Source organism: Arthrobacter sp. Cza30 (assembly GCF_059090765.1).
In genome coordinates, this window is record NZ_JBNHGA010000001.1 from 799,749 (window position 1) to 855,246 (window position 55,498).

General features: G+C 70.7%; 56 protein-coding genes and 3 tRNA genes (2 of these 59 only partly in view). 33 read left to right on the forward strand and 26 right to left on the reverse strand.

Features of this window, described 5'->3' with window-relative positions; translation table 11 throughout:
* Positions 1–621, forward strand: partial view of a DNA polymerase III subunit delta' gene (locus AC5RVZ_RS03575; RefSeq protein ID WP_494064392.1) — the 3' portion only. The gene continues 543 nt to the left of window position 1, outside the view; 621 of the gene's 1,164 nt are visible here — the last part of the coding sequence; the start codon falls outside the window, past its left edge; its stop codon occupies positions 619–621.
* Complete coding sequence (locus AC5RVZ_RS03580; protein ID WP_494064393.1) at positions 618–2,180, forward strand: alpha/beta hydrolase; 1,563 nt, start codon at positions 618–620, stop codon at positions 2,178–2,180. The genes AC5RVZ_RS03575 and AC5RVZ_RS03580 overlap by 4 nt, the downstream gene beginning before the upstream one ends.
* Before the next feature lie 4 nt (positions 2,181–2,184).
* Here the strand turns inward: AC5RVZ_RS03580 and AC5RVZ_RS03585 are convergent, their stop codons facing one another.
* The 3 genes from AC5RVZ_RS03585 to AC5RVZ_RS03595 all read right to left on the reverse strand — a co-directional run bounded on the left by AC5RVZ_RS03585 (position 2,185) and on the right by AC5RVZ_RS03595 (position 4,821).
* Positions 2,185–2,844, reverse strand: coding sequence for a methionine ABC transporter permease (locus AC5RVZ_RS03585; RefSeq protein WP_494064394.1), 660 nt, complete (start codon positions 2,842–2,844; stop codon positions 2,185–2,187).
* Entirely contained in the window at positions 2,837–3,874 is a 1,038-nt protein-coding gene (locus AC5RVZ_RS03590) for a methionine ABC transporter ATP-binding protein (protein WP_494064395.1), read from the reverse strand. The genes AC5RVZ_RS03585 and AC5RVZ_RS03590 overlap by 8 nt, the downstream gene beginning before the upstream one ends.
* A 65-nt stretch (positions 3,875–3,939) precedes the next feature.
* A complete protein-coding gene (locus AC5RVZ_RS03595) occupies positions 3,940–4,821 on the reverse strand; it encodes a MetQ/NlpA family ABC transporter substrate-binding protein (protein WP_494064396.1) in 882 nt (293 codons plus the stop codon).
* Between the two features lie 235 nt (positions 4,822–5,056).
* Here AC5RVZ_RS03595 and AC5RVZ_RS03600 point away from each other — a divergent pair.
* Positions 5,057–5,129, forward strand: a tRNA-Thr gene (locus AC5RVZ_RS03600).
* A 60-nt stretch (positions 5,130–5,189) separates the two neighbouring features.
* Positions 5,190–5,588 (forward strand): hypothetical protein, encoded by a 399-nt coding sequence (locus tag AC5RVZ_RS03605; protein WP_494064397.1) that lies wholly within the window; start codon positions 5,190–5,192, stop codon positions 5,586–5,588.
* An 18-nt stretch (positions 5,589–5,606) separates the two neighbouring features.
* On the opposite strand, the gene AC5RVZ_RS03610 is transcribed toward AC5RVZ_RS03605, so the two are convergent.
* On the reverse strand, positions 5,607–6,569 hold the full coding sequence (locus AC5RVZ_RS03610) for an EamA family transporter (RefSeq protein WP_494064398.1): 963 nt from the start codon (positions 6,567–6,569) through the stop codon (positions 5,607–5,609).
* Positions 6,570–6,623: 54 nt separating this feature from the next.
* On the opposite strand from AC5RVZ_RS03610, the gene AC5RVZ_RS03615 reads away from it, so the two are divergent.
* Together AC5RVZ_RS03615 and AC5RVZ_RS03620 are read left to right on the forward strand one after the other, a co-directional pair.
* Positions 6,624–8,831, forward strand: a complete 2,208-nt coding sequence (locus tag AC5RVZ_RS03615; protein ID WP_494064399.1) for an MMPL family transporter — start codon at positions 6,624–6,626, stop codon at positions 8,829–8,831.
* Positions 8,828–9,406: an isochorismatase family protein gene (locus tag AC5RVZ_RS03620; protein ID WP_494064400.1), complete on the forward strand. Its 579-nt coding sequence runs from the start codon at positions 8,828–8,830 to the stop codon at positions 9,404–9,406. The genes AC5RVZ_RS03615 and AC5RVZ_RS03620 overlap by 4 nt, the downstream gene beginning before the upstream one ends.
* A 31-nt stretch (positions 9,407–9,437) precedes the next feature.
* Here the strand turns inward: AC5RVZ_RS03620 and AC5RVZ_RS03625 are convergent.
* The 3 genes from AC5RVZ_RS03625 to AC5RVZ_RS03635 all read right to left on the reverse strand — a co-directional run bounded on the left by AC5RVZ_RS03625 (position 9,438) and on the right by AC5RVZ_RS03635 (position 12,125).
* Positions 9,438–9,510, reverse strand: a tRNA-Lys gene (locus AC5RVZ_RS03625).
* Positions 9,511–9,557: 47 nt separating this feature from the next.
* On the reverse strand, positions 9,558–11,270 hold the full coding sequence (locus AC5RVZ_RS03630; protein ID WP_494064401.1) for a serine/threonine-protein kinase: 1,713 nt from the start codon (positions 11,268–11,270) through the stop codon (positions 9,558–9,560).
* A 189-nt stretch (positions 11,271–11,459) separates the two neighbouring features.
* Entirely contained in the window at positions 11,460–12,125 is a 666-nt protein-coding gene (locus tag AC5RVZ_RS03635) for a fasciclin domain-containing protein (RefSeq protein WP_494064402.1), read from the reverse strand.
* 194 nt (positions 12,126–12,319) lie between these two features.
* Here AC5RVZ_RS03635 and AC5RVZ_RS03640 point away from each other — a divergent pair, with 194 nt between their 5' ends.
* The 7 genes from AC5RVZ_RS03640 to AC5RVZ_RS03670 all read left to right on the forward strand — a co-directional run bounded on the left by AC5RVZ_RS03640 (position 12,320) and on the right by AC5RVZ_RS03670 (position 18,272).
* Positions 12,320–14,041 (forward strand): cytochrome c biogenesis protein DipZ, encoded by a 1,722-nt coding sequence (locus AC5RVZ_RS03640; protein ID WP_494064403.1) that lies wholly within the window; start codon positions 12,320–12,322, stop codon positions 14,039–14,041.
* Positions 14,042–14,080: 39 nt separating this feature from the next.
* The gene (gene sigK, locus AC5RVZ_RS03645) at positions 14,081–14,683 is read left to right on the forward strand and encodes an ECF RNA polymerase sigma factor SigK (RefSeq protein WP_494064404.1); all 603 of its coding nucleotides are present in this window, start codon (positions 14,081–14,083) and stop codon (positions 14,681–14,683) included.
* Positions 14,680–15,582 carry an anti-sigma factor gene (locus AC5RVZ_RS03650; RefSeq protein ID WP_494064405.1) on the forward strand — a complete coding sequence of 301 codons (903 nt, stop codon included), beginning with the start codon at positions 14,680–14,682 and terminating at the stop codon, positions 15,580–15,582. Before sigK ends, AC5RVZ_RS03650 begins: the two co-directional genes overlap by 4 nt.
* A gap of 78 nt (positions 15,583–15,660) precedes the next feature.
* Positions 15,661–16,008 carry a helix-turn-helix transcriptional regulator gene (locus tag AC5RVZ_RS03655; protein WP_494064729.1) on the forward strand — a complete coding sequence of 116 codons (348 nt, stop codon included), beginning with the start codon at positions 15,661–15,663 and terminating at the stop codon, positions 16,006–16,008.
* Between the two features lie 56 nt (positions 16,009–16,064).
* Positions 16,065–16,475, forward strand: a complete 411-nt coding sequence (locus tag AC5RVZ_RS03660; protein WP_494064406.1) for a VOC family protein — start codon at positions 16,065–16,067, stop codon at positions 16,473–16,475.
* An 88-nt stretch (positions 16,476–16,563) separates the two neighbouring features.
* Positions 16,564–17,202: a DNA-directed RNA polymerase subunit beta gene (locus tag AC5RVZ_RS03665; protein ID WP_494064407.1), complete on the forward strand. Its 639-nt coding sequence runs from the start codon at positions 16,564–16,566 to the stop codon at positions 17,200–17,202.
* 182 nt (positions 17,203–17,384) lie between these two features.
* Positions 17,385–18,272 (forward strand): aminodeoxychorismate lyase, encoded by an 888-nt coding sequence (locus AC5RVZ_RS03670; protein WP_494064408.1) that lies wholly within the window; start codon positions 17,385–17,387, stop codon positions 18,270–18,272.
* 67 nt (positions 18,273–18,339) lie between these two features.
* Here AC5RVZ_RS03670 and pstB read toward each other — a convergent pair whose 3' ends face one another.
* From pstB to AC5RVZ_RS03705, 7 genes are all read right to left on the reverse strand, one after another.
* Positions 18,340–19,119, reverse strand: coding sequence for a phosphate ABC transporter ATP-binding protein PstB (pstB, locus tag AC5RVZ_RS03675; protein ID WP_494064409.1), 780 nt, complete (start codon positions 19,117–19,119; stop codon positions 18,340–18,342).
* Positions 19,120–19,156: 37 nt separating this feature from the next.
* Complete coding sequence (pstA, locus tag AC5RVZ_RS03680; protein ID WP_494064410.1) at positions 19,157–20,269, reverse strand: phosphate ABC transporter permease PstA; 1,113 nt, start codon at positions 20,267–20,269, stop codon at positions 19,157–19,159.
* 1 nt (position 20,270) lies between these two features.
* Positions 20,271–21,215: a phosphate ABC transporter permease subunit PstC gene (gene pstC, locus AC5RVZ_RS03685; RefSeq protein ID WP_494064411.1), complete on the reverse strand. Its 945-nt coding sequence runs from the start codon at positions 21,213–21,215 to the stop codon at positions 20,271–20,273.
* A gap of 76 nt (positions 21,216–21,291) precedes the next feature.
* Positions 21,292–22,407 carry a phosphate ABC transporter substrate-binding protein PstS gene (pstS, locus tag AC5RVZ_RS03690; protein ID WP_494064412.1) on the reverse strand — a complete coding sequence of 372 codons (1,116 nt, stop codon included), beginning with the start codon at positions 22,405–22,407 and terminating at the stop codon, positions 21,292–21,294.
* A gap of 158 nt (positions 22,408–22,565) precedes the next feature.
* Positions 22,566–23,504, reverse strand: a complete 939-nt coding sequence (locus AC5RVZ_RS03695) for an NUDIX hydrolase (protein WP_494064413.1) — start codon at positions 23,502–23,504, stop codon at positions 22,566–22,568.
* Entirely contained in the window at positions 23,501–25,666 is a 2,166-nt protein-coding gene (locus AC5RVZ_RS03700) for an RNA degradosome polyphosphate kinase (protein ID WP_494064414.1), read from the reverse strand. The genes AC5RVZ_RS03695 and AC5RVZ_RS03700 overlap by 4 nt, the downstream gene beginning before the upstream one ends.
* 38 nt (positions 25,667–25,704) lie before the next feature.
* The gene (locus AC5RVZ_RS03705) at positions 25,705–26,406 is read right to left on the reverse strand and encodes a winged helix-turn-helix domain-containing protein (protein WP_494064415.1); all 702 of its coding nucleotides are present in this window, start codon (positions 26,404–26,406) and stop codon (positions 25,705–25,707) included.
* A 134-nt stretch (positions 26,407–26,540) separates the two neighbouring features.
* Here AC5RVZ_RS03705 and AC5RVZ_RS03710 point away from each other — a divergent pair, with 134 nt between their 5' ends.
* The 3 genes from AC5RVZ_RS03710 to ygfZ all read left to right on the forward strand — a co-directional run bounded on the left by AC5RVZ_RS03710 (position 26,541) and on the right by ygfZ (position 28,668).
* Positions 26,541–26,831: a hypothetical protein gene (locus AC5RVZ_RS03710; protein ID WP_494064416.1), complete on the forward strand. Its 291-nt coding sequence runs from the start codon at positions 26,541–26,543 to the stop codon at positions 26,829–26,831.
* Positions 26,832–26,965: 134 nt separating this feature from the next.
* On the forward strand, positions 26,966–27,562 hold the full coding sequence (locus AC5RVZ_RS03715) for a nitrobindin family protein (protein ID WP_494064417.1): 597 nt from the start codon (positions 26,966–26,968) through the stop codon (positions 27,560–27,562).
* Positions 27,562–28,668, forward strand: coding sequence for a CAF17-like 4Fe-4S cluster assembly/insertion protein YgfZ (ygfZ, locus tag AC5RVZ_RS03720; protein ID WP_494064418.1), 1,107 nt, complete (start codon positions 27,562–27,564; stop codon positions 28,666–28,668). The genes AC5RVZ_RS03715 and ygfZ overlap by 1 nt, the downstream gene beginning before the upstream one ends.
* A gap of 11 nt (positions 28,669–28,679) precedes the next feature.
* Here ygfZ and AC5RVZ_RS03725 read toward each other — a convergent pair whose 3' ends face one another.
* Complete coding sequence (locus AC5RVZ_RS03725; RefSeq protein ID WP_494064419.1) at positions 28,680–29,516, reverse strand: class I SAM-dependent methyltransferase; 837 nt, start codon at positions 29,514–29,516, stop codon at positions 28,680–28,682.
* Positions 29,517–29,568: 52 nt separating this feature from the next.
* Between AC5RVZ_RS03725 and AC5RVZ_RS03730 the strand changes: the two genes are divergently transcribed.
* A complete protein-coding gene (locus tag AC5RVZ_RS03730) occupies positions 29,569–30,318 on the forward strand; it encodes a phosphoglyceromutase (protein ID WP_494064420.1) in 750 nt (249 codons plus the stop codon).
* A 77-nt stretch (positions 30,319–30,395) separates the two neighbouring features.
* Here the strand turns inward: AC5RVZ_RS03730 and phoU are convergent, their stop codons facing one another.
* Positions 30,396–31,073, reverse strand: a complete 678-nt coding sequence (gene phoU, locus AC5RVZ_RS03735; RefSeq protein WP_494064421.1) for a phosphate signaling complex protein PhoU — start codon at positions 31,071–31,073, stop codon at positions 30,396–30,398.
* 166 nt (positions 31,074–31,239) lie between these two features.
* Between phoU and AC5RVZ_RS03740 the strand changes: the two genes are divergently transcribed.
* Both AC5RVZ_RS03740 and AC5RVZ_RS03745 read left to right on the forward strand, forming a co-directional pair.
* Entirely contained in the window at positions 31,240–32,460 is a 1,221-nt protein-coding gene (locus AC5RVZ_RS03740) for a sensor histidine kinase (RefSeq protein WP_494064422.1), read from the forward strand.
* On the forward strand, positions 32,457–33,140 hold the full coding sequence (locus AC5RVZ_RS03745; RefSeq protein ID WP_494064423.1) for a response regulator: 684 nt from the start codon (positions 32,457–32,459) through the stop codon (positions 33,138–33,140). The genes AC5RVZ_RS03740 and AC5RVZ_RS03745 overlap by 4 nt, the downstream gene beginning before the upstream one ends.
* A 54-nt stretch (positions 33,141–33,194) precedes the next feature.
* Here AC5RVZ_RS03745 and AC5RVZ_RS03750 read toward each other — a convergent pair whose 3' ends face one another.
* The gene (locus tag AC5RVZ_RS03750; RefSeq protein ID WP_494064424.1) at positions 33,195–33,674 is read right to left on the reverse strand and encodes a DNA modification methylase; all 480 of its coding nucleotides are present in this window, start codon (positions 33,672–33,674) and stop codon (positions 33,195–33,197) included.
* A 156-nt stretch (positions 33,675–33,830) separates the two neighbouring features.
* On the opposite strand from AC5RVZ_RS03750, the gene AC5RVZ_RS03755 reads away from it, so the two are divergent.
* Positions 33,831–34,313 carry a CarD family transcriptional regulator gene (locus AC5RVZ_RS03755; protein WP_494064425.1) on the forward strand — a complete coding sequence of 161 codons (483 nt, stop codon included), beginning with the start codon at positions 33,831–33,833 and terminating at the stop codon, positions 34,311–34,313.
* A 40-nt stretch (positions 34,314–34,353) separates the two neighbouring features.
* The gene (ispD, locus tag AC5RVZ_RS03760) at positions 34,354–35,559 is read left to right on the forward strand and encodes a 2-C-methyl-D-erythritol 4-phosphate cytidylyltransferase (RefSeq protein ID WP_494064426.1); all 1,206 of its coding nucleotides are present in this window, start codon (positions 34,354–34,356) and stop codon (positions 35,557–35,559) included.
* A 16-nt stretch (positions 35,560–35,575) separates the two neighbouring features.
* On the opposite strand, the gene AC5RVZ_RS03765 is transcribed toward ispD, so the two are convergent.
* Positions 35,576–36,043: a GNAT family N-acetyltransferase gene (locus AC5RVZ_RS03765; RefSeq protein ID WP_494064427.1), complete on the reverse strand. Its 468-nt coding sequence runs from the start codon at positions 36,041–36,043 to the stop codon at positions 35,576–35,578.
* Between the two features lie 53 nt (positions 36,044–36,096).
* On the reverse strand, positions 36,097–37,026 hold the full coding sequence (locus AC5RVZ_RS03770) for an EamA family transporter (protein WP_494064428.1): 930 nt from the start codon (positions 37,024–37,026) through the stop codon (positions 36,097–36,099).
* Between the two features lie 40 nt (positions 37,027–37,066).
* On the opposite strand from AC5RVZ_RS03770, the gene cysS reads away from it, so the two are divergent.
* From cysS to AC5RVZ_RS03785, 3 genes are all read left to right on the forward strand, one after another.
* Positions 37,067–38,512 (forward strand): cysteine--tRNA ligase, encoded by a 1,446-nt coding sequence (gene cysS / locus AC5RVZ_RS03775; protein WP_494064429.1) that lies wholly within the window; start codon positions 37,067–37,069, stop codon positions 38,510–38,512.
* The gene (rlmB, locus tag AC5RVZ_RS03780) at positions 38,512–39,519 is read left to right on the forward strand and encodes a 23S rRNA (guanosine(2251)-2'-O)-methyltransferase RlmB (RefSeq protein ID WP_494064430.1); all 1,008 of its coding nucleotides are present in this window, start codon (positions 38,512–38,514) and stop codon (positions 39,517–39,519) included. The genes cysS and rlmB overlap by 1 nt, the downstream gene beginning before the upstream one ends.
* Positions 39,520–39,640: 121 nt before the next feature.
* Complete coding sequence (locus AC5RVZ_RS03785; RefSeq protein WP_494064431.1) at positions 39,641–40,282, forward strand: NAD(P)-dependent oxidoreductase; 642 nt, start codon at positions 39,641–39,643, stop codon at positions 40,280–40,282.
* A gap of 19 nt (positions 40,283–40,301) precedes the next feature.
* On the opposite strand, the gene AC5RVZ_RS03790 is transcribed toward AC5RVZ_RS03785, so the two are convergent.
* On the reverse strand, positions 40,302–41,612 hold the full coding sequence (locus AC5RVZ_RS03790) for a DUF4032 domain-containing protein (protein ID WP_494064432.1): 1,311 nt from the start codon (positions 41,610–41,612) through the stop codon (positions 40,302–40,304).
* 80 nt (positions 41,613–41,692) lie between these two features.
* Entirely contained in the window at positions 41,693–42,796 is a 1,104-nt protein-coding gene (locus AC5RVZ_RS03795; RefSeq protein ID WP_494064433.1) for an ABC transporter ATP-binding protein, read from the reverse strand.
* 223 nt (positions 42,797–43,019) lie between these two features.
* Here AC5RVZ_RS03795 and AC5RVZ_RS03800 point away from each other — a divergent pair, with 223 nt between their 5' ends.
* The 3 genes from AC5RVZ_RS03800 to AC5RVZ_RS03810 all read left to right on the forward strand — a co-directional run bounded on the left by AC5RVZ_RS03800 (position 43,020) and on the right by AC5RVZ_RS03810 (position 46,498).
* Entirely contained in the window at positions 43,020–43,991 is a 972-nt protein-coding gene (locus AC5RVZ_RS03800; protein WP_494064434.1) for a DsbA family protein, read from the forward strand.
* A 51-nt stretch (positions 43,992–44,042) separates the two neighbouring features.
* Positions 44,043–44,115: transfer RNA gene (locus AC5RVZ_RS03805), tRNA-Thr, on the forward strand.
* A gap of 67 nt (positions 44,116–44,182) precedes the next feature.
* A complete protein-coding gene (locus tag AC5RVZ_RS03810) occupies positions 44,183–46,498 on the forward strand; it encodes a hypothetical protein (protein ID WP_494064435.1) in 2,316 nt (771 codons plus the stop codon).
* 15 nt (positions 46,499–46,513) lie between these two features.
* Here the strand turns inward: AC5RVZ_RS03810 and AC5RVZ_RS03815 are convergent, their stop codons facing one another.
* Positions 46,514–47,173 (reverse strand): hypothetical protein, encoded by a 660-nt coding sequence (locus AC5RVZ_RS03815; protein WP_494064436.1) that lies wholly within the window; start codon positions 47,171–47,173, stop codon positions 46,514–46,516.
* Between the two features lie 64 nt (positions 47,174–47,237).
* Between AC5RVZ_RS03815 and AC5RVZ_RS03820 the strand changes: the two genes are divergently transcribed.
* Positions 47,238–48,185: a DMT family transporter gene (locus tag AC5RVZ_RS03820; RefSeq protein ID WP_494064437.1), complete on the forward strand. Its 948-nt coding sequence runs from the start codon at positions 47,238–47,240 to the stop codon at positions 48,183–48,185.
* Positions 48,186–48,189: 4 nt separating this feature from the next.
* Here AC5RVZ_RS03820 and AC5RVZ_RS03825 read toward each other — a convergent pair whose 3' ends face one another.
* Together AC5RVZ_RS03825 and msrB are read right to left on the reverse strand one after the other, a co-directional pair.
* Positions 48,190–48,720: a nitroreductase family protein gene (locus tag AC5RVZ_RS03825; protein WP_494064730.1), complete on the reverse strand. Its 531-nt coding sequence runs from the start codon at positions 48,718–48,720 to the stop codon at positions 48,190–48,192.
* 47 nt (positions 48,721–48,767) lie between these two features.
* Positions 48,768–49,175, reverse strand: coding sequence for a peptide-methionine (R)-S-oxide reductase MsrB (gene msrB, locus AC5RVZ_RS03830; protein WP_494064438.1), 408 nt, complete (start codon positions 49,173–49,175; stop codon positions 48,768–48,770).
* 102 nt (positions 49,176–49,277) lie between these two features.
* On the opposite strand from msrB, the gene AC5RVZ_RS03835 reads away from it, so the two are divergent.
* From AC5RVZ_RS03835 to groL, 5 genes are all read left to right on the forward strand, one after another.
* Entirely contained in the window at positions 49,278–50,282 is a 1,005-nt protein-coding gene (locus AC5RVZ_RS03835; protein ID WP_494064439.1) for a DUF2332 family protein, read from the forward strand.
* A gap of 9 nt (positions 50,283–50,291) precedes the next feature.
* On the forward strand, positions 50,292–50,540 hold the full coding sequence (locus AC5RVZ_RS03840; protein WP_494064440.1) for a DUF3263 domain-containing protein: 249 nt from the start codon (positions 50,292–50,294) through the stop codon (positions 50,538–50,540).
* A gap of 129 nt (positions 50,541–50,669) precedes the next feature.
* Positions 50,670–51,152 carry a LytR C-terminal domain-containing protein gene (locus tag AC5RVZ_RS03845; RefSeq protein ID WP_494064441.1) on the forward strand — a complete coding sequence of 161 codons (483 nt, stop codon included), beginning with the start codon at positions 50,670–50,672 and terminating at the stop codon, positions 51,150–51,152.
* A 145-nt stretch (positions 51,153–51,297) separates the two neighbouring features.
* Entirely contained in the window at positions 51,298–51,501 is a 204-nt protein-coding gene (locus AC5RVZ_RS03850) for a cold-shock protein (RefSeq protein WP_494064442.1), read from the forward strand.
* Between the two features lie 164 nt (positions 51,502–51,665).
* On the forward strand, positions 51,666–53,285 hold the full coding sequence (groL, locus tag AC5RVZ_RS03855) for a chaperonin GroEL (RefSeq protein WP_494064443.1): 1,620 nt from the start codon (positions 51,666–51,668) through the stop codon (positions 53,283–53,285).
* Positions 53,286–53,360: 75 nt separating this feature from the next.
* On the opposite strand, the gene AC5RVZ_RS03860 is transcribed toward groL, so the two are convergent.
* Positions 53,361–53,648, reverse strand: a complete 288-nt coding sequence (locus AC5RVZ_RS03860) for a WXG100 family type VII secretion target (RefSeq protein ID WP_494064444.1) — start codon at positions 53,646–53,648, stop codon at positions 53,361–53,363.
* A 157-nt stretch (positions 53,649–53,805) separates the two neighbouring features.
* A protein-coding gene (locus AC5RVZ_RS03865; RefSeq protein WP_494064445.1) for a sensor histidine kinase crosses the window boundary here: on the reverse strand, positions 53,806–55,498 show its 3' portion. It continues 59 nt past the right edge of the window; the window shows 1,693 of its 1,752 coding nt (coding positions 60–1,752); its start codon lies beyond the right edge, outside the window — the gene reads right to left on this strand; the stop codon is at positions 53,806–53,808.

The window sequence follows — 55,498 nt, forward strand, 5'->3', positions numbered from 1 at the left end:
ACGCAGCGCACCGGCGTGGACCAGGCTGTGGCCGAGCAGTCCGCACGTCATGCACAGCGGCACATCGGCATGGCGCAGCGGCTGGCGACGGATGCGTCGGCCCGCGCCCGCCGCGACGCCACGCTGCGCGCGGTGCTCGGTGTGCGCGGCGTGGGCGACGTCGTCGAGGTCGCCGGGACGATCGTGGCCGCGGCGACCGAGGACGCCAAGGCGCTCACCGCGGAGCGCGACGAGTCGGAGCGCGCCACGCTGCTGCGCACGCTCGGCATCGCCGAGGGCGGCGCCATCCCGCCCGCGGTGCGGTCGCAGCTGTCGGCGCTCGAGGACGAGCAGAAGCGCCGCGCGACCCGCAGCCTCCGCGACGGCATCGACCGCGTGCTCACCGACCTCGAGTCCCTGTTCCGCGACGTGCTCATGCTGCAGTTCGGCCGCGACGGCTCGCTCATCAACGTCGAGCTGGAGGACGAGCTGCGCGCGCTCGCCGCCGCGTGGACGCCCGAGCGCACCCTGACGGTGGTCGACCGGATCGGCGAGACGCGTGAGAACCTGGAGCTCAACGCCGCTCCCACCCTGGCCCTCGAAAGCATGCTCGTGACCGTCGCGAGCGGAAGGATCCTGTGAACGAGTCCCGTCCCCGCCGAGCCTCGCGGCGGGCGAGAGCTGCCGCCTTCGTGGCGGGGCTTGCCGCAGCATCCGTCGCACTCACCGGCTGCCTGTACGCACTGATCCCGGAGGGGACGGCGCGACCGTCGGCCAGCAGGACCCCTGACAGCGCCGGCGTCCCCGCCGAGCTCGCACCGTTCTACGAGCAGACCCTCGCGTGGGAGGACTGCGACGGCTTCGACTGCACGATGGTGACCGCGCCGCTGGACTGGTCCGACCCGGCGGCGGGGGAGATCGAGCTGTCGGTCATCCGCAGCCGCGCCGAGAGCGCCGATCCGGTCGGTTCGCTCCTGACCAATCCCGGCGGACCGGGAGCCAGCGGCGTGGCCCTCATCCGCGACTCGCTGTCGTTCGCCGTCGGAGACGCGGTGCGCGACCGCTTCGACGTGATCGGCTTCGACCCCCGCGGCGTCGGCGGGTCCACCGCGGTGCGCTGCTTCGATGCGGCCGAGATGGACGCATACCTCTTCGACATCCCGCAGGCGCAGCGCGGAACGGATGCCTGGGCGGCGGAGCTGCTGGAAGGTCATCGGAGCTTCGCCGAAGCGTGCGAGGCCAACAGCGACGGCATCCTGCCGTACATCACGACCGAGAACGCCGCGCGCGACATGGACCTGCTGCGCGCCGTCCTCGGCGACCGTGAGCTGTACTACCTCGGCTACTCGTACGGCACCTTCCTGGGCGCGACCTACGCGAAGCTGTTCCCCGAACGCGTCGGACGACTCGTGCTCGACGGGGCCATCGACCCGTCCGTGTCGGGGCTCGACGTCGGCACGACGCAGGGCGTCGGGTTCGAGTCCGCGCTGCGGGCGTACATGGCCGACTGCCTCGAGGACGACCAGTGCCCTTTCCGGGGCACCGTGGATGACGCCATGGCGGATCTCGGGACGCTGCTGGCGACGGTCGACCGCACCCCGATCCCCAACTCCGACGGCCGGATGCTGGGCGCCGACGCGCTGATGACCGCGATCATCGCCGCGCTGTACTCACCGGACAGCTGGACGTTCCTGAGCTCCGCCCTCGCCGATGCGATGGCCGGCGACCCCGAGGCGGCGTTCCTGCTCGCGGACTTCTACTACAACCGCGAGGGCGGGCAGTACCTGGACAACTCCACCGAGGCGTTCCGCGCGTACAACTGCATGGACTACCCGGTGGACTCCTCGCCCGAGGAGGAGGCGGCTGCGCAGGCGCTCCTCGACGCGAAGGCGCCCACCGTGGCACCCTACTGGGCGGGCCCGGATCCGTGCGAGGAATGGCCGTACCCGGCGTCGGGGGTGCGCGAGCCGATCGCCGCAGAGGGAGCCGCCCCGATCGTGGTGGTGGGGACGACCAACGACCCCGCGACGCCGTACGAATGGTCGGTGTCGCTGGCCGAGCAGCTCGAATCCGGCGTCCTGGTGACCCGGGTGGGCGAGGGGCACACCGGCTACAACAAGGGCAACGCGTGCGTCGATCAGGCGGTGGAGTCGTATCTCGTCGACGGCGCCGCGCCGGAGGACGGTCTGCGCTGCGAGTGACCGGTCAGCGTCGCAGCACCCGTCGCGCGAGCGCATTGCCGAGGAACTGCACCGCCTGCACGAGCACGATGATGACCAGCACGGCCGCCCACGTGACCCACGGGTTGAACTGCTTGAAGCCGTAGACGATGGCGAACTCGCCGAGGCCGCCGGCGGCGACGGCACCGGCGATGGCGGTCATGTCGACCAGCGCCACGACGATGAAGGTGTACCCCAGGATCAGCGGTCCGAGGGCCTCGCGCGGGAGCAGGCCGAAGAGGATGCGCGTGCGGCTGGCGCCCGCAGCACGGGCCGCCTCGACGACGCCGGGGCGCACGGTCAGCAGGTTCTGCTCCACGATGCGGCTGATGGCGAACAGGGACGCGATCGTGATGGCGAAGATCCCGAATTCCGGGCCGATGCCGGGGATGCCGAAGCTGCGGGCGATCGGCTGCACGGCGGCGAGCAGGATGACGAACGGGATCGGGCGGAAGAAGTTCACCAGCACGTTGATGGCGCCGAAGAGCGCGCGGTTGGGAAAGAGGCTGCCCGGCCTGGTGGCGTACAGCGCCAATCCGACCAGGAGGCCCGCGAGCCCGCCCAGGACGAGGCTGAACGAGACGACGTAGAGCGTCTCGGCGGTCGCGGCCCACAGCTCCGGAAGCAGGTCGATGAGCCTATCCACGGGTGTCCTCCTCGAGGAGCGGAGCGAACGCGGATGCCGCGTCGATGGCGCGCTGCACGGCATCCGTCTCACCCGTCAGGGCGAGAGTGAGGTGACCGAAGACCCGACCGCGGATGTCGTTGATGCCGCCGTGGATCAGCTCGAACCGGACGCCGTGCGATGACAGCGCGGCGAAGATGTCGGCCTGGGTCACGTCGCCGTCGCGCACCGTGAAGGTGACGATGCGGCCCGGGTGACGCTCCCGGAGGACGCGGAGCTGCTCGCCGGCGGGCACGTCGTCGATGATGCTCGCGACGAAGCGCCGGGTGGCCGGGTGCCGCGGCGCCGAGAGGACGTCGAAGACCTCACCGGCCTCGATGATGCGGCCGTGCTCCATCACGATGACCCGGTCGGCGAGCGTTCGGATGACGTCCATCTCGTGCGTGATGACGAGGATCGTCACGCCCAGCTCGGCGTTGACGCGGCGCAGCAGCGCGAGCACTTCCTGCGTCGTGTCGGGATCGAGGGCGCTGGTCGCCTCATCGGCGAGCAGGATGCGGGGGCTGGTCGCGAGCGCGCGCGCGATGCCGACGCGCTGCTTCTGACCGCCCGAGAGCTGCTCGGGGAAACTGCGGGCCTTGTCGGCCAGGCCCACGAACCGCAGCAGCTCGTCGACGCGCGCCGTGATCTCGGCGCGGGGCCGGCGGGCCACCTCGAGCGGGTAGGCGACGTTCTTCGCGACCGTTCGCGAGTCGAACAGGTTGAACTGCTGGAAGATCATGCCGATGTCCCCGCGGAGTGCGCGCAGAGCTCGTTCGTTCAGCCGGGTGATGTCGGTGCCGTCGATCTCCACCGTTCCCGAGGTGGGGGACTCCAGCGCGTTCACCAGCCGGAGGACGGTGCTCTTCCCGGCCCCCGAGTAGCCGATGATGCCGCACACCTCGCCCTGGGCGACGGCGAGTGAGACATCGTCGACGGCGACGACGGGCGCGGCCGCCTTCGAGGCGGCCGGGAAGGTCTTGGTGACGCCGGTCAGGCGGATCAGGGTCATGGTGCTCCTTGCAGCACGCGCGTGCGCGGCCCGCTCACGAGGAGCCGGCCGCGCACGCGACGGAATCACTGGTTGGCGCGGATGTCTTCCTCGACGTCGGAGAGCGAAGCGGCCAGCTCCTCGGCGGGGGTCTTCACCAGCACGGCGGTGCCGCCGGAAGCCTCCTGCAGGCCGTCCGTCACCTCCTGGGTGTCCTGGAAGATCTCGACGAGCTTCAGGTAGGTCGGGTTGTCGGCGTCCTCCGCCTTGGCGGCGAAGATGTTGATGTACGGCAGCGCGTTGGGGTCGGACGGGTCGTCGGTCGCGATGGCGTCGTCGAAGCTGAGCCCGGCGTCCTCGACGAAGTCGTTGTTGATGATGGCCGCGGCCACGTCGGGGAGCGACGTCGCGGTGAAGGCGGCATCCAGCGCCTCGACCTTCACCTTGGACTCGGGGAGCACGTCGGCGACGGTCGAGAAGATGGAGCCGCCGTCCTGCAGCTCGATGAGCCCGGCGGACTGCAGCACCAGCAGGCCGCGCGCCTGGTTGGACTCGTCGTTGGGCACGGCGACCGTGGAGCCCTCGGGGATGTCCTCGACCGAGTCGTACTGCGAGGAGTACAGGCCCAGCGGGTAGATGGCGGTCGCGCCGATCGGCTGCAGGTCGTCGTCGGAGGCGACGTTGTACGTGGCGAGGTAGATCACGTGCTGGAACTGGTTGAGGTCGAGCTCGCCCGCCGACAGCGCCGGGTTGGGCTGCGTGTACTCGCTGAAGTCGACGATCTCGACCTGGATGCCCTCGTCGGCAGCCGCCTGGGCGTAGGTCTCCCAGTAGGGGTCACCGGCACCGACGACGCCGATGCGCACGACCTCGTCCTCGGCCGCCGCGCCGCCCGCGGTGGCGCAGCCGCCGAGCAGGAGGGCGAGGGGAAGGGCCAGTGCGGCCGCGGACACGAACTTCTTGGACATGTGCTGCTCCTGTGGATCGAGGTCCGCAGGACGGTTGCACCGCCGCGCGATCCGCAGGACCGCGCACGCTTCCTCGCGGACCGGGTACGAACCTACGTCGCCGCCGCGCGCGAGCCGAATCGGTCCGTAACACGTGGACACCGAGTCGCCCGACCGTCGGACGCGCGGCTTCCGGTTCGCGAGCGGTGCGACGAGGCTGTAAGATCGTTGATCGTGCATCGCGCAAGCGAAGCGCGCCACCTTAGCTCAGTCGGCAGAGCGATTCACTCGTAATGAATAGGTCAAGGGTTCGATTCCCTTAGGTGGCTCCGAACCGGAAGCGGCCGCCACGGCGGCCGCTTTCCGTATCCGACGGACGGAGATCATCGGTGCCCGATCATGCGATCGACGCCATCGTCGAGATCTTCTCCTGGGTCGGGTTCAGCGTCGGCGCCCTGCTCGCCGGCATCGCCCTGATCATCTACCTGCTCGACGGCACCTGGGTGCCTGTGCGCGCGGTCGTGGAGGAGACGACGGACGGCCGGATCGTCCGCTGGTTCGACGACGAGGGCGGCGTGAACGAGGCCTGGCTCAACCACGAGCAGGAGCGTGCGATCGGCGATCGCGACATGGCCGACATCTTCTACCGACGCGGATCCCGCGACCGGATGCGGCTGACGCGTCGCTCGCCCGCCGTGCGCGCCGTCACGCTGCTGGCTGTCGGGATGCTCGCGCTCGGCGTCGTCTCGCTGACCGTCTCGCTCGTGCTGCTGTTCGTGCGCGGCTAGGATCTCCGCCGGGCGGGGTCAGGCGATCGCGAGCATGCCGCCCGCGGTGAGGGCGAGTGCCAGGCCCACCCACTGCACGGGCGCCACGCGCTCGCGCAGCACGACCGCCGCGAGCAGGATCGTCCCGGCCGGGTACAGCGCTGTCAGCGCCGAGACGACCGACAGGTCCCCCTGCCGCAGTGCCACCAGCATGAGGGCGTTCGCCGCGGCATCCGCGACGCCGCACGCGATCGCGAGCCACCACGCCCGCCGGCGCGACATGTCGGTGATGCCACCGGTGGTCGCCGGCTCGGTGTGTCCGACGTCGGCGCGACCGCTCGGGGTGGCGCCCAGCCGCAGTCCGGCGACGTCGAGGACGGACGTCGCGGGACGGCCGCCACGGACGGCGGCGACGGCGAGGGCGGCGACGACGATCAGCGTCACGGCCGCGCTCGTCGCGCGGCTCATGACGAGCGGCACGAGGCCGCTGTCGTCGCCGGTCTGATCGATCACGATGAGGAATGCGCCGATCGCGAGGCCGGCGCCCGTGGCCATCAGGACCCCTCGCACGCTCGGCCGGAGGTTGTGCTCGCCGGGGATGAAGCCCACCAGCACGACCGCTACGAGTGCGACGCCCAGGCCGGCGTATCCGACCGGCGCGAGCGCGTCGCCCTTGACCAGCAGGCCCCACAGCATCGGCGCGATCGCTGAGACGACGGCGGTGAGCGGTGAGAGGATGCTCATGGGTCCGACCGCCAAGCAGGCGTACAGCAGGGCCACCGCCGCGATGCCGATGAAGCCTGCCAGCACGCCCCAGGTCAGATCGAACGGGGTCCACCGGCCGCCGACGAGCGGCTGCGCGACGACCAGGGCGACGAGCCCCGAGACGGCTGCAGCGCACGTGACGACGATCGAGCGGAGTCGCTTCGCCGCGAGGCCCCCCAGGAAGTCGGCGGATCCGTAGACGAGGGCGCCGACGAGGGCGATCACGGCGGAGACCATCGCCGATCAGCATAGGGCGACCTGCCGGACGAGGTTGCTAGATAAGCTAGCGACATGACGACCCTCCGCCGCGATCGCCGTCAGCCGAGCCGCTGGATCCGCATCGGCATCCCGGCGCTGCTGGTGCTGCTGTGGCTCGTCGGCGGGTCGATCGGCGGACCGTACTTCGGCAAGGTCGATGAGGTCTCCACGAACGACCGGTCCTCGTTCCTGCCTGAGAGTGCGGACGCCACGCAGGTGGACGGCCGCCTGGCCGACTTCCTCGGCGAGGACAGCATCCCCGCGGTGGTCGTCGTCACGGGCCGCGGCGACGCGCTCACCGAGGACGACCTCGCCCAGGTGCAGGCGGCGGCCGCCGAGCTCGCCGGCACGGACGGCGTCGAAGACGGCGTCTCGCCGCCGATCCCGTCGGAGGACGGCGAGGCCGTGCAGATCTTCGTGCCCATCGACGCCTCGGGCGAGGTGAGGGAGACCGTCGAGGGGATCCGGACGCTGCTGGACGAGCACCTGGCCGACGGCCTGCAGGCGTGGGTGACCGGGCCGGCGGGGTTCACGTCGGACCTCGTGGCGGGCTTCCTCGGCATCGACGGCCTGCTGCTGGCCGTCGCGCTCATCGCGGTGTTCGTGATCCTCGTGGTCGTCTACCGGTCGCCGCTGCTGCCCGTGCTGGTGCTCACCACCTCGGTGTTCGCGCTCTGCGTGGCGCTGCTCACCGTGTGGTGGCTCGCCAGGGCGGGCATCGTGGTGCTCAACGGGCAGGTGCAGGGGATTCTGTTCATCCTGGTGATCGGCGCGGCCACCGATTACGCGCTGCTGTATGTCGCGCGCTTCCGTGAGGCCGTGGCGACCGGACTGCGGCGGTGGGATGCCACCCGCGCGGCGTGGCGGGGAGCTTTCGAGCCCATCCTGGCCTCCGGTGGCACCGTGATCGCGGGGCTCCTGTGTCTGCTGCTGTCGGACCTCGCCACCAATCGCGCCCTCGGACCCATCGCCTCGATCGGCATCGGGTTCTCCGTGCTCTCCGCGCTGACCTTCCTGCCGGCTCTGCTCGCGCTGTTCGGCCGGGCCGCGTTCTGGCCGTTCATCCCGAGGGAGCCGGTCGCCTCGCTGCCCGACGATCCGGCGCGGCCGGTGAAGGGGCTGTGGCCCCGGCAGGCCCGCTTCGTCGCGCGGCACGCGCGTGCGCTGTGGATCGCGTGCTCGGTGGTGCTGCTGGCCGGCGCCGTGGGCATCACGCAGCTGAAGGCCGACGGGGTGGCGACCAGCGACCTCGTCCTCGGCGCCTCCGAGGCTCGGGACGGCCAGGAGATCCTCGCGGAGCACTTCCCGGCCGGGTCCGGGTCGCCCGTGTACGTGATCGTGTCCGAGGGGGATCTCGCCGCGGCGGTCGCCGTGCTGGACGCCTCGGACGGCGTGGGAGCGCCGGCCGTGGCATCCGAGGACTCCCCGAGCGGCCAGGCCGCGGTCACCGTGGAGGGCGGCGAGCCGGTCTTGGCCGCAACGGGACCGCCGGGCGCGCCGGCACCCGCGCCGACCGTCACGCGCGGGGAGGTGCTCGTGAGCGCGACCCTGACGGATGCGGCCGACTCCGTCGCCGCGGAGGAGACCGTGCGCGCGGTGAGGGCCGATCTGGACCGCGAGCTGGGTGAGGGAACGGCGCTCGTGGGCGGCGAGACGGCGACCGACATCGACACCAACGACACATCGATCCGCGACCGCACGGTGATCATCCCGGTCGTGCTCACCGTGATCCTCCTCATCCTCGCACTGCTGCTGCGGTCGGTCCTCGCCCCGGTGCTGCTCATCGCGACGGTGATCCTGTCGTTCGCGACGGCGCTGGGAGTGAGTGCGCTGGTCTTCAACGGCCTTCTCGGCTTCCCCGGTGCCGATCCCGCGGTGCCGCTGTACGGGTTCGTGTTCCTGGTGGCGCTCGGCGTCGACTACAACATCTTCCTGATGTCGCGGGTCCGCGAGGAGTCCCTGCGGCACGGGACGCGGCCGGGCATCCTGCGCGGACTCGTGGCGACCGGCGGAGTCATCACGTCGGCCGGGCTCGTGCTGGCGGCGACGTTCGCCGCGCTGGGGGTCATCCCGATCCTGTTCCTCGCGCAGATCGCCTTCATCGTCGCGTTCGGGGTGCTTCTGGACACGTTCGTCGTGCGGTCGCTGCTCGTTCCGGCGCTGTCGTACGACATCGGTCGCGCGATCTGGTGGCCCTCGAAGCTGTGGCGCGATCCGCCGGAGCGTACGCTCGGACCATGAGCAAGGCACTGTTCATCGTCGACGTTCAGAACGACTTCACCGAGGGCGGCGCCCTCGGCGTGGAAGGCGGCGACGCCGTCGCTCGGCGCATCTCGGACTACCTCGCCGCCCATGCCGACGACTACGACGTCATCGTCGCCTCCCGGGACTGGCACGACGGGGACAACGACAACGGCGGCCACTTCCACCCTGAGCCCGACTTCGTCGACACCTGGCCGGTGCACTGCGTCAGCGGCACGGAGGGAGCCGAGTACGACCCCGCGCTGGACACGGCGCCGGTGACCCACCACGTCAAGAAGGGGCAGGGGAGGCCAGCGTACTCGCTGTTCGAGGGCGTCACCGACGACGGCGTCACCGTCTCGCAGCTGCTGGACGAGCACGGCGTCGTCGACGTCGACGTCGCCGGCATCGCGACCGACTACTGCGTGCGGGCCTCGGCGCTCGATGCGATCGAGCACGGGCGTCACGTTCGCGTCCTCACAGACCTCGTGGCCGGCGTCGCTGCGGACTCCAGCGACGCCGCGCTCGCCGAGCTGGCGCACGCGGGGGCGGAGCTCACCGAATCGGGAGCGTGATCGCCCCTGCACGGCGGCGCCGATGTGCGAGTGGGCCCCGTGGGGCTCGAACCCACGACCCGCGGATTAAAAGTCCGATGCTCTACCGACTGAGCTAGAGGCCCTCGGCATCCAGAGTACCCGGCGCTCACCCCGCGGCGATGCGACGTGGTCAGCCCTTGCCGCGGCCCTGATTCCCGGTGCCCTGGCCGTTGCCGTTTCCGTTGCCCACCACGACGGCCGTGCCGTCGGTCGTACCCGCCTCCGCGGTCGGGGAGGGAGCGGGCGTCTCGGGGGCATCGGTGCCGGTGTCGTCGCCACTGTCCTGCGTGCCCGTGTCGGTCTCGGTGCCCGTCTCGTTGCCGTTCCCGGTTCCCTGGTTCCCCGAGTTGCCGTTGCCCTGGTTGCCCTGGTTGCCCTGGTTGCCCTGGTTGCCCTGGTTGCCGTTGCCCTGGTTGCCCCGGTTGCCCTGGTTGCCCTGGTTGCCCTGGTTGCCCTGGTTGCCCTCTCCCTGGTTCCCGCCCGTGCCGTCGCCGCCGCTGTCGTCCGTGACGACGGGAGGCGCCTGTTGCGTGGGAGCCTGGCTGGGCGCGACGGACTGCTCGACGAGCGGCGCGGTCGGCTCGGGGTCGGGCGTCGCTCCGGCCAGTCCGAGGCCCCAGACCACGGCCGCGAGCGCGATCGCGACGATCGCAGCCGCCGTGGCGAGCGCGACGATGCGTCGACGGCGTCGTGGGGGAGCGTCCGCGGGTTCGCCCTTCACCATCGTGGCGGATGCCGCCGGCGCGGTCGCAGCCGTGGGCTCCGAGGCCACCGCCGTGACGGGTTCCACGGGTGCGGTCGGGCTGACGGCGTCCACGGCGACGGTCTCGGCGTCAGCGGGCGCGGCATCCGCGGCGCTTCCGGCTGCGGCGGAGCTCCGGGCCGCCGCGGCCGCGGCGACCCCGGCCGCGGCAGCCCCCGCGATGGGCAGCGCCACGGTCGGGCCGGTGTCGACCGCGACGGCCTCGGTGGGCTGATCGACGGTGGGGGTGCTCGCCTGCGCGGCGAGGCGGGCGGCGACCGTGGCCACTTCGATGGCGGTGGGCCGGTCCTCCGGCTGGCGTGCCGTCATGCCGCGCAGCAGACCCTGCCACTCGGGACGCAGCGTGTCGGGGATCTCGGGCTGCGAGATCAGGCGGGCCATGACGGCCCCGATGCCCTCGGCGTCGGCGTAGGGACGCCGGCCGGTGAGCGCTTCGATCAGCATCAGGCCGAAGGCGTAGATGTCCGCCGGAGGGGCAGGCGGCTGGCCTTGCGCCTGCTCCGGAGCGATGTAGGCCGCCGTGCCCACGATGAGCCCGGGGTTGGTCACCCGGGTCGTGTCGAGCAGATACGCGATGCCGAAGTCCGCGAGCTTGGCGTGCCAGGTGCGGCCGGGAAGCGGGGAACGGCGCAGCAGCACGTTGGACGGCTTGATGTCCCGATGCACGATTCCGGCGGAGTGCGCCACGTGCAGCGCCTCGGCGACATCCACGGCGATGCCCGCGGCGTCGCGCTCGTCGAGCGGTCCGGAGTGGATCCGGTCCTTGAGTGTGATGCCGTCGACGTACTCCATGACGATGTAGCAGCCGTCGTCTTCGGAGATCCGCGCATCGAACACGGTCACCAGCGAGTGATGACTGAGGGATGCCAGGACCCGGGTCTCGGCCCGTGCCCGCTCGAGCGTGTCCTCACCGTCCACCGGGCCCCGCATGATCTTGACCGCGGTGGTGCGGTTGAGGTGGTTGTCGTGGGCGCGGTACACGCGAGCCATGCCGCCCTCGCCGATCCGCTCCTCTAGGCGATATCGCCCGTTCAGCAGCTCGCCTGTGGAGACGTCGTCTGCCGCGCGCAGGTCAGTCATGTTCCTCCCCGCCGCAGAGCACCACGCATGCGGGTCGGGCACTCTGAGCTGACCTGAACATATGCGCTGGCGGCATCCGGAACATGCCCCTTGACGCGGTGGGCCATCGATGCAATACCGCCGACACGCCGCGACCGCCGGCACGTCGCGGTGCCGGCGGTCGCGGATGCTGCGTCGGAGTCGACGAGGTCACTGTGCGGGAGGCATCAGGACCGTGTCGATCAGGTAGACCACGGCATTCGCCGTCTGCACTCCGCCGCAGATCACCGTGGCGTCGTTGACCATCCAGTCCTCTCCGCTGCCGGTCACCTCCAGGTCCGCCCCCTGCACCGTGGTGTGGGTCCCGGTGATGTCGGCGGGCTCGATCTGACCGGGCACGACGTGGTAGGTCAGGATCGAGCTCAGCGTCTCGGAGTCGGTCTTGAGCCCCTCGATCGTCGCGGCGTCGATCTTGGCGAACGCGTCGTCGACGGGTGCGAAGACGGTGAACTCGTCGCCGTTCAGCGTGTCGACGAGATTCACTTCGGAGTTGAGCTGCCCGCTGACAGCTGACACCAGTGTCGTCAGAAGCGGGTTGTTGGATGCCGCGACCGCCACCGGATCCATCGACATGCCCTCGATCGATCCGGCGCCGTCCGGGACGGCGTCGGCGTAGCCCGCGCAGCCCGGTCCGACGAGATCGCCTGCGGGATCGGCCGTCGTCGTCGGCTCCTGCGACTCCTCCATGGGAGGCGTGGTCGCCTCGCCCGACGGGGCGGCTGCGGAGCCGCCCATCGAACAGGCCGAAAGGCTGAACATGGCGGCTGCCGCGAGTGCGAGACCTGCGGTGAGCCGTCGGTTTGTGATGCGTGACATGGCTTCCTCCTCTGGGCGTCCTTCCGGACGGTGACTGCAGGGCGCGGTGAGGTGCCGGCCCGGCCGGCCGCGAAAGCGGCTGCACGAAGTTGTTCGGAAGCGACGTCCCACCGGATGGGAATCGTCAGCCGCGCCTGGTGAGGGCAATCCGATGCGGTCTCGGACGCGAACAATCCGAGAACGCGGGAGGAAGCATGTCACTCATCATCATCGGGCTGCTCGGAGGGCTCATCACGGGGATCTCGCCGTGCATCCTGCCGGTTCTGCCGGTCATCTTCCTCACCGGCGGCGCGCAGTCCGCGCGCTTCGACGGGGAGGGTCCGGCCTCGGCGGCGCGGTCCCGTCCCTACCTGGTGATCCTCGGTCTGGTCATCAGCTTCACACTCGTCACCCTCCTGGGCACGCTGCTGCTCGGGCTGTTGAACCTGCCGCAGGATGTCATCCGGTGGGTCGGCATCGCGGTGCTCGTGCTGATCGGCCTCGGGCTGATCGTGCCGCGCATCGAAAGACTCCTCGAGCGGCCGTTCCAGCGGCTGGCGTCGCGACGCGAGGTGCGCAACCAGGGCAGCGGGTTCGGTGTGGGCTTGGCGCTGGGGACGGTCTTCGTGCCCTGCGCGGGTCCGGTGCTCGCGGCGATCATCGTCGCCGGTGCCACCGGTCGGATCGGCGCCGACACCGTGCTCCTCACCGTGTCGTTCTCGATCGGCGTCGCGATTCCGCTGCTGTTCTTCGCGCTCGCCGGCCGCGGGCTCGTGCAGCGCATCCGGGCGTTCCGCGCCCGCGAGCGCGGCATCCGCATCGCCGCCGGTGTCGCGATGCTCGCGCTCGCCGTCGGACTGGCCTTCGATGTGCCGCAGCGGCTGCAGCGCCTGATTCCGGACTACACCGCTCAGCTGCAGCGCGATCTGACCGACAATCCCGAAGCACGCGACGCGCTCGACCTCGGCGGGCTGGTGAACGAGGAGAACAAGGATCTGGATCAGTGCTCGAACGGGGCCGCGGCGCTGGAGTCGTGCGGCACAGCGCCGAGCATCAAAGGCATCGAGGCGTGGCTGAACACGCCGAACGGTGCGCCGGTGCGGATCGATACGCTCCGTGGACGCGTCGTGCTCGTGGACTTCTGGGCGTACTCGTGCATCAACTGCCAGCGCAGCATCCCGCACGTGGTGGCGTGGGACGCCGCCTACCGCGATGCGGGTCTGAGCGTCATCGGCGTGCACTCGCCCGAGTATGCGTTCGAGAAGGATGCGGCCAACGTCGCAGCGGGCGCCCGCGATTTCGGCATCACGTACCCTGTGGCGCTGGACAACACGCTGTCGACCTGGACCAATTATCGAAACCGCTACTGGCCGGCCCACTACCTGATCGACGCCGACGGCGTCGTGCGGCATGTCGCGTTCGGCGAGGGGAACTACGCCGCCACGGAGAAGCTCATCCGCGAGCTGCTCCAGGACGCGGACTCTCAGGTCGTCCTGCCGTCCGAGACCGAAGTGGATGACCGGACACCGGAGTCGGACACGCGCACGCGGGAGACCTTCTTGGGCTCGTCGAAGGAGGTCAACTACGCCGGCGACCGCGATTACGCCGCGGGCGAGGCGGACTACGAGTTCCCCTCCACGCAGGCCGCCGACACCTTCTCGCTGGAGCGCCGGTGGAACGTGCAGACCCAGTTCGCGACTCCGGTGACCCCAGACGGAGGAGGCATCCGCCTGTCGTTCCGTGCCGCCGAGGTCCGCATGGTGCTCGGCGGCGAAGGGACGGTCGTGGTGCGGCTCGAAGGCGGGGGAGAGCGGACCGTGCAGGTGTCCGGAACACCGCGGTCGTATGCGGTCTTCGAAGGCGACGGCGTGGTGTCCGGAACGCTCGACGCCGAGGTGTCGGCAGGCGTCCAGGTGTACTCGTTCACCTTCGGGTGAGCGAGCTGGGCGCGCGCGGACAGACCGGAGGCATAGGGCATGCTTATGGACATGGTCATCGACGGCGTCGAGGTGCCTGACGACGGCACGACTCGCATCGACCGTGCCGGCGTCCTGCTGGAGCGCATGGCGAGCGGCGACCAGGCGGCCTTCGGGCGTCTGTACGACATGCTGTCCCCGCGGGTCTTCGGTCTCATCCTCCGCGTCCTCGTCGACCGCGCGCAGAGCGAGGAGGTGCTCCAGGAGGTGTTCCTCGAAGTGTGGCAATCCGCTCCGCGTTTCGCTGCGAAGAAGGGACAGGGCAGAGCGTGGGTGCTCACGATCGCGCACCGTCGGGCGGTGGATCGGGTGCGCTCGTCGCAGGCCAGCAGCGACCGCGACACGCGCGTGGGGCTGCGCGACCTCGATGTCGCCCACGACGGCGTCGCCGAGCAGGTCGAGCTGCGCATCGAGAGCGAACGGGTGGCGGCGGCCCTGGGCACGCTGCCCGAGGTGCAGAAGGAGGCGATCACGCTGGCTTACTACGGTGGCTACAGTCAGAGCGAGATCGCGGCCCTGGTGGGCGCTCCGCTGGGGACGATAAAGACGAGGATGCGGGACGGTCTGTCCCGCCTGAGAGCGGAGATGGGGGTGGCGGTGTGAACGAGCGGGAGTTCGCCGAACTGGCGGCCGGTCATGCGCTGAACGCGCTGTCGCCCGAAGACCGCGCCGCCTTGGAGCAGGCGCGTCTCGCGCACCCCGAATGGGAGCACTGGATCGCTGCGGATGCCGCGACGGCCGCGGGCCTGGCCGAAGCCGTCCCCGATGCGCTGCCGCCGCTGACAGCTCGTTCGAGCCTGCTGACCCGCATCGCGACGATGCCTCAGCTGCCGGCCCTTCACCCCGCCGAGGCAGCCGCAGCTCCGCCCGGAGAGGGCTGGAGCCGCCCACGTGCGCCGGAGGCGGGTGTGGCGGAGCCGTCAGAGGAATCGCCGTCGCCCGAGGAGCCGTCGTCGGCGGAGCAGCGGTCGCCTGAGGCGCCGCGATCGCCCATGGTCGAGCCGGCGCCGACGACGACCATGATCCAGGCCGTGCAGCGCCGGAACTGGACGCGCGGACTGTTCCTCCTCGCAGCGTCGCTCGTCGTCCTCGTGACCCTCGGGTTCGGCGCCGCCACGATCAACGAGTTCGTGAACCGGCCGCCCGAGGTGGTCGCGATGCAGCAGATCGAGAGTGCGCCCGACGCCCTGTCGGCGACGGCGGAGCTGGGCGACGGAGGATCGGCGACGGCGCTGTGGTCGGAGTCCATCGGCAAAGCGGTGCTCATCTCGAACGGTCTGCCGCGCATCGGCGCCGAAGAGACCTTCGAGGTGTGGTTCGTGCGGGACGACGAGCCGGTGTCCGCGGGAGTATTCGACCCCAACGAGAACGGCGGTGCGACGGCGCTGCTGGAGGGCACGGTCCAGTCCGGTGACGTCATCGCGGTGACGGTCGAGCCGGCCGGCGGATCGCCGACGGGGGAGCCGTCCACCGACCCCATCGTGACGATCCCGACGTCCTAGCCTCGCCGGTACCCTGGTGCCGTGGCATCCGTGCAATCGCCGCAGACGCTCGCTCATCTGCGCCGCGCCCGCGACCTGATGGACCGCGAGTACGCGCAACCGCTCGACGTGCCGACGATGGCCGCCAAGGCCCTCATGTCGCCCGCGCACTTCTCCCGCGAGTTCAAGGCCGCCTACGGCGAGACCCCATACGCCTACCTCATGACACGCCGCATCGAACGCGCCATGGCGCTGCTGCGCGCCGGTGCGTCGGTGACGGATGCCTGCACGGCGGTCGGCGCGACCTCGCTCGGTTCGTTCAGCTCCAGCTTCACCGAGATCGTCGGCGAGACGCCCAGCTCCTACCGGTCTCGTCCGCATGATGCGGCCGAGGCCATGCCGCTGTGCGTCGCAAGGATCCTCACGCGTCCCGCCCGCTACGCCTGACCGGTCGAGCAGGATCGAAGAAGCACACGGCGCGCACGCGCCGTAGCGTGACTGTCATGACCACCATCTCGCTCGCCTACTGCCCGATCACCGTCGACGACGTCGAAGCCGCCATCCCGTTCTACCGCGACGGCCTGGGCCTCGAGATCGTCAACGACGTCTCGTACGACGGCCACCGCTGGGTCAGCTTCGGCTTCCCCGGCCAGCCGGGCCTGTCCCTCGTCGTGTCGGACCCGGTCGCCGGGCGCTCACCGGAGGACGGCGACGCCCTGCAGAGGCTCGTCGTCAAGGGCTCCGGACCCGGGCCGTACGTGTTCGCCACGAACGACCTGGACGCCGCGTTCGAGCGCCTCCGCGCGTTCGGGGCCGAGGTGCTGCAGGAGCCGATCGACCAGGGGTGGGGTGCCCGCGACTGTGCCTTCCGCGACCCCTCCGGCAACCACATCCGCATCAACCAGGCGGCCTGAGCCGGACGCGCGCGCGATGTGTCTGCCATGGACGACGGCGATGCGCCAGCCCGCGCGTGCGCTGTCGCCGGCGGGTAGCCTGGACCGGGTGAGCGACGACTCCCGCGAGTTCCACAAGCCCGTGCGGCGACCGGCTGAGCTCTTCGACCGTCTCTACTCCGCCGAGGACCCCGCCGAGGTCTCCCGGGTCGCCCATTCCACCGCGCACGCGCTGCTCTCGCGCGTGCGCTCCGAGCGGGACGAGGCCGTGGTCGACCGTCTGGTGGCGTTCACCGACCAGCACGGCATCGACGACATCGCCGAACTGTGGTCGCGGTCGCCGGCGCGGACGCTGCCCGGGGCACTGTGGCGCCTCTACCTGCTCCAGCTGATGATCCACGACGACCCCCGCACGGCGGCGCTGCTGTACGAGCGCGGCCGCGCCGAGCTGGCCTCGGCGGACGAGGTCATCGCGGGAGCGCCGTCGCCGGCCGGCCCGGAGGAGCTCGTCACGCTCGTGGACACCATCATGCGCGGCGTCTTCGAGGGCGACTTCGCGGTCGCCCTCGACCGGGCGGCGGCGTTCTGCCGTGTTCAGTCGTCCGGTGCCACGCACACAGCCGACGACTACGAGCCGACCGAGCCCGAGCGCGCGTCGACGTTCACCACGCGCGCGCTGCGCCTGGCCGACTACGCCGTCGACCTCACGGTGTGCGCCGGTCTGTGGCGCCGCGACGCCCTCGCGTGAGACGGTCGTGCGGTGCCCGCGTCGAGGAGACATGAGGGTACGGAAGTGCCGGGCCGCAGAACGCCTCTCGGCGCGAGGCCGCTCGCGGCGGCAGAAGTTGGAGCCCGGGGTTACTGCGGCCCGGCTATCACAGTCTAACCGACCACGAGGGCGCGGCATTCCCGACGGCCTAGGCTCGATCCATGACCTGGCGTTTCGCACTCGTGCTCGACCCCGCGGCATCCGACGACTCCCGTGACGACTTCGGCGGCACCTTCCGCGCGATCGACCCCTCGGCTCCGGCGCTCAGCGTCGGTGAGCTGAGCACGCAGCGCGGCGACGGGATCTTCGAGTCGATCGGCGTGGTCGACCGGCACGCGCAGGAAGTGCAGGCACATCTGGATCGCCTGGCGCATTCGGCGCGACTGTGCGACCTGCCCGTCCCGAACGCGCGGCAGTGGGCGCAGGCGGTCGCCGTCGCCGCCGGGCACTGCCCGCCGACCGGTGAGGCTGTCATCAAACTCATCCTCAGCCGCGGGGTGGAGCACGGTCCTGCTCCGACGGCGTGGGTCACCGCGGCCGAGGCGCCGGACAACACCCGGGCCCGCGAGCAGGGGATCCGGGTGGTCACCCTCGACCGCGGCTACGCCATCGATGCCCCCGCGAAGGCGCCGTGGCTCCTCCTCGGAGCGAAGACGCTGTCGTATGCCGTCAACATGGCAGCGCTTCGGGAAGCACGTCGCCGCGGCGCCGACGACGCCATCTTCGTCTCGTCCGACGGCTTCGTGCTGGAGGCGCCGACCGCGTCGCTGATCCTGCGCGTGGCGGACCGGTTCATCACCCCGGCGCCCAACGGGGGCATCCTCCACGGCACGACCCAGCTCAGCCTGTTCGAGGAGCTCGCCGGACGCGGCTTCGACACCGCCTATGAGACCATCCCCGTCGGTGCGCTCACACGAGCGGATGCCGCATGGCTGGTCTCGAGCGTCCGGCTGGCCGCGCCCGTCATCGCGATCGACGGCGCTCCCGTCCCGCACGACGCCGAGCTGACGGCATCCTTCAACCGCTACCTGCTCAGTCCCCGGGACTGACGCGACGCGCGAGGCCGCGAGCACGAAGGCCCCCGCCGGTGGGCGAGGGCCTTCGCGTCATGGTGACTCACCCGAAGCGGCCCGAGACGTAGTCCTCGGTGGCCTGCACGGACGGGGTGGTGAAGATCGTCTTCGTCTCGTCGTACTCGATGAGCTTGCCGGGCTTGCCGGTCCCGGCGATGTTGAAGAACGCGGTCTTGTCGCTCACCCGCGAGGCCTGCTGCATGTTGTGGGTGACGATGACGACGGTGTAGTCGTTCTTCAGCTCGCCGATCAGCTCCTCGATGGCGTAGGTCGAGATGGGGTCGAGGGCCGAGCACGGCTCGTCCATGAGGATGACCTCGGGCGAGACCGCGATGGCGCGGGCGATGCACAGACGCTGCTGCTGGCCGCCGGACAGGCCGGAGCCGGGCCGGTCCAGGCGGTCCTTGACCTCGTTCCACAGGTTCGCCCCGCGCAGCGACTTCTCCACCAGCGCGTCCGCGTCGGACTTCGACATGCGCTTGTTGTTCAGCCGCACGCCCGCCAGCACGTTCTCCTTGATGGACATCGTGGGGAAGGGGTTCGGGCGCTGGAAGACCATGCCCACCTGGCGGCGCACCAGCACCGGGTCGACGTTCGGCCCGTACAGGTTGTCTCCGTCCAGCAGCACCTCACCCTCGACGCGGGCGCCGGGGATGACCTCGTGCATGCGGTTGAGGGTGCGCAGGAAGGTCGACTTGCCGCAGCCGGACGGGCCGATGAAGGCGGTCACGCTGCGCGGTTCGATGTCGAGCGAGACGCCTTCGACGGCCAGGAAGTCGCCGTAGTAGACGTTCAGGTCGTTGACTTCGATGCTCTTGGACACGGTTCCTCTTGGTTCTTTTCGGGTTCGAGGGGATGCCTCAGCGGCCCAGCTTGGGCGAGAACACCTTGGCGACCACACGCGCCACGAGGTTCAGAAGCATCACGATGACGATGAGGACGAGGGCGGCCGACCAGGCGCGGTCGATGTAGGCGGTGGCCGGGATGCCCTGGTTCATGTACTGCGAGTACGCGAAGACGGGAAGCGTCATCATGCGCCCGCTGAACAGGTCGTAGTTCATGGATGTCGCCACGCCCGCCGTCAGCAGCAGGGGGGCGGTCTCGCCGATCACGCGCGAGATGGACAGCATGATGCCGGTCGTGATGCCCGCGACCGAGGTCGGCAGCACCACCTTCGCGATGGTGCGCCATTTCGGCACGCCCAGCGCGTACGACGCCTCGCGCAGCTCGTTGGGGACCAGGCGCAGCATCTCCTCGGTCGAGCGCACCACCACCGGCGTCATGAGCACCGCGAGCGCGACGGAGCCCATGATGCCCATGCGGATGCCCGGGCCGAAGAAGATCGCGAACAGTGCGTACGCGAACAGCCCCGCGACGATCGACGGGATGCCGGTCATGACGTCCACGAGGAACGTGATGCCGCGCGCGAGACGCCTGCCGTCGCCGTATTCGACGAGGTAGATCGCGGTGAAGATGCCGATGGGGATCGAGATGACCGCCGCGGCGAGGGTGATCAGCAGCGTGCCGACGATCGCGTGCAGCGCGCCGCCGCCTTCTCCGACGACGTTGCGCATCGACATGGAGAAGAAGTCGGCGCTCAGTCCCGCGACGCCGTTGGCGATGACGGTCCATGCGACCGAGACCAAGGGCACCATCGCGATGGCGAACGCGACGACGACGACACCGGTCACGAGGCGGTCGACGCCCTTGCGGGGCCCCTCGACGAGGCTCGAGATGACGGTGATGAGGACGAGGTAGACCAGGGCGGTGACGACCGCCCAGCCGGCGAAGTTGAACCCATCGCCGGCGGCGATCGAGAGGATGCCGAACAGCAGACCGCTGACGACGGCGCTCGTGACCAGGAGTGCCCACGGCGCCCAGCGGGGGAGGCGCCCGCTGGTTAGGCGCGGCGTCTCGCGAACGGTCGGCGCGGACGGAGGCGTCTGGACAGGAGCGGCGGTCGTCACGGTCATGTCAGTTCGCTCCCGAGAATTCCTTGCGCCGGCTGACGATCCAGCGAGCCACTGCGTTGACGGCGAAGGTGACGATGAAGAGGATGAGGCCCGTCGCGATGAGCACGTTGATGTTCGTGCCGTACGACTCCGGGAAGGTCAGCGCGATGTTGGCCGGGATCGTGCCGGGGTTCTCCGAGGTGAACAGCTGGAAGGTCAGGCTGCCGGCGGAGATCGAGAGGACCATGGCGACGGCCATGGTCTCTCCGAGGGCACGGCCCAGCCCGAGCATCGAGGCCGAGATGATGCCGCTGCGGCCGAACGGGAAGACCGCCATTCGGATCATCTCCCACCGCGTCGCTCCGAGGGCGAGGGCCGCCTCCTCATGGAGGACCGGCGTCTGCAGGAAGATCTCACGGCAGATCGCGGTGATGATCGGCACGACCATGACGGCCAGGACGATGGCGGCGGTGAAGATGGTTCGGCCGGTGCTGGAGACCGTGCCGCCGAAGAGAGGGATCCAGCCCGCGTGGGCGTTCAGCCACGTGTAGACCGGCTGCACGGCGGGGGCGAGGACCAGGATGCCCCACAGGCCGAATACGACCGACGGCACTGCCGCGAGCAGGTCGACGATGTAGCCGAGGCCCTGCGCGAGGCGGCGGGGTGCGTAGTGCGAGATGAAGAGCGCGACCGACACGGCGAGCGGTACGGCCATGAGCAGGGCGAGGAACGATGCCCAGACGGTGCCGAAGACCAGCGGGCCGACGTACTGCCAGAAGTTGCCCGGGAGGATGCTGGCGTCCTCGCGAGTGGCCGTCAGACCCGGGATCGACTGGATGATGAGGAAGATCGCGACGGCGGCGAGGGTGACGAGGATCATCACGCCCGCGCCGAGCGCGGCGCCCGAGAACAGGCGGTCGCCTGGCCGCTGCTTGACTTTGCCCGCCGGGGCGGTCGTCGTCGTCATGATGTCCTTCTCGTTGCGTTTCGTTCAGACCGATACCCGGCCCGGTCGGGGATGACCGGGCCGGGTATCGAACGTGTTACTCCGTGACGATCGACTCGATCGCGGCGGTGACCTGCTCGCGCAGCGTCTCCGAGATCGGCGCGCTGCCGGCAGCCTCGGCCGCGGCGTCCTGGCCGTCGGCGCTCGCAATGTACTCCAGGAAGCCCTTGACGATCGGGGCGACCGATGCGTCGGCGTACTCCTGGCAGGCGATCATGTAGCTGATCAGGACGATCGGGTAGACCCCGGCCTCCTGCGAGGTGCGGTCCAGCGCGATCGCGAGGTCGCCCTCACCGCGGCCCTCCTCCATCGCGGAGGCGTCGACGATCGCCGCGGCGGCCTCCGGCGAGTACTCGACGAACTCCTCGCCGACCTTGACGGCGGCGGTCGACAGGCCCTCTTCGGCGGCGCGGGACGCGTCGGCGTAGCCGATGGTGCCGTTGCCGCCGGCGACGGCGGAGACGACGCCCGAGGTGCCCTGCGCGGCCTCGCCGCCGACCTTCGTGGCCGGCCACACGCCGTCGGGCTCGTAGGTCCACGCCTCGGGAGCGGCCTGGAACAGGTAGTCGGTGAAGTTCTCGGTCGTGCCCGAGTCGTCAGCGCGGTGCACCGGCGTGACGGCGAGGTCGGGCAGCTCCACGCCCTCGTTGAGGGCGGCGATCGCCGGGTCGTTCCAGTTCGTGATCGTGCCGTCGAACAGGCCCGCGATCGTCGCCGCGTCGAGGTTGAGCGAGTCGACGCCCTCGAGGTTGAAGATGACGGCGATCGGCGAGATGTAGGTGGGCAGCTCGATGATGCCCGAGCCCTCGACGCACGCGTCGAACGGGCCGGCCTCGATCTCCTCGATCGTGAAGGCGCGGTCCGAGCCGGCGAACGGGAAGGCGCCGGCCTGGAACGACTCGCGGCCCGCGCCGGAGCCGGCGGGGTCGTACGTGATCGTGACGTCGGGGTTGGCCGTCTGGAAACCGGCGGTCCAGGCCTGGACGGCGACTTCCTGCGACGAGGCGCCGCCGCCGGCGATCTCGCCGGAGAGGTTCGAGGTGGTGGGCTCCTCGTTGCCGGCTGCAGGCGTCTCGTTGGAGGCGCAACCGGCGAGGGTGAGGGCCGCGACTGCGGCGACAGCGCCCACCTGGGCGATGCGGGAGATCTTCACTGTGTGAATCCTTCACGTGTCAGGGAAACAGCCCGAGTAGGGCTTCGGGTTCGAGCCCGGTGCGGGGCTCGCACTGAAGGTAAGCGCGGACTCTTAAGAGAATGAGCTCCGTCGGTGAACGGGAGGTGAACGGGATGCCGACATCCGGCACCCCGGGATCACACCGTCGGTTCGTGGGTTTCGATCGCGACGATGCCGGAGCCGGGGTTGTCGCTCGACAGGTGCACGACCGAGAAGGCGCCGGGCTCGAGCGAGGACGCGCTGCCCAGATACGAGCCGCGCAGGGTTCCCGTCGCGAGCGCCATCTCTCTCAGGATGTCCGGCAGCAGGGGACCGTGGCTGCACAGCACCGCCGGCTTGCGCGAGCGCACGCGCTGACCGATCACGGTGCGGGGGTCGGACGCTCCCTCCTCCCAGGCGTCCTGGCTGATGAGCTCCGAGATCTCGATCGGCCGTCCCACCGCCTTGGACAGCGGCGTCACGGTCTTCACGCACCGCGTCGCCGGGCTCGAGACGATCCTGCGCACGCCGAACGCCCGCAGCGGCCCGACGATGGCGGCCGCCTGCTTCTTGCCGCGGGAGGACAGCGGCCGCTCGGCATCCTTCCCCTTCCACTCGCTGCGGGGCACCGCCTTGGCATGGCGCAGCGCGATCACGGGGAACGTGCGCAGCACCCCTTCGTCGACCAGGCGCAGGAAGTTCTCCACGATCTCGGCGTCGACGGGATAGCTCAGACGCTTGAGCGCCTTCTTCGGCGTCAGCCACTCCAGCGCCGCGATCTCCTTGTTGGGAACGAACGAGGAGGCCCGCACCGCCGCTTCGGTCGCCTCGGCCGCCCAGTAGTGCACGATCTTCGTGCGCCTGCTCGGCAGGTGGTAGCGCGAGACCCCGACGGGAACGCCGAGCGCGACCGAGATCCCGGTCTCCTCCCGGATCTCGCGCACCGCCGTCTCGGCGAGCATCTCCCCGGGGTCGACCTTGCCCTTGGGCAGCGTCACGTCGCGGTACCGCGTGCGGTGGATGACCAGGATCCGCAGCTTGTCGTCGACGATGCGCCAGACCACGCCACCAGCCGCATAGATCGCGGTCTCGGTCATCGCACCGCCCTGGCGCGCCGGCGCCGCTGGACGTTCGCCATGGTGCGGTCCTGCAGGTCGGTCAGCGGCTTGCCGTCCTCGTCGACGTTGCGCCGCTCCCACTCGCCGTCCGGTCCGAGGTGCCAGGAGCTGGTGGTGTCGCTCATGGCAAGGGTGAACAGGTCGTCGAGCTCCTTGATATGCGCGGGCGAGACCACGCGCACGAGCGCCTCGACGCGTCGATCCAGGTTGCGGTGCATCATGTCGGCGCTGCCGATGTAGACCAGCGGGTCGCCGTCGCTGTGGAACATGAAGATGCGCGAGTGCTCGAGGTAGCGCCCCAGGATGCTGCGGACGGTGATGTTCTCGCTCATGCCGGGCACCCCCGGCTTGAGGGAGCAGATGCCCCGCACCCACACCTCGATCTTGACGCCTGCCTGGCTGGCGCGGTACAGCGCGTCGATGATCTGCTCGTCGACCATCGAGTTGACCTTGATGCGGATGCTCGCGGGCCGTCCGGCGGCGGCGTGGCGCCGCTCCTTGTCGATGAGCCGCAGCAGGCCCTTGCGCAGGTGCAGCGGCGCGACCAGGAGCCGCTTGAACTTCTTCTCGATCGCGTAGCCGCTCAGCTCGTTGAACAGTCGCGTCAGGTCGCGGCCGACCTGGTCGTCGACGGTGAACAGGCCGAAGTCCTCGTAGATACGGCTTGTCTTGGGGTTGTAGTTGCCCGTGCCGACATGGCTGTAGCTGCGCAGCACGCCGTTCTCCTCGCGGATCACGAGGGCGAGCTTGCAGTGCGTCTTCAGCCCGACGAGGCCGTAGACGACGTGGACGCCCGCCTTCTCGAGCTTGCGGGCCCAGACGATGTTGTTGGCCTCGTCGAAGCGGGCCTTGATCTCGACCAGCGCGAGGACCTGCTTGCCGGCCTCGGCGGCGTCGATGAGCGCCTCCACGATCGGGCTGTCTCCGGAGGTGCGGTACAGCGTCTGCTTGATCGCGAGCACGTGCGGGTCCTTGGCGGCCTGCTCGAGGAAGGCCTGCACGCTCGTCGCGAACGACTCGTACGGGTGGTGGACCAGGACGTCGCCCTTGCGGATCGAGGCGAAGATGTCGGGCCGCTCGTTGTTGTCCCCCGGCTGGAACGCCGTGGCGGTGGTGGGGACGTGCGGCTTGTAGTGCAGGTCCGGGCGGTTGATCCGCGACAGGTCGAACAGCCCGCGCAGGTCCAGCGGCCCGGGGAGGCGGTAGACCTCCTGCTCGGTGATGTCGAGCTCCTTGATGAGGAGGTCGAGGGTCACCTCGTCCATGTCGTCGGTGATCTCGAGCCGGATGGGCGGGCCGAAGCGGCGGCGCAGCAGCTCGGCCTCGAGTGCCTGGATCAGGCTCTCGGTCTCGTCCTCCTCGATGACCACGTCCTCGTTGCGGGTCAGCCGGAACTCGTGGTGGTCCAGGATCTCCATGCCGGGGAAGAGGTCGTCGAGGTGGTTCGAGATGAGCTCCTCGAGCGGCAGGTAGCGCACCGTCGTGCCCTGCGCGGGAAGCTCCACGAAGCGCGGCAGCATCGGCGGCACCTTCAGGCGCGCGAACTCCTGGCGTCCGGTGCGGGCGTTGCGGATGCGGATGGCGAGGTTGAGCGAGAGGCCGGAGATGTACGGGAACGGGTGGGCCGGGTCCACCGCGAGCGGCATCAGAACGGGGAACACCTGAGATTGGAAGTAGTCGTACAGCTGCTCGCGCTCGTCGTCGCCGAGGGCGCTGTAGGAGACCACCTCGATGCCCGCCTCGGCCATCGCCGGCTTGACCAGCTGGGTCCACGCGGCGGCATGTCGAAGCTGCAGGCGGTGCGCCTCCGCCGAGATGTCGGCCAGCACGTCCGCCGGGGATCGGCCGACGTTGGTCGGGACGGCCAGGCCCGTGACGATGCGCCGCTTGAGGCCGGCGACGCGCACCATGAAGAACTCGTCCAGGTTGCTGGCGAAGATCCCGAGGAAGTTCGCCCGCTCGAGGACCGGCAGATTCGGGTCCTCGGCCAGCTCCAGGACACGCTGGTTGAACGCGAGCCAGCTCACCTCGCGGTCCAGGTACCGCTGGTCGGGGAGGAGGGCGTCGGACGCTTCCGACAGGTCGAAATCGTCGTCGTCGGCGTCGCCCAGTCCCGCGTCGAGCACCTCTGGTTCGATCATCCCCTCATCATGACAGGCGGATGTGACCAGGGGGTGAACTACTGGGCCTCCGTGCGCTCCCGCGGCGCCGGCAGCTGGTCCTCCTCGTAGACGTTGAACCGGTAGCCGACGTTGCGCACCGTGCCGATGAGCTGCTCGAGGTCGCCGAGCTTGGCCCGCAGGCGCCGCACGTGGACATCGACGGTTCTGGTGCCGCCGAAGTAGTCGTAGCCCCACACCTCGCTCAGCAGCTGTTCGCGCGTGAACACCCGCGACGGGTGCGTGGCGAAGAAATGCAGGAGCTGGAACTCCTTGTACGTCAGGTCCAGCGGCTTGCCATGCACCTTCGCGGAGTACGACGACTCGTCGATGGTGATGCCGGAGGTCTGGATGCGGGTGGAGACCTGCTCCTTGCTCATCCGGCCGACGGCGAGGCGGATCCGCGCGTCGACTTCGGCCGGTCCCGCCGTGACGAGGATCACGTCGTCCACGCCCCAGTCGGTCGAGACCGCCGCGAGGCCTCCCTCGGTCACCACCAGCACCAGCGGCGCGTCCAGCCCCGTGGTGTTGAGGATCTTGCACAGCGACTTCGCGCCCACCAGATCCACACGCGCGTCGACGAAGATGACGTCGGCGCTCGGCGCGTTCACCAGCTGCGCGGGCTCGGCGGGGATCTGCCGCACCCGATGGCTCAGCAATTCGAGCGAGGGCAGGACGGGACCGCCTCCGTGCGTGGAGCTCAGAACCAGGAGCTGTGCCATGCATCGCCTTCCCGGCGCCCGCATATGCGCCGTGACCACTCAGTTTAGGGCGTGGTTCGTGATGCCCTGTGCCGCCGGGAGCCGCTCCCGTGCGCCGCTGTGCGATCGAGGGCGTCGTGCGGGAAGATGAGAGCGTGGCTGTGCCGGAACTCGCTCCTCGCAGAACGGTCGGCGGCGTCATCGCCGTCTGGGTCCTCGCCGCGCTCATCGGCATCGCCGTCGGCGCCTTCGCGACACCGGACTGGCGTGCCGCGTGGCTCGGCGTCGGCCTCGGCGGATGCCTCATCGCGGCGTTCGCCATCCAGCTGTGGTCCGGCAGGTCGCAGGGCTTCACCGAACGCGTCGCGGCCAGCATGCTCGGCGCGGCCGTGGTGCTCGGGCTGATCAGTCTGGGATTCGGGCTGGCCGCCATCGTTCCCGGTTAGACTGCCGGTATGGATCTCGTCGCGCTCGAACTGTTCTACGTGGGCCTGCTGGGCCTGGCGTCGCTCGCGATCGTCTTCGTCTCCGCGGTCGTCCTGAAGAACCTGTACCGCGGCCAGCGCTGACAGGTCGCACCGTGATCGAGCTGCCGACCGACCTTCCCGCCGACCTCGTGCCGCTGTCCTGGCTCGTCGGCGTCTGGGAGGGCACCGGGGTCATCGACTACGGTGACCACGAGTTCACGGGGGAGTTCACGCACCGCGTGAGCTTCAGCCACGACGGCGGGGACTTCCTGAACTACTCCGCCGAGGCCTGGCTGCACCACGACGACGGCCCGCGGACGCGGCTGGTCGCCGAGATGGGCTACTGGCGGCTCACCCGCAACGCCACCGAGGCCGATCCCGGACCGGGTCTGCTCCCCGCGCGCGCGAGCGCCCCCGACCGCACGGTCGACGATGTGGAGGCGCTGCGCAACGCCGAGGGCGGCTTCGACATCGAGGCCGTGCTGGTCCACTCGGACGGCATCAGCGAGCTGTACCTCGGGCAGATCCGCGGTCCCCGCATCGACATCTCGACCGACGCCGTCGTACGTCCCGCGGGTGCGAAGTCGTATGCCGCCGCCACGCGCATGTACGGCCTGGTCGACGGGCACCTGCTGTGGGCGTGGGACGTCGCAGCACTGGGCTTCGAGCTGGGGGCCCACGCGTCGGCGCGGCTCGCCCGGGTCGACTGATGGACACGCCGTTCGCTGTCATCGACGGCGCGGTCGTCGACGAGACGGGCCTGCGTCATCTCGGCAACCCCCTCAGCGAGCAGCGCCGCCTCGCGACCGGCGCCGCGGTTGCGCCGCTGGGCGACCGCGCGGTGCTGGCGGTGCCGGGAGAGGATCGCCTGTCGTGGCTGGACTCGCTGTCGTCGCAGGCGCTGGCGCGGCTTGCGCCGGGGGAGAGCACCGAGCTGCTCGTCCTCGATCCGCAGGGCCACGTCGAGCACCAGGCATCCGTCATCGACGACGGTGACACCGCCTGGCTCATCGCCGACCGCGCCGACGCGGCGGGGCTCCTGGACTGGCTGCGGAAGATGCGGTTCCGGCTGCGCGTGGATCCACGGTCAGCAGACGACGAGTTCGCCGTGGTCGGCGGCACGCCGGCAGCGCTCGAGGCGCTCGCGGTGGCCGCGCCCGCCGGTTCCCCGCTCATCTGGATCGATCCGTGGCCGCACGTCTCCCCGGGAGGTCACGCCTATGCCGGCGCGGATCCCCACCCGGGCATCGAGAGGCGCTGGGCCGAGGCGATCGTCACGCGCGAGGCGGAGCGCGACATCGCTCACGCGGCAGCCGAGGGCCGTCTGCGGCTTGCCGGCCTGGACGCCGCCGAAGCGCTGCGCATCGCGGCGTGGCGCCCGCGTCGAGGCGCCGACGTCGACGAGCGCGCGCTCCCGCACGAGCTGGACTGGCTCCGCACCGCCGTGCACCTCGACAAGGGGTGCTACCGCGGGCAGGAGACCGTCGCGAAGGTCCACAACCTCGGTCACCCGCCGCGCCGCCTCGTCGCGCTGCAGCTGGACGGAAGCGGCAGCGTGCTGCCGGCACGCGGCGCGGCCGTGCGCAGCGGCGAGGACGCGGTCGGCACGGTGACCTCGGCGGCCCTGCACTACGAGGAGGGGCCCATCGCCCTGGCGCTGCTGCGCCGCACCGTGCCGGTGGACGCCGCGTTGACGGTCGACACCGAGGACGGCCCCGTCGCCGCGGCGCAGGAGGTCATCGTCCCGCCCGACGCGGGCGCCACCGCCGATGTGCCGCGTCTGACGCGGCTCTCGCGGCGCCCCGCCGCCACCTGATACGACCGCGTTCACGCCGGCGCGACGGCGTCCCACGGCACGGTGATCTCGCCCAGGCGCCACCGCGCGCGTTCGAGGACGGGCCAGCCGGTGCCGCTCATCGCCTCGAGAGTCGTGCGCCACCGGTGCACCGCGCCGAACGGCGCCACGGCCGCCGCGCGCTCCCACTCGGTGCCGAGTGCGACGAGGAAGGCGTGCACGCGCTCGCCGTGGACGTTGCGGTGGATCAGCGCCTTCGGCAGCCGCTCGGCGGCGATCGACGGATGCTCCAGCCGGTCCAGCCGCAGCGAGATCGTGAGGGTCCGCGGCAGCGCGTCGTCGCCGACGGCCGCCCAGGTGGCGATGCGGCCCAGCTCGTCGCACGTGCCCTCGACGAGAACGCCTCCGGGCGCGAGCCGCCCCGCCATCGCGCGCCACGCGCCCGTGACGTCCGCCTCGTCGTACTGCCGCAGCACGTTCATCGCCCGGATGACGGCCGGACGGCGCCCGTCCGGCACCGGGACCTCGAAGCCTCCCCGGGCGAAGGAGACGCGCGTGTCGCGGGGGTACGAGCTCTCCCCGGCGCGGACGGCCGCAAGCTGATCGCGCGCACGCGCGACCCGCTCCGGGTCGATCTCGAGTCCCACCACCTCGACGTCCGGGCGCGATCGGGACAGTCGCGTGAAGAGCTCGAACGCGGTCACGCCGCTCGCCCCGTATCCGAGGTCGACCACGAGCGGATCCGCCGCGCGTCGCAGCGCCGGATGCCGCGCGATCCAACGATCCACGCGTCGGAGGCGGTTGGTGCCGGTGGTCCCTCGGGTGACCTGCCCGATCACCCGCGCAGAGGAGGAGCGCGCGGAACCCATGGAGCCATCGTCCCATCCGGGCCGCTCGCCGCGCGCCGATAACATGGAGCCCATGACCGCGCCCTACACGTTGATCCTCCTCCGCCACGGCCAGAGCGAGTGGAACAAGACGAACCAGTTCACCGGATGGGTCGACGTCCGCCTCACCGAGCAGGGCAAGGCCGAGGCCGCGCGCGGCGGCGAGCTGCTGGCCGAGTCGGGGATCCTCCCGGATGTGCTGCACACCTCCGTGCTCAGCCGTGCCATCCAGACCGCGAACATCGCCCTGGACGCCGCCGACCGCCTGTGGATCCCGGTCAAGCGCTCGTGGCGCCTCAACGAGCGTCACTACGGGGCGCTGCAGGGCAAGGACAAGGCGCAGACGCTCGAGCAGTTCGGCCAGGAGCAGTTCATGCTGTGGCGTCGCTCGTTCGACGTGCCGCCGCCGCCGCTTCCCGCCGACGACGAGTACAGCCAGGCCGGCGACCCGCGCTACGTGGGCATCGACGGCGAGGTGCCCGGCACCGAGTCGCTCAAGATCGTCATCGACCGCATGCTCCCGTACTGGTACAGCGACATCGTGCCGGACCTGCAGGCCGGCAAGACCGTGCTGGTCACCGCCCACGGCAACTCCCTGCGCGGACTGGTCAAGCATCTCGACGGCATCAGCGACGCCGACATCGCCGAGCTGAACATCCCGACCGGCATCCCGCTGGTGTACCGCCTCGGTGAGGACCTGCTGCCGGTCGCGCCGGGGGAGTACCTCGATCCCGAGGCCGCCGCCGCCGGCGCCGCGGCCGTCGCGAACCAGGGCAAGGCCTGACCCTCAGCGCGACGCGCACACGCAAGAGCGGATGCCTCGGGGAGGCATCCGCTCTTGTCGTGTGACGGCCCTGGTCCCTACTGCGGGGCGATGACGTCGATCGTGTGCGTGCTGGCGGTCCACTCGCCGGTGGACAGGTACGCGACCTTCTTGGCCACCGAGACGGCGTGGTCGGCGAAGCGCTCGTGGTAGCGGCTGGCGAGCGTGGCGTCGACGGTGGCCGCCGCCTCTCCGTGCCAGCTGTCGCTGAGCACCTTCTCGAAGACCGACACATGCAGGTCGTCGAGCTTGTCGTCGGCGTTGCGGATCTGCTCGACGAGGCCCGGGTCCTCGGTCCGCAGGAGCTCGGTGAGCTGCCGCGAGACCTCGACGTCCAGTTCGCCCATCCTCAGGAAGGTCGACTTCAGCCCCTTCGGGATGGCGCGCTCGGGGAAGCGCATGCGCGTCAGCTGCGCGATGTGCTCGGCGATGTCGCCCATGCGCTCGAGGGACGCGCTCATGCGGAGGGCTCCGACGACGATGCGCAGGTCGCGCGCCACCGGCTGCTGTCGGGCCAGGATCTCGATCGCCAGCTCGTCCAGCGCGATGGCCTTCTCGTCGATGACGGCGTCGGCTTCGATGACCTCTTCGGCGAGGGCGACATCGCTCGTGCCGAACGCCCGCGTCGCCTTGTCGATGGCCACCGTGACCAGCTCCGCGATCTCGACCAGACGTCCCTGGACGTCCTCGAGTGACTGGTGGAACACTTCGCGCATCCGACGCACCTTTCCTGTTTCCGGGCAGGCAACCGCCCCGCGCCCCGGCGATTGTCGCCAGCGAAGGTTAACGATCGGTGCCTCCGCGGTGAATAGTAGCCGCCGCGCCCGGGCCGGGCTCCGTCGGCGTCCATTCCGGGCACGGGGGTGCCCGTACGCTGGAGTCATGGACACGACGCAGCTCGCGCTGCTCGCCCTCCTCGCCGGAGTCGTCATCGGCGGCTCGATCTCGGCGGTCGTCGTGGCATCGTTGCGCGCTCGCGACCGTGCCCGCGCCGAGACGTCGCTCCAGGTTCCCGATGGAGTGCGCGAGGTGCTGCACGGCATGGACGACGCCGCCGTGGTCGTCGACGCCTCCGCGACGGTGCTCGCCGCGTCCGCGGCGGCGGCGCCCTTCGACCTGGTGGAAGGGCGCACCCTGCCCACGGACGACCTGCGGGCGGTGTCGCGCAAGGTCCGCACATCCGAGACGGCCGTCACCGAGACGATGCGGCTGCGCCGGGGCGCCCCGCCGGCGGAGCCGCGCCTGGTGACCGTCCGCGCATCGCGCATCTCGCCCCGGTTGTCGCTGCTGGTCCTGCGGGACATCACCGAGCGGGAGCGCGTGGAGGAGATGCGCCGCGACTTCGTCGCGAACACCAGTCACGAGCTGAAGACGCCCGTGGGCGCCGTCAGCCTGCTGGCGGAGGCGATCGAATCCGCGGCCGACGACCCGCCTCAGGTGCGCATCTTCGCCGCCAGGCTGACGGCAGAGGCGACCCGGCTCGCGCTGCTGACCCAGCGGATCATGAACCTGTCGCGGCTGCAGGCATCCGATGAGATGACCCAGCACGACGTCTCGATCGACGAAGTGCTCGCCTCGGCGCTGGATGCCCACGTCATCCAGGCCGACTCCGCCGGCGTCGAGGTGGTCCGCGGCGGAACGCGCGGCCTGTATGTGCGCGGCGACGCGCAGGTGCTGATCGACGCCGTCGGCAACCTCATCGCCAACGCCATCGCCTACTCTCCTCGCGGCTCCACCGTGGGCGTCGGAGTCAAAGCCACGGACGGCGTCGTGGAGATCGCCGTCACCGACCGTGGCATCGGCATCCCCGAGGGCGAGCAGGACCGCGTCTTCGAGCGCTTCTACCGCGCCGACCCCGCCCGCGCCCGGCGCACCGGCGGCAGCGGCCTGGGACTGTCGATCGTGAAGCACGCCGTGCAGCGTCACGGCGGCGAGGTCAAGCTGTGGTCGCGGCCCGGCCGCGGATCGACCTTCACCATCCGCCTGCCGCAGAGCACGGCCCCGACCGTCGAACAACCCGCGCCGCCACGGCGCGGCCGCAGGAGGAAGCGCGCCGCCGCCGCGGTGGCAGGACCCCATCCCACGAACGGAGACACCGAATGACCCGCGTCCTGATCGTCGAGGACGAGCCCGATCTCGCCGACCCGCTGGCCTACCTGCTGCGCCGCGAAGGGTACGAGGTCGAGATCGCCGAGGAGGGCCCGACCGCGCTCGCGGCCTTCCGGGAGCGCGGCGCCGACATCGTGCTGCTGGACCTCATGCTGCCCGGGATGCCGGGCACCGAGGTCTGCCGCCAGATCCGGGCCACCTCGAGCGTCCCGATCATCATGCTGACCGCGAAGGACTCCGAGGTCGACATCGTCGTCGGGCTCGAGCTGGGCGCCGACGACTACGTCACCAAGCCGTACTCGGCCCGCGAGCTCCTGGCGCGGATGCGCGCCGTGCTGCGCCGCTTCTCGCAGGTCGACGCCGACCTCGAGGACCGGGTCCTCGAGGGCGGGCGGGTCGTGCTCGACATCGACCGGCACACCGTCGCGGTGGACGGCAGCGAGATCAACATGCCGCTGAAGGAATTCGAGCTGCTCGAGGTGCTCATGCGCAACGCCGGTCGCGTGCTCACCCGCGGCCAGCTCATCGACCGGGTGTGGGGGAGCGACTACTTCGGCGACACCAAGACGCTCGACGTGCACATCAAGCGGATCCGCTCGCGCATCGAGCAGAACCCGAGTACACCGGAGATGCTCGTGACCGTGCGCGGGCTGGGTTACCGCTTCGAGGGATGACCGGCAGCGCGCCGCTCTCGGGAGCGGCGCGCGCCTGACTCGCCGAGCCGCGGCTCAGGGAGCCAGCGGCGCCAGGTAGTCCAGCGTGCCGTCGAGGACGGGCACCGAGACGAGGGCGCCTTCGCCGTCGCCGGACTGGAAGTAGGTGTCGATGGTCGAGCCCGGCATCGTGTCGAGGTCCTCGATGAGGAGCGGGTCCTCACCGTCCTCCGCGCCCAGGCTCAGCACCGTGTTGGCGGGCACCCGAACGGTCAGCGTGCTCGTGGACGACTCCCCGCCGAACTCGATGTTGAGGGTGTGCGAATCGTCGGTCTCGTTGATGAGCGCGGCGACGAAGTTGCCCTCGGACCCGTCCTCGCTCGCCACGATCTGCGCGTTTCGGACCTCGACCGGACCCGACTCGTAGACGTTGGTGCCTTCGGCGGGAGAGAAGATGATCGTCGTCGCCTGCGGCGAGATCATGCTGCATCCCGTCGTGGTGAGGACGAGCGCGGCTCCGACGGCGAGCGACGCGATCAGGCGCGAGTTCTTCACAGATCCTCCCAGGACGATGACGGGTTCCCATGCATTCTATGGGCACCCGTCCGCCCCCGCGGATCGACGCCCTCGAGCGCCGCGGGCGCCGAGGGCGGAGAACCTTAGCGTATTTCCGCTGTGGTATCCTGGAGGTTGCCGAAAGGACATAACTCCATGCTTTTTGAGGTTGGCGAGACGGTCGTATACCCGCACCACGGGGCGGCGACGATCATCGAGGTCAAAGACCGGATCATCAAGGGCGAGACGAAGAAGTACCTGAAGCTCAACGTGACGCAGGGCGACCTGATCATCGAGGTCCCCGCCGAGAACGTCGACCTCGTCGGCGTCCGGGACGTCATCGGCAAGGAGGGCCTGGACCGGGTCTTCGAGGTGCTGCGCGCCCCCTTCACCGAGGAGCCGACCAACTGGTCGCGCCGGTACAAGGCCAACCTCGAGAAGCTCGCGTCCGGTGACGTCATCAAGGTCAGCGAGGTCGTCCGCGACCTGTGGCGTCGCGACCAGGACCGCGGCCTCTCGGCCGGTGAGAAGCGCATGCTGGCCAAGGCCAAGCAGATCCTCGTGTCCGAGCTCGCGCTCGCCGAGAAGACCGATGAGGAGCAGGCGAGCGTCCTGCTCGACGAGGTGCTCGCCTCCTGAGTGACGCGGCGACCCTGCACGCGCCGGTACCGTGGGGGTCGTGACCATCACCCCCGTTCCGCGCGTCGGGATCATCGTCGTCGCGGCAGGTTCTGGAACCCGTCTCGGAGCCGGGGCGCCCAAGGCCTTCGTCGGAATCGACGGGCACACCATCCTGAGGCATGCGTTGACGGGCGTCTTCGCCGCGCCGTCCGCGCAGGTCGTGGTCGTCGCACCCGCCGGGCGCGAGGGGGACGCGCTGACCGAGGCGCTCGAGGCGGCGCCCGGGCGTCGCGACCTCGTCACCGTCGTGGCAGGCGGCGCCACCCGCCAGGCATCCGTCGCCGCGGGACTCGCGGCCCTGTGGGCCGACGTCGACATCGTGCTCGTGCACGACGCGGCCCGCGCCCTGACACCGCCCGAGGTCTTCGAACGGGTCATCGCGAGCGTGGACGCCGGGGCGGCCGGCGCGATCCCGGTGCAGCCGGTCATCGATACGCTCAAGCGCGTCGCCGATGACCGGATCATCGCCGCCGTTGACCGCTCGGAACTGTCGGCCGCGCAGACGCCGCAGGGATTCCGGCGAGACGTGCTCGATGCGGCATACGCCGCGGCGACCGCCGAATTCACCGATGACGCGGCCCTGGTGGCCGAGGCCGGTCATGCCGTCGCGGCCGTGCCGGGGCATCCGCTCGCCTTCAAGATCACCACGGCCGACGACCTCGATCGCGCGCGTCATCTCCTCTCCGAGGTCCCGCGCGGATCCGCCGCGGCAGGGCTCGCACGTGAGGTCGTCGCGCCCCGGGTCGGGATGGGCACCGATGTGCACGCGTTCGGCGGGGAGGGAGCCCTGTGGCTGGCCGGGCTCGAGTGGCCCGGGGAACAGGCACTGTCCGGGCACTCCGACGGCGACGCGGTGGCTCACGCCGTCGTCGACGCGCTGCTGGCCGCTGCCGGTCTGGGCGACATCGGCACGCATTTCGGCACCGATCACCCGGAGTACGCCGGTGCGCACGCCGACGTGTTCCTCCGGCGGACGCTCGTTCTCCTCGGGGAGGCGGGATGGCGTGTGGGCAACGTCTCGGTGCAGGTGCAGGCGAACCGGCCCCGCTTCGCCGCGCGCCGCAGGGAGGCCGAGGCTGCGCTCTCGGCCGCGCTCGGCGGTGCGCCCGTGTCGATCTCCGCGACGACCACCGACGGTCTCGGGTTCACCGGCGCCGGCGAGGGCGTCGCCGCCTTCGCCGTCGCGCTCGTCGTCCCGGCGTGAACCGGCGGACGCTTCTTCAGAGCGCGCGGGTCATGAAGATCGAGAACGGGTCGTCCGCGTAGCCCTCGAAGGGGCCGCATCGGACGAACCCTTCGCTCTCGTACAGGCGGACCGCCGCGGCGAAGTCGGGCGTGGAGCCGGTCTCCAGCCACAGGCTCGTCATGCCCCGCCGGTGCGCGTCGGCGACGATGTGGCGCAGCAGCGCGCGACCGGCGCCGCGGCCGCGGAAGCGGTCGTCCACCCGCATCGACTTGAGCTCGCCGCGGTGCGCATCGAGCGCCTTCAGCGCCCCCACCCCCGCGAGATCGTCGTCGATCCATGCCGACCACAGCGAGATCGACGGATGCCGCAGCGCATCGAGGTCCAGCGCGTGGACACTCTCCGGCGGCGACGACTCGTGCATGCCCGCCAGATGCCGCGTGATTAGTCGGCGCGTCGGTGCTCCGGAGAGGTCGTCGGGACGGATGTCGATCGTGAGGTGCATCGCCTGACAGTGTGCCAGGCGCGCGTTGCGGGCGTGTTTCGCGGGCCCGCGACTCACGCTTCGACGGCGTACGGGGCGGGATCCCGCGGTGCGCGCGATCCCCACGCCAGCAGCGCCAGCCCCGCGGCGAGGACCACGAGGCCGCCGATCGCGAGGAGCGACAGCCGCTCGCCCAGGACCGCGATGCCCAGGATGCTGGCGGTGAGCGGCTCGCCGAGGGTGAGCGTCGCCGCCGTGGCGGCGGTGAGGCCGCTCAGGCCCCACGTGAACAGCACGTAGGCCACAGCGATGGTGGCGATGCCCAGCCACAGAGCCATGACGATGCCGGGAGTCTGGCCGAGCCATGCCAGATCGACGAACGGCAGCGCGAGCGCGGACAGCGCGGCCGAGCTCGCGCCCATGGCTCCCACCACCGTGAACGGGTCCCACCCGTCGTCCAGCAGGCGCCGCTGCGCGTTGGCGATGACCGCGAACGATGCGCCGGCGCCGATCGAGCCGAGGAGCCCGACCGGATCGGTGCCGCCCGTCCCGCCCGCTTCTCCGCCGAAGCCGAGCAGCACCACCCCGAGGGTCGCGAGGGCCGTGGCGCCCATCCACGTCGCGGACGGCATCCTCCTCGTCAGCGCCCATTCGAGCAGTCCGGCGAGGATTGGCGCCGACCCGAGGGCGACCACCGTGCCCACGGCCACGCCGTTGCGCTCGGTGCCGAGGAAGAACAGCGGCTGGTAGACAGCCAGGCATGCGCCGGTCAGCACCATGAGCGAGACGGCACCGGCGGTCAGGCGCGGGCGCGGAGCGCGGCCGGGGCGGCGCCGGGCGTGGCGCGCAGCGAGGAGGAACGCCAGGAGCGCGAGGCCCGTGCCGCCGATGACCATGCGCGTGACGCCGATCGACAGCGGCGTGGTGCCGGCGGGGCCCAGCGCCTGCGATGTGCCCGTCGTGCCGAACAGCATGGCTGCGATGAGGACGGCGAGGACATGCACCTCCCATTTCTAGCGGAAACGCGGCCGGTAGGCTGGTGCGGTGACGATCCAGCTCTACGACACCAAGGCGCAGACCCTGCGCGACTTCGTGCCGCTCGATCCGCGGAACGTCACCGTCTACGTCTGCGGCCCCACCGTGCAGTCGGGTCCCCACATCGGGCACCTGCGCGGCGCGCTGAGCTTCGACATCCTGCGGCGCTGGCTCGCGCACCGCTTCGAGCGCGTCACCTTCGTCCGCAACGTCACCGACATCGACGACAAGGTGCTGGCAAACGCCACAGACGGCGAGCCGTGGTGGGCGCTGGCGTACCGCATGGAGCAGGAGTTCTCGCGCGCCTACGCCGCGATCGGCATCCTGCCGCCGACGTACGAGCCGAGGGCGACGGCGTCCATCCCGCAGATGCAGGAGATCATCCAGCGCCTGATCGACCGGGGCCACGCGTACGCCGCGCCCGACGACTCGGATGCCGCCGGCGACGTGTACTTCGACGTGCGCTCGTGGGCCGACTACGGCGCGCTCACCCGTCAGAGCCTCGACGCGATGGAGCCCGCGTCCGACGCGGACCCCCGCGGCAAGCGGGACCCCCGTGACTTCGCGCTGTGGAAGGGCGCGAAGACCGGCGAGCCGGATTCCGCCGCCTGGGCCTCCCCGTGGGGCGTCGGGCGTCCGGGATGGCACATCGAGTGCTCGGCGATGTCGCGGCGATACCTCGGCGCCGAGTTCGACATCCACGGCGGCGGGCTGGATCTGCGGTTCCCCCACCACGAGAACGAACTGGCCCAGTCGGCCGCGGCCGGCGACGGGTTCGCGCGCTACTGGGTGCACAACGGGCTCGTGACCGTCGGCGACCAGAAGATGTCCAAGTCGCTCGGAAACTTCATCCTCGCCGCCGACGTGCTGCGCGAGCGCGACCCGCTGGTCGTGCGGTACGCGCTCGCCGCGGCGCACTACCGCTCGAGCCTGGACATCACCGCGTCGAGCTTCGACGAGGCCGAGGCGGCGCTCGAACGGATCCGCGGCTTCCTCACCCGGGCTTTCCGCGCCGCGGGCGGCGGACTCGGCTGGTTCGCCGGTGACCTGCCGCCGTCGTTCGCCGCGGCGATGGACGACGACCTCGGCGTGCCGCAGGCGCTGGCCGCGCTGCACGAGACGGTCCGGTCGGGCAACGCCGCGTTCGACCGGGGCGAGACCGACGCGGGGCTGGCGGCCGGGCAGGCGACGCTCGCCATGACCTCGGTCCTCGGCCTGAACCCGCTCGACGCGATGTGGGGGAGCGCGGATGCCTCACCCGAGGCGTCGGCACTGGACACGCTCGTGCAGAGCATGATCGCGCAGCGCGCCCAGGCGCGCGCCGCGAAGGACTGGGCGACCGCCGACCGTATCCGCGATGCCATCGCGACGGCCGGCATCGTCCTCGAAGACACCGCAGACGGGACGCACTGGAGCATCGCGGATGCCCCGTCCCGCGTGAAGGAGAGCATCTGATGGCCAAGCCAGGCCGCCCCGGGGCGGGCAACAGCAAGAAGAAGGGCCCGACCAAGGGCACAGGCGGCCACGGGCGCAAGTCGCTCGAGGGCAAGGGGCCCACGCCGAAGGCGGAGGACCGCAGCTGGCACGTCGCCGGCAAGCGCAAGGCTGCGGCCGAGCGCTATGCCGCCGCGGGCGGCAAGGGGCGGCCGGGCCAGCGACCGGCGCAGGGATCGAACGCGAGCCGCGCCCCCAAGGCGAAGGGCGGCGACGACACCGAGACGGTGACCGGCCGCAACTCGGTGCTCGAGGCGCTGCGGGCCAAGATCCCGGCGACGGCGCTGTACGTCGCGCAGCGCGTGGAGATGGACGACCGGGTCAAGGAGATGCTGTCGATCGCCACCCACCGCGAGATCCCGGTGCTCGAGGTGACCCGGCCGGAGCTGGACCGCATGGCCGGCTTCGACGGCGTGCATCAGGGGGTGGCGCTGAAGGTGCCGCCGTACGAGTACGCCCACCCGCAGGACCTGCTCGAAGAGATCATCGCCGACGATCAGGTGCCGCTGCTGGTCGCCCTCGACGGCGTGACGGACCCGCGCAACCTCGGTGCGATCATCCGCTCCACCGCCGCGTTCGGCGGGCACGGCGTGATCATCCCGCAGCGCCGCTCGGCCGGCGTCACGTCCGCCGCATGGAAGACGAGCGCGGGCGCGGCGGCGCGTACGCCCGTCGCCATCGCACCGAACCTGACGAGCACGCTCAAGGAGTTCAAGAAGCAGGGCGTCTTCGTGCTCGGACTCGACGGCGGCGGCGACGTCGCTCTGCCTGCGCTGGAGCTCGCCGACCGGCCGGTCGTGATCGTCGTCGGCTCCGAGGGCAAGGGCCTGTCGCGCCTGGTGACCGAGACGTGCGATCAGATCGTGTCGATCCCGATCTCGTCGAGCACCGAGTCGCTCAACGCCGGCATCGCGGCATCCGTCGCCCTCTACCAGGTCTCGACGCTGCGGGCGGCCGCCGACCGCTGACCGCTCGGCCGGGCAGGCCGCTGCAGCGGGCGCCGGCGCGCCCGAATACATCCATGGGAATGGATCTTTCGTGCGCAGGGTTGCACCCTGTCGACCGTCACAACTCGTCGAAAGGGACAGCATGGCTCGCATCGCCGTCATCGGAGGAACCGGATACGCCGGCAGGCACATCGTCGAGGAGGCGGTGAAGCGCGGACACACGGTGGTCTCGGTCGCCCGATCGCTTCCCGCCGAGCGCGTGGAGGGAGCCACGTACGTCGAGGGGACGCTGCTGGACGTGCCCGGCCTGGTGTCGGAGCTGGAGGATGTCGACGTGGTCGTGTCCACCGTGCCCGCCCGTGGCGAGATGCTCGGCAAGGTGCGACCGAGCCTGGCGGAACTGGTGCGGGAGCTTCCGCCGCACGTGCGCGTCGGCGTCGTCGGCGGCGCGGGCGGCAGCCTCGTGGAGCCCGGCGGTGAGCGCCTGATCGACCAGCCCTCGTTCGCGGAGGAGTACAAGCCCGAGGCCTTCGAGGCCATCGGGATCCTCGAGGACCTGCAGGCCGGCGCCAAGGGGCGGGACTGGTTCTACGTCCACCCGGCCGGAGGGTTCGGCGCGTGGAACCCCGGCGTGCGGACCGGCACCTACCGGCTGGGCGGTGCCGTGCTCGTCACCGACGAGAACGGCGAGTCGTACATCTCCGGTGCGGACTTCGCCGTGGCGGTGCTCGACGAGATCGAGGACCCCAAGTACTCGCGCGAACGCTTCACCGTCGGGTACTGACGCTCGCCGGAGCGGCCGGTCAGACCAGATCGCGCCAGTCGATCTCGTCGTCGTCGTCGTCCGCGACGGTCGGCCCGCTCCCGGTGATCGCCGACATCGACACCGTCTCGGTGGGCGGGCCCATGAGGGTCGCCTCGTCACGACGGTGTCGCAGCACCGTGTCGATGTAGCTGGTCAGCACCTCGGCCAGGGGCACCGAGCGCCCGCGGGCCTGAGACATGTACCACCGGTGCTCGAGCACCTGGTGGAAGACCTCCGCCGGCTCGAGCTTGGCGCGCAGGTCCCACGGGATGGCCTTCACGACGGGCTCGAAGACTCGGGTCAGCCACTCGTGCGCGACCATCTCCTCGTCATCGCCGAGGCGCGAGATGCGCGCCCGGAACTCGTCCAGGTCGTTCAGGAGGCGCCGGGCCTGGTTCTCCTCGACGTCGAGACCGGTGAGGCGCAGGAGGCGGCGCTGATGATGGCCGGCGTCCACCACCTTCGGCTGGATCGACACCTTCGCGCCGTCGGCCGTCGCCTGGATCGACATCTCGCCGATGTCGAAGCCGAGGTCGTTCAGGCGCTGCACCCGCTCGGTGAGGCGCCACGCCTCATCCGCACCGAACGTCTCCTCGTCGGTGAGCGCGGCCCACAGCGCGCGGTACGACGACACGATGCCGTCCGCGACGGCGATCGCATCCACGCCGCCCTCGAGCCGTCCGCCCGCCGCCAGGTCCATGATCTCGCCGGCGATGTTCGTGCGGGCGACATCCAGGTCGTGGGCACGCTGCCCCGGTGTGAGCCCGCTCTCGTGCAGCTCACCGGTCTCGGCGTCCACGAGGTAGGCCGCGAACGCGCCGGCATCACGGCGGAACAGCGTGTTCGACAGCGACACGTCGCCCCAGAAGAATCCGACGTTGTGCAGCCGCACGAGCAGCACGGCGAGCGCGTCGACCAGACGCGTGGCGGTGTCGGGGCGGAGCACCTGGGTGAACAGGGCACGGTAGGGGAGGGAGAACTTCAGGTGCGCGGTGACCAGTGCCGCCGGAAGCGGCTCGCCGGATTCGTCGGTGCGGCCGGCGATCACCGCGACCCGCTGCACGCACGGCACGTCCAGCCGGTCGAGGTTGCCGAGCATGTCGTACTCGCGCCGCGCCATCGCCTCGGTCGTCTCCTTGATCGCCACGACGCGGCCGGACAGGTTCGCGAAGCGCACCAGGTGGCGTGAGATGCCCTTGGGCAGGTAGACGATGTGGTTCGACGGCCAGTCGGCCAGCGGCGTCGACCACGGCAGCGTCAGCAGGCCGGCGTCGACCCTGCTGGCCGTGATGCTCAGTGCGTCGGGCACGTCACCTCCGGATCGGATCGCTGCGCGGAAATGCGCAACGGCGCGGGGGAGTGATCCACCCGCGCCGTTGCGACGATATGTCAGGCCGAGACGACCGGCTTGTCGTTCAGGCGCTCGCCGGTCTCCAGGTCGAACGCGTGGACGTGGCCGGGGGCCGCCGCGAGGGTGACCGTGTCGCCCGCCATCGGGTGGCTGCGGCCGTCGACGCGTGCGACGATGTCGGTGCGCTTGCCGTTGATGTCGGTGTGGCCGTAGAGGTAGCCGTCCGCGCCGAGCTCCTCGACGAGGTCGACGACCACCGAGAGGCCGCGGCCGTCGGCGGGGCCGACGACGATGTCCTCGGGGCGGACGCCCACGGTCACCTGGCTGCCGTGCGCACGGCCGACCGTGTCACGGTCGAGCGCCACGACCTCGTCGCCGAAGCGCACGCCGCCCTCGGCGAGGTCCGCCGGGAACAGGTTCATCGCCGGCGAACCGATGAAGCCGGCGACGAAGACGTTGTTCGGCTTCTCGTACAGGTCACGCGGGGTGCCCACCTGCTGCAGGATGCCGTCCTTGAGCACCGCGATGCGGTCGCCCATCGTCAGGGCCTCGGTCTGGTCGTGCGTGACGTAGACCGTGGTGACGCCGAGGCGGCGCTGCAGCGACGCGATCTGCGTGCGGGTCTGCACGCGCAGCTTCGCGTCGAGGTTGGACAGCGGCTCGTCCATGAGGAACACCTGGGGCTGACGCACGATCGCGCGGCCCATGGCGACACGCTGACGCTGACCACCCGAGAGGGCCTTCGGCTTGCGCGTGAGGTACTGCTCCAGGTCGAGGAGCTTGGCGGCCTCGAGCACGCGCGCGGCGCGCTCCTCCTTGCCGATGCCGGCGATCTTCAGGGCGAAGCCCATGTTCTCGGCGACGGTCATGTGGGGGTACAGCGCGTAGTTCTGGAACACCATCGCGATGTCGCGGTCCTTGGGCGGCACGTCGGTGACGTCACGGTCACCGATCAGGATGCGGCCCGAGTTGACCTCTTCGAGGCCCGCGAGCATGCGCAGGGACGTCGACTTTCCACAGCCGGAGGGTCCGACCAGGACGAGGAACTCCCCGTCGCCGACCTCGAGGTTGAGCTTGTCCACAGCGGGGCGCGTGCCCCCGGGGTACAGGCGAGTCGCGTTGTCAAAGGTGACGGACGCCATGTTCTCTTCTCCTTCACCGGCAGGTACGTGCCGGACGATCCGTAGTGATGGATGAGCGGGGGCAACCCGCGCGCCCGCCATCGGGCGCAGGAACAGTATGACACGGCGCGCGCGAAGGCCGCGTCTGGGCATTTCCCAGGGTGGGTTACTAGCATCGTGGACGGCCGCCTTCCGTGCGGCAACCGCCGATCAATCGGCCAAATCTTCCGTCCCGAGAGGTTCCATGTCGAGCGACGAGTCATCGAACGCCGCGACCAGCGAGCGCCGCGACGCGGTGCGCGAGAAGGCGCAGCTGGTGAAGGCGCGACAGTCGCGGGCGCGCATCATCCGCCGCGTCTCGCTGGCGGTCGTCGCCATCGCCGTCGTCGTGGCCGCCGCGGTCGTGGTGACGTGGACGGTCTCCTCGAGCGCGTCCCGTCCGGTGATGAGCCCGGCCAACGTCGTCGACGACGGCTTCATGGTGACGGGTGTGACCGGCGTCGGGCTCGCCGGCGGCGAAGCCGACGCCGAAGCGGGTGAGGCGGCGGCGGCCACACCCACCGCCGAAGCCGCCCCCGAGGAGCAGCCGACGCCCACCGCGACGCCCACTGCCGCGCCGGCGGTCGACATCCGCGTGTACGTCGACTACCTCTCGACCGGCTCGCGCGACTTCCAGCTCTCCAATGTCGAGCAGCTGTCGGAGTGGGTCAGCGAGGGTGCCGCGACGCTGTCGTACTACCCGGTGGCGATGCTGACCGCCAAGTCCAACGGCACCAAGTACTCCCTGCGCGCCGCCGCGGCCGCGGCCTGCGTGGCGCAGCACTCCCCGGACTACTTCTTCGCATACAACAACGCGCTGCTCTCAGAGCAGCCCGACGTCGAATCGGACGGCTACACCGACACCGAGCTCGCCGATCTCGCCATCGCCTCGGGCGTCGACGGGCCCAAGGTCGTCCGCTCGTGCATCGAGAAGCAGTCGTACGTCTCATGGGCGCGCACCGCGACCGAGCGGGCGCTCAAGGAGCTGCCCGGCACCGACGGCGTCTCGCTGACGGGGACGCCCATGGTGCTCGTCAACGGCACGCAGTACGTCGGCGCACTGGACGACCCGAAGGAGTTCGCCCAGTTCGTGCTGACGGTCGCGAGCGATGCCTACTACAAGGCGACGCCGACCCCGACGCCCACGGCCACGCCCACACCGACGCCCGCATCCTGACGCCCGCCCGGTCGTCGGGCGCGCACCGCAGCCCGGTAGACTGAGCGCTCTGCCGGCTTGGCGCAATTGGTAGCGCACCTAACTTGTAATTAGGGGGTTACGGGTTCGAGTCCCGTAGCCGGCTCGGTGTCCGATTCCATCCTGTGGCCGGCTCAAGATCCGGCAAAGCAACGCGGAGTGGCGTAATACGCATGGCGATCCGTCGTCTCTTCGGCAGGAGCGGTGCCCGAGCCGCCCTGGGGGGAGACGCGTTGATCCTTCCCGGACGCGTGGAGGAGCGCCAAGACCAGCGCTCGGACCGATCGCGCGGTGAGAAGCACGCCCGTGCGCGCCCGGCGCCGCCGGCGGCGCCGAGCTCCTCCAGTCCGCGAGAGCCGCCTCGCCGGTTCCATCCGGCGGCGCTGGTCCTTCTCATGTGTCTGGCCGTGGCGGGGGCCTCCGCCCTTCTCGCGATCGCCGCAGGCGGTGCGCATGCCCACGTCGTGGCCCGGCACCCGGCTCCCGATTCCGCGACCGTTCCCGCCGGCACCGGGATCCACGCCCGGTTGGACATCGGGCGGCTGAGCCCCCGGCAGGAGTTCACCATCGCGGTCCTGCAGGACGGTGACGTCATCGCCGGACGCAGCACCCAGGACGGCGGAACGGTGTCGTTCACGCCCGACGCGCCGCTTCCCGTCGGACAGTACGCGGTGCAGGTGCAGACGCGGTCCTCCGAGGACGCCGTCGTGGACGCGTGGTCGTTCACCGTGCCGCCCGCGCCGGATCCCGCGCAGGGACTGGGCGGCAGCATCCTGCTGGTGGCACGCGAGCAGACGCGCGACGCCTACCTGGCCGAGATCCTTCGCGCCGAGGGTTTCACCGGCTTCGACACGGTCACGCCCGAGCAGGTGACCGATGACGCGCTCGCCGGCCATGCCGTCGTCCTTCTCGGCGCCGGCAGCGCGACAGGACCCCACGTCGCCGCCCTGGAGTCGTGGGTCCGAGGCGGCGGGGATCTGATCGCGATGAAGCCGCAGGGCCCGTTGTCGCAGCTGGCCGGACTGACGGCGACCGGCGAGACGCTCGCCGATGCCTATCTCGCGATCGACACGTCCCAGCCGCCCGGCGCCGGGATCACCGCCGGCCCGATGCAGTTCCACGGGGACGCGCTCGTGTACGAGGCCGCACCGACGAGCCGCATCGTCGCCGCGCTGACCGCCGACCCGCAGGGCCCCGGCGCGCTGCCCGCCGTGACGCTGACCGAAGTGGGCACCGCGGGCGGCCGGATCGCCGCCTTCAGCTACGACCTCGCCACCTCGGTGATGTACACGCGGCAGGGGGATCCGGCGAGGGCGGGGGAGGAGAACGACGCTCTCGCGCCCATCCGTGCGAACGATCTCTTCATGGGGTCCGACGGAGAGGCCGACTATCTGGACCTCTCGAAGATCGGCATCCCCCAAGCAGACGAGCAGATGCGGCTGCTGAGCAACGTGCTCATCGGACTGCACGCGGACACCTCGCCGCTGCCCCGGTTCTGGTACCTGCCTCACGGTGAGGAGGCCGCACTGGTCATGACCGCGGATGACCACGGGACGTGGGACGGCTCCGCACGGTTCTTCGACCGGATGCTCGCCGCCTCCGACCCAGGATGCGACGTGGATGCGTGGGAGTGCCCTCGCGCGACGACGTGGCTGTACCCGTCGACGCCGTTGGCCGCCGACGACGCCAGGAGCTACGCCGATGCGGGGTTCGATATCGGCGTGCACGTCACCACCGACTGCCGCGACTGGACCGAAGCGTCGCTCGATGCGGCGTTCGTCGCCTCGGTCCTGGACTTTCGGCGCCGCTTCCCCGCGCTCCCGCCCCAGACCGGTCATCGACTGCATTGCATCGCCTACAGCGACTGGCTGGGTCTGCCGGCGGAGCAGGAGCGATGGGGCATGCGACTCGACATGAACTACTACCACTGGCCGCCCGACTGGGTCGGAGAGGAACCCGGGTACCTCACCGGCTCGGCACTGCCCATGCGGTTCAGCGACCTCCACGGCCGGATGCTGAACGTCTTCCAGCAGGAGTCGCATCTGGTCAACGAGACATGGCTCGGATCAGCAGAGGCCATCGAGGGGCTCATCGCCGCCGCGCGGGATGATCGCGGATACTACGGCGCGTTCGGAACGCACTTCGACTTCAGCGACGACTTCGACCGCACGCTCATGGAGGCGGCGCTGCGTCTGGATGTGCCGATGGTCTCCGCGCAGCAGCTGCTCGAGTTCACCGAGGGGCGCGAGGCCTCGCGCTTCGACAGCGTCGTCCAGACGGGAGCGGGCGACATGTCCTTCGACGTGCGGGTGGACGCGCGCGTGCGGGGTCTGCTGCAAGGCATGCTGCCTCTGGAATCGGGGGGCCTGACGCTCACCTCGCTCACGGCGGACGGAGCGCCGGTCGACTACGAGGTCAGGCTGGTCAAGGGCATCCGCTACGCCTTCTTCGAGGCGGGCGACGTCCATTACGAGGCCGCCTACCGCTGAGCATCCATCAGCTCGTCACGCCGCCGGCGCGAAGGTGATCTCCACGGGCGTGGCGCCGGTCTCGCGGTCGAACGTGAGCGTGCCGCTGATCTGCGCCGTGCCGTCCGACGGCCCGATGGTGGCGGTGAAGGTCGTCCCGTCGCCCGCGCGGTTGAATTCCGCCAGATCGTCGCCCAGTCGGTCCAGCTGCGAGGCATCCCATCCGAACTCCGCGGACAGGCCCCGCAGGTAGGCCACGGCTCCCGGCCAGCCGCGGACGACGTCGGGCCGCAGCGTGACGGCGATGAGCCGGCCGTCCCGGGACGCCGCTGTGAGGCTCGCGATGTCGTCCAGCACGAACACGTCTTCACCGGCGGCGATGATCGCACGCACGGGACGGCGGAACTCCGCGGACTTGTCGCCGTCGGCAGGGAGCCCGAGCTCTGTGGCCGGCAGTCCGCCCTCGCCGACGCGCACGCGCACGATGCCCTCGACATTGACGTAGTCGAAGCCGGCGTCCGTGAGCATCGTCGATCCGTCGGCAGCCTTCTGATCCGCGGATGCCGCAGGCTGCTCCTGCGTCCACCACGACTGCTGGATCGCCATCGACGCCACGACGACACCCGCGATGATGACGGTGAGCACGGCCGCCGGAAGCCAGGCGAGCAGCGTGCGGGTGCGAGCGGAGACGGCCACGCTCCAGCGTAAACCGGACGTCGCCATGCGTCGCCTCGTGCCGGATGACGGCATCATGGGACGAGTGACCGAACGCCGCATGTCCGCCGCCGTCGCCCTCGGTTCGGCCGCGACCATCGGCATGCTCACCGCGATCCAGGCGCGCATCAACGGCACCCTCGGGGTGCGCCTGGAGAACGGCTTCGTCGCCGCCGTCGTCTCGTTCGGGTCGGGACTGGTGCTGCTGATCGTGCTGTCGGCACTCCTGCCGTCGGGACGCGCCGGATTCGCCCGGCTCGTCGCGGCGCTGCGCGAGCGCGACATCCCGTGGTGGATGCTGGCAGGCGGCGCCGCGGGCGCCTTCACGGTCGCCACACAGGGGCTGGCCGTCGGCGTCATCGGGGTATCCCTGTTCACCGTCGGCATCGTCGCAGGTCAGACGGTCAACGGGCTGCTGCTGGACCGCGTCGGCTTCGGGCCCGCGGGTGTGGTGGCGGTGACGGGACCACGACTGGCCGGAGGAGCGCTGTCACTGGCCGCCGTGGGCCTCGCGCTGGTCGGCGACGGGCTCTCCGAGGTGCCGCTGTGGATGCTCGTGCTGCCGTTCTTCGCCGGCATGGGCATCGCGTGGCAGCAGGCCACCAACGGCAGACTGCGCCAGCGGGTGGGCACGCCGCTCACAGCGACGCTCGTGAACTTCACCGGGGGGACGATCCTGCTCACGGTCGCCGCGCTCATCCATGTGTCGGTCACGCGCCCGCCGGCGGCATTCCCTCCGGATCCCTGGCTCTATCTGGGGGGCGCCATGGGCGTCGTCTACATCTTCATGGCGGCCGCGATCGTGCAGTACACCGGCGTGCTGCTGCTCGGCCTGGGCACCGTGGTCGGCCAGCTGGTGACCTCGCTCGTCCTGGACCTCGTGTGGCCCGCGCCGGCGTCGCCGGGGCTCGCGCAGCAGCTGGCCATGGTGGCCGTCGCGATGGCGTCGGTCGTCGTGGCAGTGGTGCCGTGGAGCCGCCGGCGACGCCGCTGAGTGCTCAGGCCCCCGTGGGCTGCGGCATCCGGGACAGGAAGGCGCGGCCGTCGACGTCCTTGCGGCGCTCGGGCCGCGACGACTCCGGCTTGCCGCCGACGTAGAGCCAGCCCAGCAGCTTCTCGTTCTTCGCCAGGCCGTGCGCCTTGGCGACGGGCTTGGATCGCGTGTAGTGGCCGGTGCGCCACATGACCCCCCACCCGGCCTCATCCAGCAGCAGGCTGAGCGCATGGCCGACCCCCGCGGCGACGGCCTCCTGCTCCCACTTCGGCACCTTGTCGCTCTTGCGGTAGCAGGCGACGATGGCGATGAGCAGCGGCGCGCGCAGCGGCTTGGACGAGGAGCCCTTTTCGCCGAGCGCCTTGTTGATGGCCCGGCCGAGGCGCTCGCGGTCGTCGCCGCGCAGCTCGATCAGCCGCCACGGCTGGAGCGACGAGTGGTCGGCGACGCGGGCGGCCGCGGACACGAGTCGCACCAGCTCCGCGTGCGTCGGCGCCTCGCCGGTCACCTTGGACCAGGAGCGCCGAGCGCGCATCGCCTCCAATGCCGGTCCCACGCGCCGGGGAGGAAGCGTGGGAACGGTCACGCACTCTCCTCGGGCGTGAAGCCGAGGGAGATCGAGTTCATGCAGTAGCGGTCGCCGGTCGGGGTGCCGAAGCCGTCGGGGAAGACGTGCCCGAGGTGGGAGCCGCAGGTGGCGCAGCGCACCTCGGTGCGCACCATCCCGTGGCTGCGGTCCTCCAGCAGCTCGACCGCCTCGGGGCGGACCGACTCGTAGAAGCTCGGCCATCCGCAGTGCGAGTCGAACTTCGTGCCGCTGCGGAACAGCTCCGCGCCGCACGCCGCACACGTGTACAGCCCGGCACGCTGCTCGTCCAGCAGCTCACCGGTCCACGGGCGCTCCGTCCCGGCCTGCCGCAGCACCGCGTACTGCTCCGGCGTCAGCTCGGCTCGCCACTGCTCCTCGCTCTTGTCGACGGCGTAGGTCATGAATCCTCCTCGTTCCCCTCCATTCAACCTCAGCGCTGGACGGGCCGCTCCGTCCGCGCTGGGCGTTCCCCGTGAGCGGCTCCGGTGCGTGAGGATGGCGGAGTGGGAACGGATGTGGTCGCCGTCGCGGAGCGCTACGCGCGGTTCGCCCGTGACGAGGCGCCAGGACGCTCCGAGCTGTACGCGGGATGGGCGGCCGGCGTCGCAGCCGACGAGGAGATCGCGGCGATCATCGCCCGCATCCCCGAGACCCGGCGACAGCCGCCGCTCGTCTTCGCCGTCACCCGCATGCTCGGCGCCCCGGAGCGCGACTTCGCATCGTGGGCGACATGGCTGCGAGCACATGCCGACGACGCCGTGGCGGAGGTCTCGGTGCGCAGCGTCCAGACGAACGAGCCGCAGCGCTGCGCGGCGCTGCTGCCGGCGCTGGCGACCCTCGACGGGCCGGTCGCTCTGCTGGAGATCGGGGCCAGCGCGGGTCTGTGCCTCTACCCGGACCGCTACTCGTACCGGTTCCGCCCGACCGACGCGGGCGACGTCGTGGCGCTGGATCCGCCCGGCGGGGCCTCGCCGGTGCTGCTGGGATGCACCGTGACCGGCGATCCTCCGCTGAGGATGCCCGACGTGGTGTGGCGGGCGGGCGTCGACCTGAGCCCCTTGGACGCGCGGGATGCCGCCGACCGCCGCTTCCTCACCGCGCTGGTGTGGCCGGGCGAGGAGGGCCGGGCTCAGCGCATCGAAGCCGCCCTCGACATCGCCGCGACCGATCCGCCGCTGCTCGTTCCCGGCGACGCCACCGACCCCGAGGTCCTGCTCGCGCTGATCGAGCGCGCGCCGGCCGGCGCGACCCTCGTCGTCACGACGCCCGGCGTCCTCCCGCACATTCCCCGCGCCGGCCGGGATCGCCTCCTGCGGACGCTTCGCGAACTGGACGCGGTCTGGATCTCCATCGACCCGCCCGGGCTGCACGACGCGTGGCGGCCTCCTGTGGACCCCGACGTGTGGAGCGGGTTCGTGCTCGGACGCGACGGCGTGCCGCTGGCCGCCGTGGATCCACTCGGCGGGTTCGTGGAGTGGCGCGCCGGCGGATCGGATGCCGCGGGCTAACGTAACCGCGTGCCCCTCAGTGACCGCGACCGCGCCATCCTCGATTTCGAGGCGGAATGGCGCCGGCACGCGGGCGCCAAGGAGGAGGCGATCCGCGCGGAACTGGGCATCTCGCCGGCGCGCTACTACCAGCTGCTCGGTCGGCTGATCGACACGGCCGAGGCGCAGGCGCACGACCCGATGCTGGTCAAACGCCTGCGGCGGCTGCGGGACGAGCGGCTCAAGGAGCGGCTCAGCCGCGCCGCCGACGCGCGCTGACACGCGCACGGTTCCTCCGGTCCGGCCCGGTAGCATCGTCGGGTGCCGAGTTCGACCTTCCCGCGGGATCGCTTCGACGACCTCCCGGACGCAGACCGAGTCGGCGCACATCGAGCGGAGAATCCGCGCATGCGCGGCTGGGTCGTGCTGCTGTGGGCCGCGCTCGCGACGGTGGTGCTGATCGCGGTCGGCATCTTCGGCACGCTGCTGGCCTCCGGCCGCATCGAACTGGGTCCCGAGCCGACCGCGACGCAGACCCCGGTGCCGCAGGTCACTCCCGTGGTCGACACCTCGTACCACGTGCTCGTCCTCAACGCCACGCCCGAGCAGGGCCTGGCCACGCAGACGAAGGATGACATCGTCTCCGCAGGCTGGCTCGCCGACGCCGTGACTGCGGGCGAGGCGGGATCCGAGGACTTCCCGACCACGACGGTGTTCTACCTCAACCCCGAGGACGAGGGCGCGGCCGCGGGCCTGGCCGGCGTGATCGGCGGAGCGGCGATCGAGCAGAGCGACGCCTACCAGCCGGCGCAGCCCGATGCCCGGCAGCTAACCGTCGTCATCGGGCTGGACCGCACCGCCGCCGGGCAGACGCCGGCGCCCACTCCCTGACCGTTCCGAGGGGCCGCCCGGCGTGAGTGTTTCCGCCGGGTAAACAGTTGTGTTCCCGCGCGTCAACAAGTGGCGAAAACCCGGGAACGCGCCGCGGCCGGTGCATACGATGAAGCCCAGTACCGCCGGCAACAGGAGATTTCGCATGACCCAGGGCACCGTCAAGTGGTTCAACGCCGAGAAGGGCTTCGGTTTCATCACCGGCGCCGACGGCCAGGACGTCTTCGTCCACTACTCGAACATCGACATGACCGGTTTCCGCGTCCTCGAAGAAGGACAGGCCGTGGAGTTCACCGTCGGCGCGGGTCAGAAGGGCCCGCAGGCGGAGTCGGTGCGCGTCGTCGCCTGAGCCGGATCGAAGAAACGGGATGCCGCGAGGCATCCCGTTTCCGTGCGTTTCGGCGTCCGTCCCCGTGGCTTGCACTCGGTAGGTGCGAGTGCCAGAATGATTTAGCACTCGCTATTGTTGAGTGCTAACACCCAAAGCCAACGTTCCGGAGGGACGACACACACATGGCAAAGATCATCGCTTTCGACGAGGAGGCCCGCCGCGGTCTCGAGCGTGGCCTCAACACGCTGGCCGACGCCGTCAAGGTGACCCTCGGCCCGCGCGGTCGCAACGTCGTGCTCGAGAAGAAGTGGGGCGCCCCCACCATCACGAACGACGGTGTCTCGATCGCCAAGGAGATCGAGCTCGACGACCCGTACGAGAAGATCGGCGCGGAGCTCGTCAAGGAGGTCGCCAAGAAGACCGACGACGTCGCCGGTGACGGCACCACCACCGCGACCGTCCTCGCTCAGGCGCTCGTGCGCGAGGGCCTGCGCAACGTCGCGGCCGGCGCCGACCCCATCTCGCTCAAGCGCGGCATCGAGAAGGCCGTCGCGGCCATCACCTCGGAGCTGCTCGCCGGCGCCAAGGAGGTCGAGTCGAAGGACCAGATCGCCGCCACCGCGTCGATCTCGGCCGCTGACGCCGAGATCGGCCAGCTCATCGCCGAGGCCATCGACAAGGTCGGCAAGGAGGGCGTCGTCACGGTCGAGGAGTCGCAGACCTTCGGCACCGAGCTCGAGCTCACCGAAGGCATGCGCTTCGACAAGGGCTACATCAACCCCTACTTCGTCACGGACCCGGAGCGCCAGGAGGCGGTCTTCGAGGACCCGTACATCCTGATCGCGAACCAGAAGATCTCGAACATCAAGGACCTTCTGCCCATCGTCGACAAGGTGATCCAGGACGGCAAGGAGCTCGTCATCATCGCCGAGGACGTCGAGGGTGAGGCGCTGGCCACCCTGGTGCTCAACAAGATCCGCGGCATCTTCAAGTCGGTCGCCGTCAAGGCCCCCGGCTTCGGCGACCGCCGCAAGGCGCAGCTGCAGGACATCGCGATCCTCACCGGCGGCCAGGTCATCACCGAGGAGGTCGGTCTCAAGCTCGAGAACGCCACCCTCGACCTGCTCGGCCGTGCGCGCAAGGTCATCGTCACCAAGGACGAGACCACGATCGTCGAGGGTGCCGGCGACACGGCGCAGATCGAGGGCCGCGTGACCCAGATCCGCCGCGAGATCGAGAACACCGACAGCGACTACGACCGCGAGAAGCTCCAGGAGCGCCTCGCCAAGCTCGCCGGCGGCGTGGCCGTCATCAAGGCGGGCGCGGCCACCGAGGTCGAGCTGAAGGAGCGCAAGCACCGCATCGAGGACGCCGTCCGCAACGCGAAGGCGGCCGTCGAGGAGGGCATCGTCCCCGGTGGTGGCGTCGCGCTCATCCAGTCCGGCAAGAAGGCCTTCGAGTCGCTCGAGCTCTCGGGCGACGAGGCGACCGGTGCGAACATCGTCAAGGTCGCGATCGAGGCTCCGCTGAAGCAGATCGCCCTCAACGCCGGTCTCGAGCCGGGTGTCGTGGCGAACAAGGTCGCGGAGCTCCCGGCCGGCCACGGCCTCAACGCGGCGACCGGCGAGTACGGCGACCTCTTCGCTCAGGGCATCATCGACCCGGCGAAGGTGACGCGCTCGGCGCTGCAGAACGCCGCGTCGATCGCCGGCCTCTTCCTCACCACGGAGGCCGTCGTCGCCGACAAGCCGGAGAAGGCTGCCGCCGCTCCGGCCGACCCCACGGGCGGCATGGACTTCTGATCCAGCCCACACAGGTCGACCGACTGCACCGATGGGCCCCTCCTCCGGGAGGGGCCCATCGGCGTCTGTGCGGCGTCAGCGGAACAGGCTCGCCGCGGCCAGCTCCGTGTCGGCGTACTGCTGTGCCGCGGCAGAGAGGGCCGCATTGATCCCGGCGAGCGAGTCCTCGACCTGTCGCTGAGTCGCCCGCCACTGGTCCACGACCGTATGGAAGGCGACGGAGGCGGATCCGGTCCACGAGCCCTGCAGCTGTGTCAGCTGCGCGAGCATCGCGTTGGACTCGGCCTGCAGCCGGTCGATCGTGCCCCGCACGGCCGCGGTGCTGGCCAGCACCGCGTCACTGTCGACGGAGAAGACGGCCATCGTGCTCCTTTCCGGGTCCGGGCGCATGCCGGACCTCCTGTCGGAAAGCTAGAGCGGGCGCAGCTGGCGCTGCGGTGCGCAACCGGGCTCGGTGGACCGCGACCGGATGGCGTGGGATGTGGAGGAGCCCGCGCGCGAGGACGCGGAGGCAGTGGCTTCAGGACCGGCCCGACGGTCCCGTCGTGCGCGGGCGTGCCAGAGGCTGCGTCTCGAGGTCGACGTGCTCTGCGGCATCCCGCTGCGCGGCCAGGGGCAGCGCGACCCGGAAGGTCGCCCCGCCGCCGGGGGTGTCGCGCACGTCGACCGTGCCGTGCAGCGCTTCCACGATCGACGCCACGATGGACAGGCCCAGGCCCGATCCGCCGGTCTCGCGGGTGCGCGAGGTGTCGGCCCGCCAGAAGCGCTGGAAGATCTTGTCCTTGATCTGGTCGGGAACGCCCTCGCCGTGGTCGATCACCTCGATCCAGCCCATGCGTGCGCGGGTGTCGACTCCGACGCGCAGCTCGATGGGGGAGTCGTCGGCGGTGAAGCGGCGGGCGTTGCCCAGGAGGTTCGTCACCACCTGCCGGATGCGGTTCTCGTCTCCCAGCACGATGGGAAGCAGCGGCTCGGATGGATCCGGATGCTCCGCCGGCGCGAGCGCAGCCATCTGGCCGGTGGGAATGCCGTCGGTCTCGCTCCCCGGTGCCGGCTTGGAGCGGCGGCGCAGGAGCGACAGGGTGGCGCCGGCACGGGCGATCGCGGAGGGACTGCCCGGCCGCCGCTTGTGCTCGGGTTCGGCGGCCGGCGACGTGTCCTCGCGCTCGGCCGGCTCATCGTCGACGACCGTGGTGTCGATGGCCGTGACGGGCCGCATCGGCGAGGCGGCGCGCACATCCAGGGCGGCATCGCGGGCGATGGGGCGCAGATCGACCGGAGCGATGACGACGTCGCGACGCTCGTCGAGGCGTGCCAGAGCGAGCAGGTCCTCCACGAGCAGGCCCATCCGGATCGCCTCCTTCTCGATGCGATCCATCGACTGGGCGATGTCCTCGTCGCCGCGGACGGCTCCCATGCGGTACAGCTCCGCGTAGCCGCGGACGGTCACCAGCGGCGTGCGCAGCTCGTGGCTGGCGTCGCCGATGAACCGGCGCATCTGCCGCACCGTCGCGTCGCGCTGGGAGATGGCCGCGTCCACACGGTCGAGCATGGCGTTGATCGCCGTCTTCAGGCGGCCGACTTCGGTTGTGGTCGGTTCGATGTCGGTCATCCGCTGGCTGAAGTGGCCCGCCGCGATGGCGTCAGCGGTGGACTCCACCTGGCCGAGACTGCGGAAGGTGAGGGTCACCAGGCCCCGGGTCGCGAAGGCGCCGACGACGATCGTGATGATCGCGAGGATGGTGTAGATCCCGAGGAAGGTCGCGACCACCTGATTCACCGGAGCGACCGGCACGGCGACCAGCTGCGGCAGCAGGATGCCGCCGGGCGCCTCGAGCGGAGCCACGCTGGCGCGGAAGCGGGCGCCCGTCGCGGCATCCTGCAGCTCGAACGCTCCGGTGCCTTCGGTGTAGGCCCTCTCGAGGGAGAACTCGGGCGGGAAGTCTGGGTCGGGGCCGCCGCCCCCTGCGGAGGCCAGGAACCTGCCCGGAGCCGCCGCCTGGTACAGCGCGACGTGGTAATCCGAGCGCGGCACGTCGGTCTTCGCGCGCGCGGTGATGTCGTCATCGACGGTCTCGATGTCGAAAAGATTCACGCCGATCTCGGTCGTCGCGACCTGCTGCACGGTGCTGTCGAGGTTCGCGATGAGGGCGGTGCGAAGGAACAGCGTCGCGCCCGCGCCGGTGCCGATGAGACCCAGCGCGAGCACGGCG

Coding starts and splice junctions, on each gene's coding strand:
- AC5RVZ_RS03590 (WP_494064395.1), bottom strand. CDS start 3,874: ATGACCCTGATCCGCCTGACCGGCGTCACCAAGACCTTCCCGGCCGCC.
- AC5RVZ_RS03595 (WP_494064396.1), bottom strand. CDS start 4,821: ATGTCCAAGAAGTTCGTGTCCGCGGCCGCACTGGCCCTTCCCCTCGCC.
- AC5RVZ_RS03610 (WP_494064398.1), bottom strand. CDS start 6,569: ATGGTCTCCGCCGTGATCGCCCTCGTCGGCGCCCTCGTCTACGGATCC.
- AC5RVZ_RS03615 (WP_494064399.1), top strand. CDS start 6,624: ATGACGACCCTCCGCCGCGATCGCCGTCAGCCGAGCCGCTGGATCCGC.
- AC5RVZ_RS03620 (WP_494064400.1), top strand. CDS start 8,828: ATGAGCAAGGCACTGTTCATCGTCGACGTTCAGAACGACTTCACCGAG.
- AC5RVZ_RS03630 (WP_494064401.1), bottom strand. CDS start 11,270: ATGACTGACCTGCGCGCGGCAGACGACGTCTCCACAGGCGAGCTGCTG.
- AC5RVZ_RS03635 (WP_494064402.1), bottom strand. CDS start 12,125: ATGTCACGCATCACAAACCGACGGCTCACCGCAGGTCTCGCACTCGCG.
- AC5RVZ_RS03640 (WP_494064403.1), top strand. CDS start 12,320: ATGTCACTCATCATCATCGGGCTGCTCGGAGGGCTCATCACGGGGATC.
- sigK (WP_494064404.1), top strand. CDS start 14,081: ATGCTTATGGACATGGTCATCGACGGCGTCGAGGTGCCTGACGACGGC.
- AC5RVZ_RS03655 (WP_494064729.1), top strand. CDS start 15,661: ATGGACCGCGAGTACGCGCAACCGCTCGACGTGCCGACGATGGCCGCC.
- AC5RVZ_RS03660 (WP_494064406.1), top strand. CDS start 16,065: ATGACCACCATCTCGCTCGCCTACTGCCCGATCACCGTCGACGACGTC.
- AC5RVZ_RS03670 (WP_494064408.1), top strand. CDS start 17,385: ATGACCTGGCGTTTCGCACTCGTGCTCGACCCCGCGGCATCCGACGAC.
- pstA (WP_494064410.1), bottom strand. CDS start 20,269: ATGACCGTGACGACCGCCGCTCCTGTCCAGACGCCTCCGTCCGCGCCG.
- pstC (WP_494064411.1), bottom strand. CDS start 21,215: ATGACGACGACGACCGCCCCGGCGGGCAAAGTCAAGCAGCGGCCAGGC.
- AC5RVZ_RS03695 (WP_494064413.1), bottom strand. CDS start 23,504: ATGACCGAGACCGCGATCTATGCGGCTGGTGGCGTGGTCTGGCGCATC.
- AC5RVZ_RS03700 (WP_494064414.1), bottom strand. CDS start 25,666: ATGATCGAACCAGAGGTGCTCGACGCGGGACTGGGCGACGCCGACGAC.
- AC5RVZ_RS03705 (WP_494064415.1), bottom strand. CDS start 26,406: ATGGCACAGCTCCTGGTTCTGAGCTCCACGCACGGAGGCGGTCCCGTC.
- ygfZ (WP_494064418.1), top strand. CDS start 27,562: ATGGACACGCCGTTCGCTGTCATCGACGGCGCGGTCGTCGACGAGACG.
- AC5RVZ_RS03725 (WP_494064419.1), bottom strand. CDS start 29,516: ATGGGTTCCGCGCGCTCCTCCTCTGCGCGGGTGATCGGGCAGGTCACC.
- AC5RVZ_RS03730 (WP_494064420.1), top strand. CDS start 29,569: ATGACCGCGCCCTACACGTTGATCCTCCTCCGCCACGGCCAGAGCGAG.
- phoU (WP_494064421.1), bottom strand. CDS start 31,073: ATGCGCGAAGTGTTCCACCAGTCACTCGAGGACGTCCAGGGACGTCTG.
- AC5RVZ_RS03740 (WP_494064422.1), top strand. CDS start 31,240: ATGGACACGACGCAGCTCGCGCTGCTCGCCCTCCTCGCCGGAGTCGTC.
- AC5RVZ_RS03745 (WP_494064423.1), top strand. CDS start 32,457: ATGACCCGCGTCCTGATCGTCGAGGACGAGCCCGATCTCGCCGACCCG.
- AC5RVZ_RS03755 (WP_494064425.1), top strand. CDS start 33,831: ATGCTTTTTGAGGTTGGCGAGACGGTCGTATACCCGCACCACGGGGCG.
- AC5RVZ_RS03765 (WP_494064427.1), bottom strand. CDS start 36,043: ATGCACCTCACGATCGACATCCGTCCCGACGACCTCTCCGGAGCACCG.
- rlmB (WP_494064430.1), top strand. CDS start 38,512: ATGGCCAAGCCAGGCCGCCCCGGGGCGGGCAACAGCAAGAAGAAGGGC.
- AC5RVZ_RS03785 (WP_494064431.1), top strand. CDS start 39,641: ATGGCTCGCATCGCCGTCATCGGAGGAACCGGATACGCCGGCAGGCAC.
- AC5RVZ_RS03795 (WP_494064433.1), bottom strand. CDS start 42,796: ATGGCGTCCGTCACCTTTGACAACGCGACTCGCCTGTACCCCGGGGGC.
- AC5RVZ_RS03800 (WP_494064434.1), top strand. CDS start 43,020: ATGTCGAGCGACGAGTCATCGAACGCCGCGACCAGCGAGCGCCGCGAC.
- AC5RVZ_RS03810 (WP_494064435.1), top strand. CDS start 44,183: ATGGCGATCCGTCGTCTCTTCGGCAGGAGCGGTGCCCGAGCCGCCCTG.
- AC5RVZ_RS03825 (WP_494064730.1), bottom strand. CDS start 48,720: ATGCGCGCTCGGCGCTCCTGGTCCAAGGTGACCGGCGAGGCGCCGACG.
- msrB (WP_494064438.1), bottom strand. CDS start 49,175: ATGACCTACGCCGTCGACAAGAGCGAGGAGCAGTGGCGAGCCGAGCTG.
- AC5RVZ_RS03845 (WP_494064441.1), top strand. CDS start 50,670: ATGCGCGGCTGGGTCGTGCTGCTGTGGGCCGCGCTCGCGACGGTGGTG.
- AC5RVZ_RS03850 (WP_494064442.1), top strand. CDS start 51,298: ATGACCCAGGGCACCGTCAAGTGGTTCAACGCCGAGAAGGGCTTCGGT.
- groL (WP_494064443.1), top strand. CDS start 51,666: ATGGCAAAGATCATCGCTTTCGACGAGGAGGCCCGCCGCGGTCTCGAG.
- AC5RVZ_RS03860 (WP_494064444.1), bottom strand. CDS start 53,648: ATGGCCGTCTTCTCCGTCGACAGTGACGCGGTGCTGGCCAGCACCGCG.